Here is a 57,066-nt window from a genome sequence, read left to right as displayed (position 1 = left end):
CACCTCGAACCAGTGTGTTCCCCATGGCTAAAGCAACTTGGGGCTTCACCTTGATTGAAATACTGATTGGTCTGGCCGTGCTGGGTGTGTTGGCTGTCTCAGCGATTCCCAGCATGAGCTCAGTGTTAAACAAACAAACCTTGAAAGCAAAAGTCTCCCGCCTGGATACCTACGTGGAGCAGGCACGCAATTTGGCGGCAATTACCGAGTGCCCGGTTGAAATGAACCTGCGACCTGCAGACGCCGCAGTGAGCATCAGTGTCAGTGTTCAACACGATCCTTTCATGAAGGGTTGCAGTGCATGGTACGCACAGACGGGCAGCCAGAACAACCGCGGATTCTCAGGCACCCTGGGCAACGTCACCCTGGAAGATGCAGTACGCCTGAATTTCAATGCTGTGTCCGGTGTATTGGATACACAAAGCCAAACGCGCTTGACCCTGAACTACCGCGACAGACGCGCAGAGATCATCTACTTGGGGATAGGCAATGGAGTAGTGCGCTATGACTGACAAAAAACGTCACTCTCATGGGGCATCTTCGGTCAGTCTGTTGATCGGCATGGCCTTGCTGACCATCAGTATTACGGGCGCACTCAAGTTAATGGGGGTCAGCATGCGCGCGCAAAACGATCTGAATACCGAAAACCTGGTAGATCAAGTCAACCGGATTGGTGAAATTGTCACGGTCCACCTGAACCGGGGCGGCAGTTACCAAAACCCGGATGTGGAGGCCAAAGGCATTCAACTGTGTAGCCTGCAAAATCAGGCACCTCAGTGCAACGGATACCAGGCAAGCAACCGAAACTTCTGTTTGAGTATTCCCACCCGGGTCAGCCGCGGTGGAAACGACATCATTAATTTAACCGGCTTTCGTTTAATGAACGGGGTACTTGCCCAGCGGCAGCTGAACGGCGTCAACATGGCGCAGTTCGATCACGGTGCATTCTGCAACGACAGCCCAGACTGGCTTGATTTGAACAACACCCGCGACTTTGAATTCACCAACATCCGTTTTTGCAGGTTTCAGGCTGACACACCCAATCAAGTCACTGCGCATTATGAGCAGAACTGCAATTCGGTGATTGAAAACAACCCGGAATCCAATATGTTCTGGATCGCCATGTTCAAGGCCAGAATTGGCAACAACCTGACCGAAGGGCTTTATGAAGAGGCCCGAATCATTCACCTGCTGAACACCACGCGAGTAAGGGTTGGATCATGAAGTACCGGTACGGCCTGCGAAACAAATTACAAACCGGTGCGCTCGGGGTATTTGTGTGTGTGGTATTGGTGATTGTGTTTGGGCTGATCAGCCTGCAAAACATCACCTCCACAAGCCTGGATCTTTATTTGTCCAACTCCAAGCAACACATTGAGGAGGCGCGCCATCTGGCCTATGCAGGCCTTCGTCACTACACCCACAATTTTGGCAATGACGCGGCCATTCAGCAATTAATCGACACTCACCGGGGTGACACCCGAGTTATCCGTGAATGCTCCTACACAGTTGACTTACCTGAAACGCTTGATCCTGAAGTACAGCTGGCAAGCCCAGACACACCAGATGGCTCGCGACAAGACATCGTAATTCGGGGCATTGTGGCTCCCTACAACTGCCGGGATGACATTTCAGATGAAAACTACCGAGCCACCTTTGAAATTGTGGCCAGCGTCAATTGTTCTGGAAGTGAAGGGGTGGAATCCGGTTGCGTCAAACGTTCATTTGTATTCAATCGTGAAGACAGCAATGGGAAAGAGTACTTGCCCCGTATTCCACCCCCTCCCCCTCCTCCACCGCCAAGGCCACCCGACCCCAATCCACCACCACCGCCGCCTGTTCAACACCGGCCTCCGTCGGAGCCACCTCCAAGGGAGGAACCCAGGCCGCCACCCCCGAAATCAAAGGGCAAACATGAAGTTGGATTCTAGGAAAAACGGATTCTCGATGGTCGACGCACTGATCGCCATTCTGGTGCTGTCCATTGGTTTGGTCTTGTATGCCAAAAACTGGACGGCCAATTTTGGTGCTAAAAACTCGACCCATGTGCGTTCGATCGCTGCGACTCAAGTCGCAGAAATTGGCAATGTGTTGCTGGCCAATATTTCAGACCTGGACAGGGACACGCCGCGTGGGCAAATCATTTCTCGAATGCAGCAGTTCTCAGGACGATTGGAAGACCACTTGAACAGCTTTGCGGGTGCGAGGGGCTATGAATGCACGAGCAATGGGCCAAGAGCCCTGGGAGCACCCAACAGTGCAATTGATTTGAGCCAAGCCACGCTGCCCCGTGCTTGGGCGCAGGGCGCAGCTTCATGTATCAGTATTCGCCCCTTACCCAATTTAAGCACGCAAACCAACGGCGTTTGGATTCATATTGAGGCCAGATGGATTGATTCCCACACACTGGACAACCAGACGGAAAACGTCAGTGTGTACACCTTGGTCAGCCCGCTGTGATCCTACTTTGAATAAAGTTGCGGACCAAGGCGGTGATTCAGACGATCACTGACAAACGCATGGATGACAGCAAATTGCTCATCGTTGAGCGACTTTAACGCAAAGCCATAACTTGATGAAGCAGGTCCGGAATCACGGGGCTTTGACGCCACCTCAGCATCGCATTCGATCAAATACTTGCGATCATCCAGAATAATTTGAAACGCAATCGAGATGGATTGCCCCATTTTGAAATTCACAGCCTTGGCAAACAACAGTTCAAGCCCACCAGTTGAGATGTTATCGATCACTGCGGTGATCGATTCAACCAAACCACTTTGACTGCCGTTCAGACGGACAGTGGCGGGCAAATCACAATTCACACGACGGGCGCGTCGAATGGCCTGCGACTCAAGATGCGTTTCATGGGGCCATGACATCACAATCAGAGGGTGCGGCGACAGCAGCACCTTTTCAATCATTGAACTGAAGCGATAAATGGACAAGCCGTAAGTGGCCTGGAACTCCCAAACCTGCCCTTCTTTGGCAAATACACATTTGCCATCCCGCATGGGGTGCGTGATCAAAATGGCGGCTTGAGGGATGCTACCGATTAAACGAACATGGAAAGGGTCTTTGGATTGCCCAGGCGCAGACATTTTCAGTTGGCTGCCCGTCTCAAAGGGATCTTCAAATGCCTGTTTCGCGGGAAGCATTCTGGGCAAGGCGTTTGGATCCATTTGAGGCTTGCCCGGTTGAATCACAAACTTGTTGGCCCACCGGGGGTTATGGTACAAGCCCTTGGCGGCCAGTTCATCAAGCTGTTTCTGGCTACTAACCGCCTGGCCTTCAGCCAACAGCAGTACACCGCTTCTGTCAAAGATTGCGAATGGCAGCGCCTTGCCAATTTCAATGTCGCCTTTGGCCAAAGGCGAAAGGTCTTTGGGATTGTCCACGCTGCCTCGCTTACTAACCCCGTTTTACGGGGTTTCAAATTCTTTGTCTTTTTTCACAGGCTTTACCAAGTCTTCCCTGGTGAGGCCCAGCCACATCAACAGGGGGCTGGCCACCAACACTGAGGAATATATGCCAAAGCAAATACCAATGGTCAGCGCCAAGGCGAAACCGTGCAAGGTAGGACCACCAAAAAACAACATCGAGCACACCATGATCTGGGTAGAACCGTGGGTAATGATGGTGCGTGAAATTGTTCGGGTAATTGCGTTGTCGATGGTTTCTTCAACGGTCATTTTTCGGACTTTCTTGAATGTTTCGCGAATGCGGTCAAACACCACCACAGATTCGTTCACCGAATAACCCAAAACCGCCAACACTGCTGCAAGTACCGAGAGTGAAAACTCCCAACCGAAAAATGCGAAAAAGCCAAGAATAATGACCACGTCGTGCAAGTTGGCCACGATGGCTGACACCGCAAACTTCCATTCAAAACGCATGGCCAGATAGATCATGATCCCGATGATCACGACCATCAATGCGATTACACCATTCTCAGCCAACTCACGACCTACCTGTGGCCCTACAAACTCCACACGCATCAATTGAACATCCGGGCCGCCCAAGCTCAACACCTGCTCGGTCATCGCTTGCTGGTTGAGTTTGCCCTCAGTGCCCAAAACGCCCGATTGCAAATCCTTCACCGCCAGTCGAACCAACACATCGCGTGCAGTACCGAAGTTTTGAACCTGTGGCTCGTCGATCCCGGTGGCGCGCAAACCTTCGCGAATTTTCTCGAGTTCAGCCGGTTGGGAATAGCGGGCTTCGACGAGTACACCGCCTGTGAACTCCACACTCAGGTTCAAACCTTTGGTCGACAGAAAAAATACGGCTGCCGCAAAAGTCAGGAACGAGATGATGTTGAAAATCTTCGCATGCCGCATGAACGGAATGTCGTTTTTAATTCTGAATAGTTCCATTTGCTTTTATTTCACTTGGTTCGGTTGGTGTAGGTCACGCTTTTTTAGCGACAGCTGTGCCGTCAGTGGGGCGCCAAATTTGCCCAATGCTGACGGAGTCCAATTTCTTCTTGCGGCCATACCAAAGGTTGACCACACCGCGCGACACCACAACAGCACTGAAAATCGAGGTCAAAATACCCAGACAATGCACCACTGCAAAACCACGCACAGGGCCTGAGCCAAAAATCAGCAAGGCCAAACCGGCAATCAAGGTGGTAATGTTCGAATCCAGAATGGTGGCCCATGCTCGCTCGTAACCTGCAGCAATGGCTTGCTGCGGCTGCGCGCCGTCACGAAGTTCTTCGCGGATACGCTCGTTGATCAGCACGTTGGCGTCAATCGCCATGCCCAGGGTAAGCGCAATCGCTGCAATACCTGGCAATGTCAGGGTGGCTTGCAATACGGACAACAAGGCAAACAACAACATCACGTTAACCGCCAGTGCAAACACTGAAAACACACCAAACAACAAGTAATACACGATCATGAATGCGCCCAGCACAACAAAGCCATACAGGGTTGAGTTAATACCCTTGTCGATGTTGTCAGCACCCAGGCTAGGGCCAATGGTGCGCTCTTCAATGATGTCCATGGGTGCAGCAAGTGAGCCTGCACGCAATAACAAGGCCAGATCGGCTGCCTCCACCGTGTTCATGCTGCCCGAAATTTGAACTCGGCCACCACCGATTTCACCGCGGATGACCGGTGCGGTCACTACCTCGCCCTTGCCTTTTTCAATCAGCACAATGGCCATTCGCTTGCCAATGTTTTCAGCAGTAATGTTTCTGAAAATACGCGAACCTTGACTGTCCAGCGTCAAATGCACCGCCGGTTCCTGGGTTTGGTTGTCAAAGCCGGCTTGCGCATCGGTCAGGTTGTCGCCGGTCAAAATTACTTCCGATTTCAACAACAAGTCGCGGCCACCACGCTCGGTGTAGCGCTCGAGGCCAAAGGGCACAATACCGCTGGCCAGGGCAGACTGAGCCTCCGGGCTGTCATCCACCATGCGAACTTCCAGTGTCGCAGTACGGCCCAGAATGTCTTTGGCCTTCGCCGTGTCTTGCACGCCTGGGAGCTGAACCACAATACGGTCCGCACCCTGGCGTTGAATCACGGGTTCGGCTACGCCCAATTCGTTAATCCGGTTGTGCAATGTAGTGATGTTTTGGCGCAAGGCGTACTCACGCGCCTGCTGTTCAATTTCTGGCGCCAGTGTCGCTATCAGCGCAAATTCCGTGCTGTTTTCAGGCGCAGCCAACTGCAAATCCGGGTATTCCTTGGCCAGGGCAGCCTGTGCTTTGTTGCGGGCGTCTGCATCGCGGAAGGTCAGGTTAAAACCGGCTGGAGTGCGAGGCGCACTGGCGTACCTCAAGTCTTTTTCGCGCAAGGTTTGCTTGGCGCTGGCCAGCAAGGCATCCTTGCGCTTTTCCAGTGCAGCATCCATGTCCACTTGCAACAGAAAATGCACACCACCCCGCAAATCGAGACCGAGATACATGGGCAGCGCATTGATGCTAGTCAACCAGTCTGGGGACCGGGACAACAAATTCAGGGCAACAATGTAATCGGGGTCTGCCGGGTCTGGATTAAGCTGGCTTTGGAGAAAATCTCTCGCCTTTAATTGCTCTTCAGACGAGTTGAACCTTAATTTCAGAGTTCCGCCACCCAGTGTTTCTTCGAAAAACACCCCGTCGGGCTTGATACCTTGCGCCTCGAGCTGACTCGATAAACGTTCAGCCAGGTCAGGTGACAATTTCAAGGTGGACTTGCCACTTGAAACCTGCACAGCAGGCGCTTCGCCGTAAAAATTGGGCAAGGTGTACAACACACCCAGCACCAACACAATGGCGATCATCAGGTACTTCCAGACAGGGTATCGATTCATGACAGCAAATTAACGTGTTTCTTTCAGGGTGCCGCGAGGCAGCAGGCTTTGTACAGCAGCGCGTTGCAGCACAACTTCAACGGGCTTGTCACCCATTTCGGCCACTTCCAGCGTGATGTACGATTCGTTGATTTTGCTGATCTTGCCCAGCAAACCACCCGAGGCAATTACTTCATCGCCTTTTTGCAGGGCTTCAACCATGGCTTTGTGTTCTTTCTGACGCTTCATTTGGGGACGAATTGCCAGGAAATAAAGCACGCCAAACATCAAAATGAGGGGCAGGAAGCTTAAAAGGCCACTTTCCGGGCCAGCGGCTGCGGATTGCGCAAACGCGGATGAAATCACAGTCATCTCCTTAAAGTTGTGATGGGTTCGCGCCGAGTATACAACGCTTGACACCTAAAATTCAGACCAAAAGGCTTGACTTGGGTTCCACTTAAAGATTCACTTAGTGATTGTGGGAACAATAAAAACAGGCTTTGATCTATGTCGAGCAAGATAGAACAGGCAACCTTGGGCGGGGGTTGTTTCTGGTGCACTGAAGCTGTTTTCCGGCAACTCAAAGGAATCGAGTTGTGCGAATCGGGCTACAGCGGGGGAAGCGACCCCAATCCGAACTATGACAAGGTCTGTGGCGGTAGAACCGGCCACGCCGAAGTCATTCGGCTGCACTACGATCCGGAAGTCATTTCATTTCGGAAAATACTGGCAGTGTTTTTCGCCATTCACGACCCAACCACCTTGAACCGACAGGGCAACGATGTGGGTACCCAGTACCGCTCGGTCATTTTTTTTCACACGCCCGAGCAACGCGACATAGCCGTGGCTTTTGTTGAAGACCTGGAAAAACGGAAAATTTTCCGCGACAAGGTAGTGACCGAGATTTCGCCTTTGCTGAATTACTTTCCCGCCGAGAAATACCACCAGGAATATTTCGAGAACAACCCCATGCAGCCCTACTGTGCCTATGTGGTAGCGCCCAAGGTTGAAAAAGCCGAAGACCTTTTTGGTGACTTGTTTAAACGTTAAGTTTTGTGGTGGTTCACGCAATGTGCAATGGCCCAGGCGGCCATTTGCATGCCCATGGTGGCGGTGACCGTGACCACAGAGCCATAACCCGCACAATTCAACCCAGCCGCAGGTTCGCACGCGTCGCTGCGCTTGATTTGCTCGGCTGAATAGAACACCGCCACGCCCAGCTTCTTCTTCGGGTCTTTCGCGTATCCATGTGCGCGGCGAAGTGTGTACCGCACCTTGGCCAGCAGGGGGTCATTGGTGGTGTCGCGCAGGTCGGCAGGCTGAACGAGCCAGGGTTTGGTTTTCCCACCCGCACTGCCCGACAGCGCCACGGCAAGGTTCAAACGCCTGGCCCAAGTGACCAAGGCCACCTTCGCCCGAACATTGTCGCAACAGTCCAGCACAACTTTGCATTCGCCAGCCGCCGCAGCAAATTGAGTGAGCAGGCTCTGCGCATTGTCAGGTTCCAGAAACGCATCCACGAAGGTCACCTGGCACTGCGGAAAATAGCCATGAATGTGATCGGCCAAAGCCTTGATCTTTTCCCGTCCCAAGGTGGCATCACAGGCCTGGATTTGTCGGTTGATGTTGCTTTCAGCCACGTGGTCCATGTCAACCAGCGTAATTCGACCCACGCCACTGCGAGCCAAGGCCTCGGCAGCCCAAGAACCCACCCCGCCGACACCTACCACCATGGCATGAACCCGCTGGTTGAGAAACACATGGGTACCATCACCGTACAGGCGACTGATTCCACCAAACCGTCGATCCAAATCGGGATGGCTATCCATCGAGTCAACCATTAACGCGCTTCCAGATCCACGACGCTCACCGACACTTCGCGCGTATCGTCACCGCGCATCACCAGCAAATTGGCCGTACCACCGACGCCAACTGCCTCCAGGGCCTTTGACAACTGCAAGACATTGGCAACTGGTTTGCGGTCAACGGCGATGATGATGTCACCCACCACCCCCCCCTGCAAATCAAACGGCTTCAGACCTGCCCGCGCTGCAGGTGAACCCGGCTCTACGCCCATGACTGCGATGCCACGAATACCCAAGCGGCGAGCCAGCGACTCATCCGCCACTGCAATGCCGATACCCGGACGGGGTAAAGTGCCACGTTCAATCAACTGCGGCACAATTTCGTTCACCAAATCAACAGGAATTGCAAAGCCCACACCCGCGGAGGATCCGCTTTGAGAGAGTATGGCGGTGTTCACACCGATCAAACGGCCCGCGGAATCCAGCAAGGGGCCACCGGAGTTACCAGGGTTGATGGCTGCGTCCGTTTGGATCACATCCGGTATTTCACGGCCGTTGCTCACAGGCAAGGTACGCCCCAAAGCGCTGACGATACCCGCAGTGAGCGTTTTCGACAGACCGAAGGGGTTGCCGATGGCAAACACCGATTGCCCCACCAGCAAGTCGCCAGACGTGCCCACTGGGATGGGCCGCAGGTTGGCTGGCTTGTTCACCAGGCGGATCACCGCAAGATCGTACGAGGGTGCAATACCCACGAGGCGAGCCGGCAGCGGTTCTGAGTCATCAAGCTGCACTCGAATTCGACTGGCTCCCTCTACCACGTGCGCATTGGTCACAATGTGGCCAGCCTCATCCCAAATAAAGCCTGAACCGGTGCCCTCCGCCACGCGCCTGAAAAACAACTGCCCTTGTACGCTCTCCGTGAAAATATAGGCCACAGATGCTTTGGACACCTCAAACAGCTCAACCACGCTTTTTTCGCCTGCGGCAAGATCGCCCCGGGCCTCTACCACCCGTGGTGCGACGTTTTCTGGTCGACTGGTAAACAGGTTCTCAATGCTGGACTGGTTGTACAACACATACAACAACGCCACAAACAACACAAAGGCAAGCAATGCAGTGGCTGAGGCACCGCTTTGATTCTGTCTCGGTTTCACGAATTTGGATCCTGCTGGTTAACTTCTGGATTCGGGTTGAACTGAAAGCGCTGTGGCACAGTGCCTGATTCAATAGGCACCAACTTCAACGTGCAATCGCGCAGTCCCGTGGACGTGTTTTTATCCCGGCGCAACTTGGTGCGCGCAGCAATCAGGGTGTCGGGATCCTCATCGGGCACAGCCCAACTGGCTTGATGAACCAGTTCGCCCTGGCATTCCTTCAGGCCCTTCGCAAGAAGGTCCATGTCATTGCTGTGCAAAAGGCCAATGCCAGGCTCACCTTCAATCAAGACCCTGCCCTGTTCATCTTGGTACATACCCAAGGGCCAGCAGACGAGACCAGTGTGGGTGGTCAGCATCAAGGCACCGTGCTCCAGAGGGTGAATGCGATACACCCACGGTGTGTAAGCCAAGTGGACATACGCTTTTTGAGGGCCATTCTGAAAATAGTAACGCCCGTCTGATTCGCAACCATAGTTGCGCGCCATGAAATTCAAAATCCTCGGATGGCTGATTGTTAACCCCTCGGGCACAGGTCCTGTCAGCAACCAGTCGCCTTGCGTGCTTAACTTCACCCATCCGGCAATGGCCGGCACGTTGGGCCAACGCGCCAGTGCTTTTTCTACAAGGTCATCCACCGCTTGCTCCTGTTTGCTTTGCAGAGTGCTGCGCAAAGAAAGCATCGCATTGCTTGGGCAACCAGTCCAGCCCCAATCGCAAACTGCGTCCGTTCGCAAAACCAACATGACCACCGTGCTCTGTAAACAGACAATTCACTTGCGGGGACACTTCATGGGTTGTCGGCAAATGTTGACCACTCATGAAAGGATCGTTTTTCGCGTGAATCATCAGGGTGGGCACCGCAATATGTTTCAACAGTGGCTTGGCCGATGACACGGCATAATAATGCTCGGCATCCCGGAACCCATGCCAAGGGGCTGTAACCCGGTTGTCGAAATCGAAGAAATCTTTGCAGTTGGCAATGTCCTCCACGTTTCCCAACTCGGGAAAGCGCTTGACCTTCTCAATTGATTTCGGAATCAAAGTGCTTAAAAACATGCGGGTATAAACCAGATTGAACCCTTTGGCCAGCGATACCGCACCCGCGAGCAAATCAACTGGTGCACTCACTGACACGGCTGAGCTGACCACCTCCCGAGCCAGCTTTTCCCGCTCTCCCAGCCACTTCAACAACACATTGCCACCCAGTGAAACACCCGTGACATGCATGAATTCCACTGAAGAAAACTGGCTGCGCAGGCGACGAAGTATCCAGTCCATTTCCTCGGAATCGCCCGAATGATAGGCGCGCGGCATCCGGTTGTTTTCGCCGGAACACCCCCGAAAGTGGACAACCACACCCAAGGCACCCGCCATGCGGGCCTGGTTCATTACCGCCAGGCTGTAGTGACTGCGCGAGCAACCCTCCAGGCCGTGAAACAGCACCCAAAGCGTGTCGTGCTTTGCCGCTTGTTCCAGGGACTCAGTAAAATCAAGGTCGATAAAATCACCATCCGGCGTGTTCCAGCGCACACGGTGGTAGTGCACGCTTGGCTTTTCAGCCCAGCGTGCGGCCATAATGGTTTGGGAATGGCCCTCGGGAAGCCACCAAGGCGGGCGGTACACCATACTGCCTCGGCCTGATCAGTGCAGCGTGGGCTGCGGATCGAAGTCGGACAGGTCGTCCTCGACCATTTCTTCTGCATCCATGGCGGGGCTTGCGTGATGCATCACAATTTTCCAGCCATTGGGCCCCTTGTGATACACATTGGTCGCATTCACTTGCACGACATGAGGCTCACCCCGAGAGCTGCTCATCATGACTTGCTCAACAATGTTGTGCACCGACACCATCACGCCTTCAACGCGGTGCACAGGCACCACGCGAATTTGCAAGGCACCTGCTGAAAGAATTTCTTTCCAAGAGTCGCGTACATCGTGATAGCCCTCTACGCGAGGACCTCCGGGGTGAATACACACCACATGCTCATCGTCGGCCCAAAGATCCATCAGGGCTTCCAGATCGGCTGCTTCAAGTGCCTCATAAAAGGCTTGCTCAATGTCTTGCGGTGAAGAATGAATGACTTTGGCTCTGGACATTCAACGCACTCCAATGGGTATTTATGTGTTTTGAATGAGGTTGTTGAGGTGACTCACTGAAACACCACTGTTTTTGATCCGTTCAAAACCACACGGTGCTCGCAGTGCCATTTCACCGCACGGGCCAACACCATACACTCGGTGTCGCGTCCTCGAGCGGTCAACTCTTCCGGGGTTAAAGAATGGTCAACGCGAGCCACATCTTGTTCAATGATAGGGCCCTCGTCCAGATCCGAGGTCACGTAGTGTGCTGTAGCACCAATCAACTTGACTCCCCTGTCAAAAGCTTGCTGGTAAGGTTTGGCCCCCTTGAAGCTGGGCAAGAAACTGTGATGAATGTTGATCACCCGACCCAGCATGTCGCGGCACAATTCCGGCGACAAAATTTGCATGTAGCGGGCCAGCACAACGAGATCGATCTTCTCACGCTCAATGATCTGACGTATTTGCGTTTCCTGAAGCTCTTTGGCTTCGGGTTTCACCGGCAAGTGATAAAACGGGACACCATATGAGGCCGCAAGCAAAGCAAAATCCTGATGATTAGACACAATGGCCGGTATCTCGCAAGGCAGTTGACCGCTTTTCCAGCGAAACAGAAGATCGTTCAAACAGTGCCCGAACTTGGACACCATCAGCAACACGCGAGGCTTTACACGGGCATCAAAAAACTGGTATTTCATGGCGAACGGCTCTGCCACCTTCGCGAAATTGGACTGCAGTTCGACCTCGGTCAGCTTGCTTTCGGGCGGCAATGAAAAGTGCACCCGCAAGAAGAAAAGATTGGTGGACTCATCGCCAAATTGAGCAGAGTCAAGAATGTTGCACTGTTGGTCAAACAAAAATTTGCTGACGTTGTACACAATGCCCGTGGTGTCGGGGCAAGAAATTGTCAGGATGTAGTCACGCATGGTAAGGCCAGAGTGCGTTGAAAATGGGCTTGTAAGATCATACTCCCTGAGAAGCAGGCACCAGCTGTTCCAACACCATTTTCGGGTCGAGCTTTTTCAGGCAATGGGTGTGGCCCAGTGGGCACTCCCGCTGAAAACAGGGGCTGCATTCCAGATTGAGGTAATACACCTTGGCCTTGCTGCTTAAGGGCGGCGTGTGGTGTGGGCTGCTGGAACCAAACACCGCGTGCACTTGTACATTCAAGGCAGCAGCCACGTGCATCAAGCCCGAATCATTGGTCAGCAACTGGCTTGCCGCAGACATCAGGGCCACAGCCTGGGCCAAGCTTGTCTTGCCCGCCAGGCTACAGGCACGTGCTTGTAAATCCAAAGGCAGCAGGCTGACAATTTCCCCACAAAAAACAGAGTCTTTGGGCCCACCGAACAGCACAGCCTTCTGCAGGGGGTTTCCCAATAAAAACTTGGCGATCACTTCAGCAAAGTGCTCCGCTGGCCAGCGTTTGGCGGGACCAAACTCAGCGCCCGGCGCAACGGCCAAGAAACCCGGGCGAAGTTCAAACTCGGCACATGCGGCATGGCGCATACCTGGCTCTACGTGTAAAACCGGGAACTCCAGCACATCGGCGGAGTAATGACCAAGCTGCCCATACCACTCGATCATGGGTGGTTTGGCTTTCTTGGAAGGCTTGGGCAACGGGTGGGTAAGCACCGCTGTGCGCAGCTCTCCGCTGTAGCCTACCCGTTTCGGTATTCGTGCAAACCAGGGTACCAAAGCTGATTTCAAGGAATTGGGTAAAATCACCGCCATGTCGAAACCGCGCCCGGCCAGTGAGCCCCCCACCTGCTTGCGCAAGCGCCATTGCAATTTGCCGTGGGAGAAGGGCTCTACCTGCACAGCACGGACAGCTTCACTGAACTGATATACCGGTGCAGTCACCGGTGGAGCGAGAACATGAATTTCACAGGGTTTGCCGTCAGCCGACCGCAAAGTATTGTCTTGATGCAAGGCTTGAATCAGCGACAGGCTCATGACCGCATCGCCGATCCAATTGGGGGCAACAATTAAAACCTTCAATGTGAGTGTACTTTTGCACCAGGCTTCAAGGTGTACACCGTGCCACAATAAGGGCAGGTGGCCTTGCCTGTTTTGGTCACGTCCAGATACACCTTGGGATGCGTATTCCACACCGGCATGGCCGGGTTGGGGCAAAAGGCGGGCAGTTGATCGCCATCCAGCTGCACAGTTTCATGTTTTGCTTTTTTGTCACTGATCATGATGCTTCACACCCGGGTCAGCCAATGTTCATATTTTTCATTTCGACCGTACACCACGTCGAAATAACGCTTTTGCAGCTCTTCAGTAATTGGCCCGCGTGTGCCGGCACCGATGGTTCGGTTGTCCAGCTCGCGCACTGGCGTTACTTCAGCCGCAGTGCCAGTGAAGAAACACTCATCAGCGATGTAAATGTCATCGCGAGTCAGGCGCTTGCTCTTGACTTCCATGCCCATTTCACGGGCGAGGGAAATAATCGTTGAGCGGGTAATCCCAACCAATGCCGAGGCGATTTCAGGCTCGTAAATACAACCATCTTTGATTACAAATACGTTTTCACCCGCACCTTCAGCCACAAATCCATCCACATCCAGCAACAGTGCTTCGTCGTAACCATCCTGGACAGCCTCGGTATTTGCAAGGATCGAGTTGGCATAGGTGGCCGCAAACTTGGCACGCGCCATGGTCACATTCACATGGTGGCGGGCATAAGACGAGGTTTTAACCCGAATGCCTTTCTGCAGACCTTCTTCGCCCAAATAAGCGCCCCAAGGCCAGGCCGCAATGGCCACGTGGGTTGCAGCGCCTTTGGGCGACACCCCCATTTTCTCGGAGCCATAAAAAGCAATGGGGCGGATGTAGCAGGAGTCAAGATTGTTGGCGCGCACCACTTCACAGCAGGCATCCATGATCTGCTCACGGGTGTATGGCATGTTCATGCGGTAAATATGGGCTGAATTGAAAAGGCGATCGGTGTGCTCTTTCAACCTGAAAATGGCAGGGCCTTTGTCGGTTTTGTAGGCTCGCTCGCCTTCAAAGACTGACAAACCATAATGCAAACTGTGAGTGAGCACGTGAATTTGAGCTTCACGCCACGGCACAAGTTTGCCGTCAAACCAGATAAAGCCTTCGCGATCGGCCATTGACATGCTGAATTCTCCGAAATTCCAAGATTTACCAAACCGACATATTCTACAACCCAACAAGCACCGATTTGGGCTTACCACGTTGACTCGGTGAAGAATGAACCACTATAGTGCAATCAACCACTCTAAAAAAAGATGTACACCTATGAAGCAATGTCTGGCGAATGCTCAACCCCGTTGGACGCGTAGAAAACAAGAGCGCCCACAAGAACTACTCGATGCTGCACTCACCATTTTCAGCGAAAAGGGTTTCTCAGGAGCCCGCCTCGAAGACGTGGCCAAAAGCGCTGGCGTCAGTAAAGGCACGGTTTACCTGTATTACTCCAACAAAGAGGAATTGCTGAAAGCCGTGGTGAAAGAACATGTTTCACCCATCGTGGAGGAGGCAAAAAGCCTTCTGGAGCCCGAGAAAAGCTCTGCCACGCTGATCAGGGAGGCCATCCACCTGTGGTGGTTGAAATACGGGTCTACCAAACTCAGCAGCATTACAAAAATCGTACTTTCCGAAGCCAATGCTTTTCCTGAGCTGGCTCGATTTTTCTACGACGAGGTGGTGCGGCCTTGGTGGGACTACCTCGAATCAGTGCTCAAACGTGGTATCTCCCGCGGAGAGTTTACCGACATCGACACCGAATACGCCGCCCAAGTGCTCTGTGCACCCTTGGTCACCCTTGGATTGTGGAAGCGAACCATGGATGGTTGCTGCGGCGTAGAAACCAACCCCATGCGCTACATTGAAGCGCATATTCAAATGGTGCTGAACGGTTTGACCTGCCCGCACACAGCGCGTGTTGCATAAAATTTGCTAAAATAGCGAGTTACCCAATTTACCCACGCGAGAACCCGCCATGGACTTCGAGAAAGCCCGCTTCAATATGATTGAACAACAAATCCGCCCCTGGAACGTGTTGAACCAGAAGGTGCTAGATTTGCTTGAAATGATCAAACGCGAGAATTTTGTGTGTGCCGGGCTTGAAAAACTGGCGTTCACTGATTGTGATCTGCCGATTCGCGTCAATGGCACCGACACGGGCGAGGCCATGTTCAGCCCAAAAATGGAAGCTCGCATTCTTCAGGATCTAGAGCTCGGTGTGCATGAAAAGGTTCTGGAAATCGGTACAGGTACGGGTTACATGGCTGCTCTCATGGCGCAACAATGTGCCCACGTCACGACCATAGAGCTGAATCCGGCCATCGCGGAAATGGCCCGCAACAATTTGAAGAAAAACGGCATTACCCGAGTGAAGGTGATTGAAGGCTGTGGATTTCAGTTGGCCCCGACACTCGGTCAATTCGACGCGATCGTGCTGTCCGGTGGCTCGCCCATCATGCCCACTGGCTTGCTGGAAGCGGTCAACCCGCTTGGACGCCTGATGGCCGTGATTGGCCAGGCACCTGCCATGCAACTGGTGCTGGCCCGCAAGTCCCGTGACGGTCAACTGATCACCACACCTTTGTTTGAAACCATGACCAAGGTGTTGATCAACGCACCCAAAGCCAACGAATTCGTATTCTAAGGACACGGGACTCATGACCCAGCCCGATCAACCCGTAATCAAACGACGTACATCGGGCTTCAAACATTGGCTGCTGGGATTGGTGGGCATGCTGGGTTTGGCGATCGCGGGCAACCTGGCTGGGGCCCAAGAAGGCCTGACCACCGATCACTCAAGCCCTCAAAATCTGCTTGCGCTCTTCAACCTGGCCAAACAGAATGACCCGGCCTTTCGGGCAGCAGCTTCTCAATTGCAGGCTGACCTTGAGACTGAAAACCAGGCATTTTCAGCCCTGCTGCCCAACGTCAACTTCGGGGCACGTATTGAGAAACAAGACAACACCTACGATGCGTTTGGCATGTCGATTGACGCCAGCCGCAATCCCGGCACCTACAGCCTGGTACTCAACCAGGCACTGTTTCGCCCTCAAGCCTGGGAAACCTACAAGCAAAGCCAATTAAGCGGAGAAGTTGCCAAGCTCAGCTTTCAGCAAGCCGAACAAGACCTGGTTTTGCGACTCACTCGCGCTTATTTCGATTTATTGGCCGCGCAAGACGACTTGGCCAGCATTGATGATCAAAAAGCCGCTATTACCGAGCAGCTGGCCTTGGCGAAAGCCAATTTTGAGGTGGGCAATGCCACTGTGACAGACCAACAAGAGGCTCAGGCACGATTTGACCTGACCGTGGCCCAGGAACTGGCCGCGCGCAACCAGCTGGCTCAGCGCAGACTCCAAATCGAAACCATTGTGGGCATGCCTGTCAATGAACTGGCTGCTCTCGCACCCTCGACGCAACTCAGCGCCCCTGCGCCAAATACCGCCGAAGCGTGGGCCGAGCAAGCCCGAAACAACAATCTGAGAACCCAGCAAGCGAGGCTCGCCAGACTCATCGCCCAAGGCGAAAGTAACAAGGCCAAGTATGGCCATTTGCCAACCCTGGACTTGACTGCCCAAATGGTTGAAACCGAGCAGCAGATTTTTGATGGCAACAGTGGACGCCCTTTTGACTTGGGTGTGGACAGCACCACCATCGGTCTGGTGATGAATATTCCTATTTTCAGCGGTGGCGCTACCCAAAGTCAGGTCCGCCAGCAAGCGGCATTGTTGGAAAAAGCGATGAATAATGTAGAACTCGCAAGCAGAAATGCCACACAGGCTGCAAAGTCGGCATTCCTGGGGGTTCAAACCAGCCTGGCACAGGTGAATGCCCTCGAAACCGCACTGGCCTCAAGTGAACTGGCACTCCGATCCAACAAAACCGCCTATGAAATAGGCATTCGAATCAATGTTGATGTCTTGAACGCTCAGCAACAATTCAATGCCACACAGCGTGACCTCTCAAAGGCCAAGTACAGCAGCCTGATCAATATGCTCGAACTGCAGGCTGTGGCTGGGCAGTTAAACGCGGAATCGCTGAAACAGATCAATCAACTTCTGCTGCAATAAGCGCGCTATCCCTAAACGTCATTCAATTGATTGAGCACATCGAAGCTGCGCTGAGTTGCCCCACGGTGACTGCGCGCATAGGCAAAGGCCGCTTTCTTCGCCTCGTGATTGCCCTGAAAATCACTCAGATAAAATTCGCAAGCCGCCAGTAAATTATCAAACCGACGGGCTGCTTTTGCTGACAGTGCATCCTCTGCTGCTTTGGCAAAATTAAAGGTATTCGGCCCCATCCACACGGGGCAACCATAAGCGCAAGCCTCAATCAGGTTTTGCCCGCCAAAAGGCAACCACGAGCCCCCCAACAAAGCCAGATCGGCCACGCTGTAATACGCGGGCATTTCACCCATGGAGTCGCCCAGCACCAAACGGGCCTGCCCAAAACCTGCCAAGGCAATATTGCTGCCTGCATTGAACGAGGCACTTCGACGTACGGGACGGGCCACACCCATCCGCGTGGCTGCCTCTGCCATCAATTCAAACACCTCATCAAACCGCTGAGGGTGGCGCGGTACAATCCACACACTGGCTTTGGGCATGCGCTTGAAAAACTGACTTCGGTTCAGGGCATCAAGCAACAAGACCTCTTCACCCTCCCGACTGCTGGCGAACAACACCACCTGCTCTGCCTGCGCAGCCTCCCGCCAGGTGCGCCCCATGGTGGCCAACTCCGGCTTGAGCGCCACATCAAATTTCAGGTTGCCGCACACGGCATCCGCTGGTCGCCCAATTTTCTCAAATACAGCTGCATCGGCCTGTGTTTGGACAATCAAGGTGCCAACACTGCGCAAGACAGGTTTGCTCACGAGCCCCAACTGGACCAAGCGCTTTCCAGTGGTGGGTGATACCCGCGCGTTCAGCACTGCCGTATGAACATTGCTCCTGGCTGCTCTCAACAGCAGATTGGGCCACAACTCGGTTTCAACAACCCACAATGAATTCGCGCGCACTTGCTTGAATGTTCGCGCAACCAGATGGGGCAAATCGTATGGCAGATAAAAGAACTGAACGCTGTTCAATGCCGAATAAAGCTGTTGGCAAGTGGCCAAACCCGTGGGTGTGGTGCAGGAAACGGCCCATTCATGCTGAGGATAAACCTTGGCCCAGTGCTGTACCAAAGGGGAAATGGCATGGGCTTCGCCCACCGAAACAGCATGTACCCAGATTCGCTTTTGACCCGATGGAACCGCCTTGAACTCAGGCAGACTCGCCAGGAACCGCTGCCCCCACCCTCGGCGATACTCAGGCTGCCTCACACTGCGTTTGAGCAGATACAAAGCCAGCACTGGCAGCAGCAGAAAAAGACTCAGGCTGTAAAGCCACAAAAAGACGCGAGCTCGCACACTCAAAGTTTATTTCCCCGTAGCAAACGCGTTGCCGCCTCGAACACCTCCCCCACGGCAGGCTCTCGACCTACATCACCCAAACTAATGGCATGAGGATTAAAGCGCGGCGCAAATCGCCATGCAGGTGTAGCAAAGAACAAAGCAACCATGGGTAAATAATGCGCAGCTGCCAGATGCGTTATACCAGTATCCACACCAATGACCAGGCCAGCTCGTTCAAGGCGAAGGCGCAATTCGCCCAAAGCCATGCGAGGCAGTACTTCAACCCGTGTAATGCCGGCCGCAATTTTTTCCGCCTGCTGGTGTTCCGCTTCACTACCCCAAGGCAGTTTGACTGAATAACCCAGGTCTGAAAATCGATGAGCCAACTCACGCCATTTCACCAGCGGCCATTTTTTTTCGTCTCGGGCAGTGGCGTGCAAAAACCAGATCTCGGCTCCGCGGGGAATGGTCGGAAGTACCTTTGGGGGAGTGATGTCGTAGAACACAGGCTTGCCAAACAAACGGTAGCCAAACAACCCGGCGGCCAACTCCCGAAGACGCTCGACTGCATGGGCCTGCGGATCCCACCCAGCTCGCTTTGAATAAAAAAGGCAGGCCAGACTTTCCTTCGCATAAGAGAAACCTGGCCCCATTAGCGTGCCCTTTGCAGCGCGGGCCAACAGTGCGCTTTTGAGCAAACCCTGCAAATCAACAATGGCATCGTACTGCCTGTCAGCCAATTTGTTTTTCAGCAACTTCCATTGCTGCCACGTGTGGCGAATCCCCAGCTTGCGCCACTTGCGTAAATTCACCGGGACTATTTCGTGAACATGGCGACTGCCCCGCACCAGATCCGCAAATGGCTCCTCCACCATCCAGTCGATCTGAATGGTGGGATCGTGGGTATGAACATCATTCAAAACCGGCAAGGCATGAATGACATCTCCCATGGAAGTGGTCTTAACAATTAAGATACGCTTCATCTAGCGCTTAGGTTGATCGCAACCGCATCATTGTAAGCGGCAAGCGAGTAGCCAATCCGAATCCGCTCAGCCAAGGAACGATAAATTTGAACACTGCAGCCAACAACCGCATCGCCCTCTCCGCGGTGCTGATCACCTTGAATGCCGACAAACAAATAGCTAAAGCCTTGGAAAGCCTGCAATTTTGTGCCGATTTGGTGGTGGTGGACTCCAATAGCACGGATGACACAATTGAAATTGCGCAAAAATTCGGTGCACGGGTTGTGCAGCAAGACTGGCTGGGATTTGGTCCACAAAAACAGTTTGCAGTGACACAGGCTACCTATGATTGGGTACTGTGCCTGGACGCAGACGAACGAGCAACGCCTGAGCTGGAGCGCAGTATTCGAGCGGTCATGCAACAAGCCGAACAGGGGCTTTTACCAGTGGATGTTGCCGGATTTGACATGCCCCGCTGTAACTTCTTTTTAGGCCGTTACCTTCGCCATGGCGAGGGTTATCCCGATTATTCACGCCGATTGTTTAACCGAAAGATGGCCAACTGGAGCAATGACGCAGTCCATGAAAAAGTGGAATGCACAATTCCAGATACACGTTTTGAAAAGCTTGAAGGCGACTTGCTGCACGAATCGGCTGAAAGCCTGGAAAGTTACCTGACCAAACAGAACAGATACACCAGTATCCAGGCACAACACCTGGCAGCACACGGAAGATGGCCAGGGCTGGGAAAACTAATGCTGTCGCCGGTGGTGCGATTCATCAAGTTTTACCTGGTGCGAAAGGGCTTTCTGGATGGCTGGCCCGGGCTGGTTCACATTGCAATTGGGTGCTTTAACAGTTTTATGAAGTATGCCAAGACGCGGGAGTTGATGCAGCAAAAACGTGAGTGCTGATTGGCGTGCGGCGTGCGTGATACTAGTCAAGCACCTGACCCTGCGTAAGCCCCGTTTGCGTGAAGGCCCAAAGGAACGACGCGGGATTATCGCTGATACATCGCCGATGCAGCACAAGCTTGCATGTCGCTTGCGGCATCCATTGCAGATGGGAGAAGAAACGGCCACAGCCGCGCACATCACCTTGGGCGAGGCGGTTGGGCAAGCTTAGCTAGGTGGGAATTCTTCAGCACGCGCCCGCATCCAGGCGCAGCGTTGAATCAAGGTGCTGCCGCCAGAGCCCAAGCCCCGGCAGCACAGAACTCAGGATCAATGACCCAGAATTTTCGAGAGAAACAACTGCGCACGCTCCGAGCGTGGTGTACCAAAAAAGTCTTCTTTGGTGCAGTCTTCAACAATATTGCCTTGATCCATGAAAATAACCCGGTCTGCAACTTTGCGAGCAAAACCCATTTCGTGGGTTACGCACATCATGGTCATGCCTTCCTGAGCCAATTCCACCATCACATCAAGAACCTCGTTCACCATTTCAGGGTCAAGCGCCGAGGTGGGTTCATCAAACAACATGCAAATCGGGTCCATCGACAATGCGCGTGCAATCGCCACCCGCTGTTGCTGACCACCTGACAACTGCCCGGGAAACTTCTCGGCTTGGGCCTTCAAACCCACCCGATCCAACAAGCCCAAACCTTTTGCAACAGCCTCTTCTTTGGATCGACCCAGTACCTTGATTTGTGCCAAGGTCAGGTTCTCGGTGATGGTCAAGTGCGGGAACAATTCAAAGTTTTGAAACACCATGCCCACACGTGAACGCAACTTGGGCAGATCTGTACCTTTGGCACCCACCGAAACACCATCTACGGTGATAGTGCCTTCCTGAAAAGGCTCAAGCATGTTCACAGTTTTAATCAGGGTAGATTTACCTGAACCGGAAGGACCACACACCACCACTACTTCCCCTTTCTTGACAGAGGTTGTGCAATTGGTGAGCACCCTGAAACTGCCATACCACTTACTTACTTTATTGATTTCAATCACAGTGCTCTCCTGTTATCGAATGATTTGAGTTTTTCTCTGGAGCGCTTTGACCAGCATGGACAAGCTGAAACAGATCGCCAGATAAACCAAGGCTACGAAGGTGTACATCTCAACCAAGGCGCTGTCGCGCTGCGCAATTTTTGATGCAGCACCCAGGAAATCGGTTACAGACAACACATACACCAGCGATGTGTCTTGGAACAAAATAATGGTTTGAGTCAACAACACCGGAAGCATGTTGCGGAAGGCCTGTGGCAATACAATTTTCGCCATGGTCAAACGGTAGTTCAAACCCAGTGCCTGCGCGGCTGCCACCTGTCCTTTCGGAATACTTTGAATACCCGCCCGCATGATTTCGCAGAAAAATGCGGCTTCAAACATGATGAAGGTGATGTAAGCAGACCTGTCAGGACCAATTTGTGGCGGGCGTTCATAACCCATGACTGACTGCAAGACCACCGGCACCAGAAAATAGAACCAGAAGATCACCAGAATCAGGGGAATGGAACGCATGAGGTTGACGTAACCCGCTGCGATCATGGCCAGTGGCTTGATGCCAGACAAACGGGCCAAAGCCAACAATGTGCCAAAGAAAATACCGCCCAAACAGGCCACCACGGTGAGCTGCACCGTATAACCCAGACCCTGCATGAGGTACGGCAATGAAGTAGTGATTGCACTGAAGTCAAAATTGTTCATTATTTACCTCCAGTGATGTAGCCGGGCACAGCGGTTCGGCGTTCGACCAAAGCCATGACACGGTTCACCGTCATTGCCACAATCACGTACAACACAGTGGCGGCAATGTAAGCTTCAAAAAACGCAAAGGTGACTTCGCCCATTTCACGGGTTCTGAAGGTGAGTTCAGTCAGGCCAATCGTTAATGCCACCGAGGAGTTTTTAATCAGGTTCATTGCCTCGGAGGTCATGGGAGGAACAATGATTCGGTAGGCCATGGGCAACAACACGAAGCGATAGGTCTGACTTTCGGTCAAGCCCAAAGCGTAGCCCGCAGAACGCTGCCCGCGTGACAGAGACAAAATACCCGACTTGACCTGCTCGGCCACCCTGGACGCTGTAAACAAGCCCAAACAGACTACTGAGGCCAGAAACTGCACGAAGGTGGGGTCTTGTTCAATCGACCAATCTTTCAAGGCCGGGATGAACTCTGGCACCACAAAATACCAGAGAAAAAATTGGACAATCAGAGGGATGTTGCGGAAAATTTCCACGTACGCATTGCCCAGAAAAGCCAAGGGCTTGTTGGAGGTGGTGCGCAAAACACCCATCAAGGAACCCACAGTGAAGGCAATGACGCCCGCAACTGCGGATGTGGCAAGGGTCCACAGCAGGCCGGAAAACAACATTTCCCACCACACCAGGGTTTCGCCTTCCACAATCGGCTGAAAAAACAACAGCCAATTCAGGTCGCTATTCATTTTGGATACTCCCGAGTCAATATTCTCGGCCAATACAAGTAAAAGGCCGGCTCACGTTTGAAACGCACAGCCGGCCCGTGACTGACTAGGGCAGTTTATTTAACGCCTTTGTCGTTTGGATTCGCGAATGCTTCCTTCAACAGCGGAGACATCGGGAAATTCAGGTTGACGTTCTTCGGTGGAATCGGGCTCATGAACCACTTCGCGTAAAGCTTTTCAGCTTCGCCAGACTTGATCATGCTATTTACAGTCTCGTCGACCAATGCCTTGAACTGAGGATCATCCTTGCGCAACATGATGCCATAGGGTTCTGTGCGCAGAATTTCTGGCAAGAACATGAACTCATCCGGATTTTTGCTTTGAGCAACCAAACCGGCAATCAGGATGTCGTCCATTACGAAAGCCTTGGCACGGTCATTGGCCACCAACAGGAAGCTTTCAGCATGGTCTTTGCCGTAAATTTCCTTGAAGTTGATGTTTGCACCCTTCTCGTTTTGCTTGATCAACTGAACTGAGGTGGTACCTGAAGTTGTCGCGATGGGTTGACCATCCAGATCGGCCAGTGACTTAATGCCACTGCTTTTCTTCACGACCACTTTCACGCTGGTGATGAAGGTGCTGTTTGCGAAAGAAACCTGTTCCTGACGAGCCACGGAGTTGGTGGTAGAACCACATTCCATGTCGATGGTGCCGTTTTGCAGCAACGGGATGCGGTTTGCAGAAGTAACTGGTTGCAATTGCACATTCAGGTTTGGCATTTTCAACTTGGCTTTGACCGCATCAACAACCTTGTTGCACATGTCCATGTGGTAGCCGATCGGCTTTTGGTTGTTGTCCAGGTATGAAAACGGAACAGAGGACTCACGGTAACCCACCACGATGGTTTTGGTCTCGGAAATCTTTTTCAAAGTACCCGTGAGATCTTGGGCAACTGCGGGCTGAACAGCGGCTACACTGGCCACGGCCAACGCTGCTGCGAGGAGATTCCTTTTCATTTTTGCTCCTTGAATGAAAAAATTAAGCACAAACTGTGCACACACCCTGCGCCATACGAACCAGGTTCGAGACGGTATTAAAGTTTTATTCTCCGAGGACGGGTGAGAACCTCGGGCCTGAGTATTTCATTCAACTGCTGCTCTGAAAGTAAGCCTTTTTCGAGAACAAGCTCGGAAACCTTCCGGCCAGTTTTCAATGCAGTTTTTGCAATCTCAGATGCTTGATCATAGCCTATGTAAGGGTTCAGTGAGGTGGCCAAACTGGCTGATTCCTCGACCCTTTGACGCAAAAGTGACTCATTTGCGGTAATCCCTAATACGCAATTTTTCGTCAACGTTTTGCAAGCGGCTGTCAGGTGGTAAATACTCTTGAACAGGCTCCATGCAATGATGGGCTCGAACGCATTCAGCTGCAGTTGGCCAGCCTCGGCCGCCATGGTGACGGTGACATCGTTACCAATCACCTCAAATGCCACTTGGTTCACCACTTCCGGGATCACCGGATTCACCTTGCCGGGCATGATGGAAGAGCCTGCAGCCCGCGGCGGCAGATTAATCTCGTTCAGACCAGCCTGGGGCCCTGAGGACAGCAAGCGCAGATCGTTGCACATCTTGGACAACTTCACGGCCACGCGCTTGAGCACGCCAGAGAGCTGGACAAAAGAGCCGGTATCCTGAGTGGCCTCGACGAGATCGGCTGCAGTCACAAGGCCCAGCTGGGTGATTTCTTCGAGATAATGACGGGCACGAGCTGCATATTCCGGGTCGGTATTAATGCCGGTACCGATGGCAGTAGCCCCCAGATTGATTTCAGAGATCAAGCTGGTCGCCTCGCGCAGGCGTGCCATGTCTTCACCCAACATGACGGAGAAAGTTGCGAACTCTTGCCCCAAAGTCATGGGCACGGCGTCCTGCAGCTGGGTGCGGCCGATTTTCAGGATTTTCCGGAATTCAAAGGCTTTTTCGCCGAAGGCCTCTTTCAGTTCTTCCATCGCGACCAACAGACCGGAGATGGCGTTGATCAGGCCGATTTTGACAGCAGTGGGGTACACATCGTTGGTGCTTTGAGAAGCGTTCACATGCTCAATCGGGTGCACCATTTTGTAATCACCCTTTTTACCGCCCAGTATTTCAATGGCGCGGTTGGCAATCACTTCGTTGGCATTCATATTGGTCGAGGTGCCCGCACCACCCTGAATTACATCAACCACAAATTGATCGTGAAGTTTGCCGGTCCGAATCTCCTTGCACGCCTGAGTAATGGCTTTGGCCAGATCGTGAGAAATAGTGTCGAGATCGGCATTGGCTTTGGTCGCGGCCCATTTGACTGCGGCCAGTGCGTTGATGAGTTCGGGAGCGTTGTACAGCGGAAAGCCGGTAATTTGATAATTGTCGAGGGCTCGACTGGTATGGACTCCCCAGTAGGCGTCCGCGGGGATCTTCTTTTCACCAAGAAGGTCTTTTTCCACGCGATGCTCTGAGTGCTGCTTGACCATGTCATCCCCTGATGAATTTTGAATGTGGGCCATGCTAAATCTTTAGTGGCCAGCACTCCAATACTTAATCAGCATTAAACCATGCATTTCGCGCATATCCAAAGAAACCCTAATAAGGGTTATCCACAGAGGGGGATTAGTCAGGCCAGTAATGCCAGATTAAATCCGCCTGCTCATGCGCGGCAGAATTCTCGGTATGACGCTGTATGCGCCGATACAAGCGAACCTCCATGTCAGTGAAATAGGGCCCTCGAATTTTGCAAAGGCCGGACCCGGGCAGCACCGCGCTTTCGGGTAACCAGGCCACACCCAAGCCCGCTTCACACATCGATTTCAAACTTTCAGACATGTCCGTTTCGAACAGTGATTTTTTCAAAAAGAGTGGGCCTGCTTCCATCGCGATGTCGGTCATCTTCGACAGATAAGCATGTTTGGAATACGACAGATAGGGCACGGGCAAAGGCGCCAATGGGTCCAGCGAATAGACCGGGTTGCCCTCAACGGTCATGGCGCTGTATGGCTCAAACCGTTCCGTGCCCAACACTCGAACTTCAAACTTGCTGGGGTCGAGTTCAATGGGCTCTCGGCTGTGGTGGTAGCAAATCAGAAAATCACTTGCACCGTCAGTGAAGTACAACACGGCATCGTGCACGTTGCTGGCCGTTAGCTGAAAACTCAGATCGGGCAAACGGTCAGCAAGCTTGGCTTTCAAACTGCTGACCCAATGCGGCGCCTTGCTGCAGGCCAAGGTGTGCGGCACCACCAATCGGATGGGTTGGCGGCTTTGCAGGCTGCCGCCCCGAACAATCGTTCGGGCCTGCCGGATTTGCTCCAGCATGGTGAGCGCCTGTTCGTAAAACACCTCACCTTGCGGGCTCAGTCGCGTGGGGTAAGATCCCCGGTCGATCAACTCGCAGCCCAGCCAACCCTCAAGCGCCTGAATACGGCGTGAGAAAGCGGGCTGCGTGACGCACCTCAGGTTGGCCGCTTTCGAAAAATTCTTGGTTTGGGCCAGCGTGATGAAATCTTCAAGCCATTTGGTTTCCATGGGCAGACGCGTTGGGTTGACTGTGCTGTTGAATCAGCCACATTCGGGCGTATTCACCATTCTTGTCAAGTAGTGATTCATGGCTGCCACTTTCGATCACCTCACCCTGACTAATCACCAGAATTTGGTGAGCATGCACCACCGTGCTTAAACGGTGGGCAATGATCAAGGTAGTGCGGTTGCGGGACAGCATTTGCAGCTCTTGCTGAATGGCGCGTTCTGATTTGGAATCCAGCGCTGAAGTGGCCTCGTCGAAAATAAGAATCGCCGGATTTTTCAAGATGGTGCGGGCAATGGCCACGCGTTGCTTCTCTCCACCTGAAAGCTTGAGCCCACGCTCACCCACCTGTGTTTTGTAACCATCGGGCTGATTCACGATAAATTCGTGAATGTGGGCAGCCTTGGCGGCAGCTTCAATTTCAGCCTGTGTGGCATCGGGCCGACCGTAGGCAATGTTGTAAGCAATGGTGTCGTTAAATAGCACAGTGTCTTGAGGAACAATGCCAATGCTTCTCCTCAATGAAATCTGTGTGACGTCCCGAATGTCTTGCCCATCAATGAGAATGGCGCCATCCGTGACCTCATAGAAGCGGTACAGCAAGCGCGACAACGTAGATTTACCCGCACCGCTGTGGCCTACCACCGCCACGGTATGGCCTGCGGGCACCGAGAACGACATGTTCTTCAGCACCATGCGGCGTTCGTCATACGCAAAGTTCACGTTGCGAAATTCTATGGCACCTCCTTTTACCTGCAGATCAGGAGCATGTGGCCTGTCTTTGACTTCCAGGTTTTCATCCATCAGGCCAAACATTCGTTCGATATCAGCCAAAGCCTGCTTGATTTCCCGGTAAATGACACCCAAAAAATTCAGAGGAATATACAGCTGAATCATGAAGGCGTTCACCAGCACCAAATCACCCAAAGTCATTGACCCGTCCAGCACACCAGCGGTTGCACGCCACAACACCAAAGTCACCGCCACGGCGATGATCGCACTTTGCCCGGTATTCAAAAGAGTGAGGGATTTTTGCGAGCGAATGGCAGCCTCTTGCCAGGCGGCCATGCTTTTGTTGTACCGATCGGACTCAAAACGCTCGTTGCCGAAATACTTCACGGTTTCATAGTTGATCAGCGAGTCGACTGCACGCACATTGGCTTTGGAATCCAGGTCGTTCATGGTGCGGCGAAAATGCAGTCGCCATTCCGTGATTTTTACGGTGAAGAAAATGTACAAGGTCAGTGCCACCGCCGTGATGACCGAGAACCAGATGTCGTAGTTGAGGAACAAATAGCCCACTACCAGTACGATCTCGATCAGTGTTGGCAGGATGCTGTACAGCGTGTAGCTCACCAGGCTTGAAATGGCTCGGGATCCACGCTCGATGTCGCGGGTCACCCCTCCGGTTTGACGATTCAAATGAAACCGCAGCGACAGCGCATGCAGGTAATCAAACACCTGAATGGCAATGGCCCGCACTGCATTCTGGGTGACCCGGGCAAACAGGAATTCTCGCAGCTCGGTGAAGACCGTGGTAGACAGGCGCAACAAACCGTAAGCCACCAACAACACTGCCGGCATGGAGGCTGCGGCCAGCAAGGCATTGCTCTGCAAAAGCGGCGTCAGCTCATCGATGATTTCCTTGAGCACCAGAGGCACGCCCATGTTGGCGACTTTGGCGAGCACCAAACAGGCAATGGCGAAAATAACCCGCCACTTGTATTCCCACAGATAAGGCAAAAGCTGGGCGATGGTGCCCCAGTCGCTTCGTTTTCGGGGTCTTGGTGGGGCGGACTCCACCGGTGCGGTTCTGCGCATGCGATACTTCTCGGTACAAAAAAGAGGTGATTGGCAATGCTACCACTCGCCTCGGCACACGAGCCACACACTCAGCAGGAGACAAAAGCAAATGGCAAGTATTCAAAACAAAGTGATTGTAATCACCGGGGCTTCAGAAGGTATTGGTGCGGCATTGGCCATCAAACTGGCCCAAGGCAACAAACTGGTGCTGGCGGCACGCCGACTCGAAAAACTTCAAGAGGTCGGCAAACAGGTGGTGGCGGCTGGTGGGCAGGTCCACTGTGTGGCCTGTGACGTGATGGAACAGGCCCAATGCGAGAACCTGGTGGAAGAATCAGTGAAAGCCTTTGGCGGTATTGACATGATTGTGAATAATGCGGGCGTCTCGATGCATGCGTGGTTTGAAGACATCACCGACTTGGGTACCTTTGAGAGACTGTTCCGCGTCAATGTGATGAGCATGGTTTGGATTACCCACAAGGCACTGCCCCACATCAAGAAATCCAAAGGCTTGATCGTGGGCGTTTCCAGCCTGGCTGGCAAAACGGGTGTGCCCGCCCGCACCACCTATTGCACCAGCAAATTTGCAATGAGTGGTTTTATGGAAGCACTGCGCATTGAATTGATGGGCACAGGTGTGGACGTGTGCGCAATTTTCCCGGGTGTGGTGGATACGGAAATTCGCCGCAACGGTTTGAACCCGAATGGCGAGCGCGCTGGTGTTTCAGGCCTTCGCGAGAAAGGTGCCATGACGGTTGAGCAGTGTGTGAACGAAATCGTGGATGCCATGGCCGAACGCAAGCGAGAATGGGTAATGACAGCCAAAGGGCGCTTGGGCCTGAAGCTGAAACCGTTTGTGCCAGCCGTGATCGACAAAATGGCCAAAGATGCCTTGGACGATGAACACGGCGGCAGAAAGTCAGCCTGAACGCAACCTATACCTCGGTTCAGGCGCCAAACAACATGACCGCTTGAACCACCACCGCCAATACGCTCAAGGCCAAAACAACGCCCAACACAGTAACGGCTTTGCGATTGGATTCGATTTGTGCAACCAGTTGCGTGTTTTGACTGGCCAACTCTTTGATGACCTCCGCAGATTGAACCACTTGAGCCTGCAAATCGGTGATCGTTTGCTCAGCCGCATGCAGGCGATGTTCCAGCTTTTCGACGGCGGCCATGTCCGTGGCCAACATCACATCGGTCACGTCGCTCTCGGTTTCACCATCCACCCGCTTTTTGGACACGCTGTTCCACAGCTTGACCGCACCATCGGCCACTTTGGGCGCATTTTTAATCACCTCGCCCCATGGCACCATTTGCAACACCGTTACCCAACCTGCAGCCATTGCTTCCTCAACTTATGGACCCGACAAAACGCCATTATCGTCGGTTTCGTGAGATCGGGTTGGTAGTGTGCACCTAGAATGAAATGCAGACTCTAGGCGCCCGGGTTTACAATCGAAAGCCAAACCAACAACAAAGCACCTGCACATGAGCACACCCAAACCAATTTTATTGCCAGTCGACCGTGAACCTGTGATTCGGGTGATTCCCATGCCCAAAGACTCCAATGCTTCAGGCGACGTTTTTGGCGGCTGGATTATGGCGCAGGTGGACCTGGCTGGTTCGGTACCAGCGACAGCCCACGCCAAAGGCAGAATTGTGACCGTGGCAGTGAACGAGTTTATTTTCAAGGAACCCGTGTTTGTAGGTGATTTGTGCAGCTTTTATGCTGAAGTGGTGAAGGTAGGCCGAACCTCGATGCAAATTTATGTGGAGGTATTCGCGCAACGTCGCTTGAAACCCGACGATGTGGCCAAAGTAACCGAGGCCTATGTGACCTATGTGGCTGTGGACGAGAACAGGAATTCCCGCCCGGTGGACCCACTCAAATAGGGCACTCGGTTCAGAAGTGCGTGAGGTCTTGTTGATGCATTTCGAATGCAAACTCGACCTCGTTCACATGCTGCCAGGAACTTTGACCCTTGGCCTGTTTTCTCGACAGTTCGATCCGATAGTCGTATCGATCAGGTCGGTAAAGACCTTTCAGTACCTGCACAGGCCTGCCATTTTCGTCGTAAGCCACCCGTGAAATGGCCAGTAACGGTGCACCCACCGGCACGCCCAAGGCATACGCTACCGAGGCGTCAGCCAACCGTGCAGAAATGGTTTGGCGGGCTTTGGCCACCTTCACCCCTGCTTCCTCGAGCAGCACCAGAATTGGAAACTCGCGAAGACGCCGGCGACAAATGCGCCCGGACAAATCCTGAGGAATAAAACTGGTTAGGTGCGCCACAGGCTGACCATCTAGTTGACGGATTCGGATCAGTTTCTCAACGATGGCATCGCTGGGCAAATGCAACAGTGTCGCGATGTCGGGGGGCGGTAAAATACGCTTGGAAGTGATCAATTGGAGATCTGAAGAATCGCCACTGGCCTGTAAGCGCATGGCTGAGGCACTTAGCAACTGACTTTGACCCACCGAAGAATTTCGAGACTCCGTGCGTGGCTTTACAAATGTGCCTTTGCCTCGGCCCCGGGCAACCAACCCTTCTTTGACCAGGTCTTGCAGCGCACGACGCATGGTGACGCGTGACACATTGAACTGCTCAGCCAAGACCAACTCACCGGGCAAAGGCTTGGTGTCGTAGTGCCCTTCGATAATACGCTCGCGCAATATCAGATAGATTTGGTGGTAAAGGGGAACGACTTGATTCGGATCTAATTTGCTGTCACCGAAGTTCGACTCTTCTGGAGATGCGGCGGGAAACTGGCTGTCCATTCGTACTGTCCAAATGCTACTGGGCTACGACAGGGATAATACAACACAATGCAACACAATTCATACTCGATGCGTGTTTGAAAGTAACAAGGGCCAGTGAAACAACGCTTCACTGGCCCTTGACACCGAGTACCTATCTCAAGCTCATTCCTCGTGGAATGCCTCTTCCCGCTTCTTGCGAATGGAGGGCATAAACACCACGATCAGAGCGATGGCGGCGATGGCCAGCATGGTAGCACTGATCGGGCGGGTGACCAACACGGAGAAGTCGCCACGCGAGAGCAACAAAGCCCTGCGCAGGTACTCTTCCATCATCGGCCCCAAAATAAAGCCCAATAGCAAAGGCGCCGGCTCACACTTCAGTTTAGAGAAGATGTAGCCCAGTACACCGAAACCGGCCAACAAGTACACATCGAACAGCTTGTTGCCCAAACTGAACACCCCGATACAGCAGAACACAAGAATCATGGGGTACAGGAAGTGATAAGGAACCGAGATCATTTTGACCCAGATACCAATCAAGGGCAGGTTTAGAATCACGAGGAACAGATTGCCGATCCACATGGACACGATAATGCCCCAGAACAGCGCGGGCTGCTCGGTCATGACGGCTGGGCCAGGGGTAATACCCTGAATGATCATGGCACCAATCATCAAAGCCATGACTGGATTGGAGGGTATACCCAAGGTTAGCAAAGGAATAAATGACGTTTGCGCCCCGGCGTTGTTGGCTGACTCCGGACCCGCAACACCTTCGATTGCCCCCTTGCCAAACTGCTCGGGTGTTTTCGAGATTTTTTTCTCGATGGAATAAGAAGCAAACGAAGCCAGCATGGCACCGCCGCCTGGCAAAATACCCAGCAGAGAACCCAAACCAGTACCACGAACAATTGGCCAAGCCATGCGCTTGAGATCGTCCTTGTTCGGCAACAAACCCTGAACTTTAGACACCATGGTAGAGCGCAGGTGTTCTTCTTCGAGGTTCTTGATGATTTCACCCAAACCAAACATGCCCATGGCCAGAATCACAAAGTTAACGCCCTCGGCCATGTAGGGTGTGTCGAAGGTGTAGCGCTCCATGCCCGAATTGACATCAGTGCCTGCCATGCCCATGAGCAAACCCAGCACAATCATGCCGAATGCCTGCAACAGAGAACCACTGGCCAAGACCACGGAGGCAACCAAACCAACCACCATCAACGAGAAATATTCGGCTGCACCAAACTGCAATGCGATATCTGCCAAGGGGGGTGCGAACAAGGCCAGCAACACGGTTGCGAAAGTGCCCGCCACGAAAGACCCAATTGCTGCAGTGGCCAGAGCCTTGCCCGCTTTGCCTTGACGAGCCATTTGATAGCCATCGAGCGCAGTCACCACCGAGGAAGATTCACCTGGCAAGTTGACGAGAATGGCTGTGGTCGAACCGCCATATTGCGCACCGTAATAAATACCGGACAACATGATCAGCGAGGACACGGGTGGCAAGCCAAAAGTGATTGGCAGCAGCATGGCTATGGTTGCTGTTGGACCGAGGCCCGGTAGCACACCAATTGCAGTGCCTAGAAAAACACCAATCAGACAGAACAAAAGGTTATTGATCGTGAAGGCGGTTTCAAGACCAATTGAAAGATTAGCTAGAAGTTCCATGTTTACATTCCAAACCAAGACCCAAAAATGGGCAGCGGAATACCCAAGCCCTTGACGAATACCAAGCTACAAAAAATAGCGGCGCCTAGAGCAATACCCAGGGTGAACTTCCAATTGAAAAATTTACTGGCCATTGCAGAAACACCGAACACTGCCATGACTGCAATTGCAAGACCAGCACCTTCCACCAACAGCGCAAAAACGATGATGGAAATGGTGACGTACAGGATTTTCGAGAAGGCAAAGCCTTTCAACGGTTCGCCTTCAACAATGAAGGAGCGAATCAGTGAGGCAGCACCGATCAAGATAAGCAAACCACTCAATACTTTGGGGAAATAGCCGGGGCCCATGCTGATGGCTGTGCCCATTTCATAGTCGGCAGCCATATACAAAGCTGCCGTACCGATAATCAGGTACAGCAGCCCAGCCCAAAAGTCTCTTAAATCTTTTGGCATTTTAAGTTCTCAGATAGATCAGTCAGCGTACTGACCGGCTTTGTCGATGATCGGCTTCCAGCGTGCAATTTCAGCATCCAGATGCTTGCGCAAGGCAGCGGGTGTGGCTTGGTCTTGAGGCACTGGCTCGGTGCCCAATTCAGCAAAACGAGAAATCACTGCGGGATCTTTCAAAGCGGTTTGCAAAGACTTGCTCAGGCGATCAATGATGGGTTTGGGTGTGCCTTTGGGGGCATACAAACCGTGCCACACGCCCACTTCAAAACCAGGCAAGCCAGCCTTGTCCAGGGTTGGCAGATCAGGCAAAGAAGCCACTGGTTTCTTGGTGGTCACGGCATAGGCCTTGATTTTTCCGCCTTTGATCTGGCTGGTGGTGTTGGTGGTTTGGTCACACATGAAGTCGACCTGCCCGCCCAACAAATCATTCATGGCTGGGCCGGTGCCTTTGTAAGGAACCGTCGTAAGGTCTACACCCACAGCGGTTTGGAACAACATGCCGCACAGGTGTGAAGCAGAACCAATGCCCGCGTTTGCGTAAGTCACTTTGTCTTTGTTGGCTTTGATGTAGGCCAGCAATTCCTGCATGTTTTTCGCAGGCATGTTGGCACGGGCCACAATCGTCATGGGCACGTCTGTGACCAAGCCGATGGTTTCGAAGTCAGTGGAAGCGTTGTAAGACAGTTTGCGGTAGAGCGAAGGTGCAGTGGACTGGCCAATGTGGTGCAGGAAAATATTGTAGCCATCGGGCGCGGAACGGGCGGCCTTGCCAGCCGCCAAGGTGCCACCTGCCCCCCCCAGGTTTTCAACAATCACCTGTTGACCCAGGTCTTTGGACATGGACTGCGCAATCAAACGACCCACCGTGTCAGTTGGGCCACCGGCTGCAAATGGAATCAGCATGGTGATGACTTTGGATGGGTAAGCATCCTGGGCTTGCACGGTACCCATCAAGCCCAACAGGGCAACTGCCAATACGGATTTAATCGATTTCTTCACGGAACTCTCCTTGTGATTGGTATCAGAATGTCAACTGCGAAAGCTGTTTTTCTTATTGAATTTCCACACATATCTGCGCAGGTGGATGGAGTATCAGCATGCCCGTGACGCGCAGCAATTGTGGTTTTCCATATACGCAGAAACCACAGCATGAGCCATTCAGGGAGAAGTTCAAATCAAAAAATGCAGCGCCACAAGCACCGAAAAACAATAAAGTTCCAAAAGGGAATTAAAAACCCCCGTTCTGGGCAAATAAACAATCAATCTACAAAAAAACTACTTAATAGATCGATATTAATTGACAAGGAGAATGCGCCAACTTCCCCGTCAAGAAAAACAGGGAACGGACCGACTTTCGCAGCAAGCGGTCTTTATTTTTTTGTTTGAGCGTTCAGCCAGTCGTTCAGGGCGGTTGCAACTACCTGATTAATGCCTTCATCAGTAGTCAACGCGTGATCACGCAGGCGACTGACCAAATCAGCAGGCAGACGGTAGTTCACCGGAACCAGTTTGCTGGCGGGAATATCAGCGGCACGCTCGCGTTTGTTGTTTTGTGCTTTGGAGGCTTGGCCGAAACGGTCGGGAAGACTTTCAGATTTCAGCGAACCATCAAGTTTCTTGGCCATGTTTTTAGCCATATCGGTGGATTTGAGCGCCATGAGGTTCCAGGGGAAAAGAGAAAGATCGGGAACGAAGTATAGCGCCAAACCATAGCACTCAAACACTTACTTCTGGAACGAATGGACAAACCCTGGAGACCTCAGCGAATCGGCGGAGGGTACGTCACTTTTTTCATAATCGGCAACCAATTGGGCAGCTTGATCAAAGTGCTCAGGCGCTACTAAAACATTGGCAAAACCGGTGGGGGAAAGGTCCCCGACTGCACCCTGAAGAAAATGACCACCCACGTAAGCGGGTATTTCGCAGGCGTTCAGCATGCCGGCAACAATATGCGCCTCGATGAGATTGCCCGCTTTGTACACAATTTCCATGTCGCCCCCTTGTTTCTCAAGACTAGCCCAATCAAGGGGGCAGGTAAACAGACCGTGGCAGGAGATTATCTTGCACTTACCCGAAGCACCTTGCCATCCGAGCTGTCGGTCAACAGGTAAATTGCGCCATCGGGACCGGTGCGAATGTCACGAAAACGCGCACCGACTTCTTTGAACAACACTTCCTCCTCGGTCGCCTTGTTGCCTTTTAACACAACCCTGCTGACCTGCTGAGCCTTGAGTGCCCCCACCAGCAAATTGCCTTTCCACTGGGGAAACATGTCACCGTTGTACACGGTGATTCCGGAGGGCGCGATGGAAGGCACCCAGTAAATCGCAGGTTGCTGGGTACCTTCATATTCTTTGTAGGGAGAAATTTGGGCACCCGTGTAGTCGATACCGTAGGTGGCTTTTGGCCAACCGTAATTGGTGCCTGGGGTGATGACATTCACTTCGTCGCCACCACGCGGGCCATGTTCATGAGCGATCAAGCGCTTGTTGACTGCGTCATAAGCCAGCCCCTGAACGTTGCGATGACCATAGCTGTAAATTTCAGGTTTGGCGCCCTGTTTGCCCACAAAGGGATTGTCCTTGGGCACCGAACCATCGACATTGAGCCGAACAATTTTCCCGAGATGATTCGACAGGTTCTGCGCCTCTTCGCGGTAGCTGTAACCGTCGCCAAGCGTCACGATCAAAGTGTTATCGGGCATCCATGCCATTCGCCCGCCGTAGTGCGCACTGCCTGACTTGGCCATTTGCGAACGGAAGATTTCTTTGACATTCGCAAGGCTGTTTTCGCCAAGCTTGGCGCTGGCGACACACAGATGGTTTGCACTGCGCGTGCCGCAGGCATAGCTGATGAAGATTTGCTGACTCTGCGCGAAATCGTACGAGGGCAGGACGTCAAACAAACCTGCCTGACCGCCATAAAATACTTTCGGGACACCGGCGATTGGGGCGTTCATCAATTTGCCATCGGCAGCCACCAGCCGAAGCTGGCCGGGTTTCTCGGTGATCAAAGCGCGGCCATCTGGCAGAAAAGCCATGGACCAGGGACTGTCCAAACCATCGGCAAAAGTTTCAATGGTGTACGGTTTGGCAGATTGGGCCCGGGCTTGGTCGGGCGACAGCGCAATACCCGCAATCAACAAGGCAACAAGTGCTGGACTGGCCGACAGTTTGCGGGTCGACAGTTTGGCGAACAAGGCGCCCGAAACTGCAGCAGCCGCGAGCATGGAAAACATGCCGCCAGCGGTGCGGGTGGATGAAATCAGTATTGGCATTGGTGCAATCATATCAACCACTTTGAAAGTTACCCACAGGCCCAAAACAGCACCGAAAACACACCAAAAAGGTGCGCAACGCAGTGCCGGTGAAACGCGTAAACAGCAATGCGACGGCCTGGGATACCGCAAAACTGCACCCGAAAATGACCGCATAGACTGGCGAGAAGTTCCCGAGATCGTGAAGGGTGGTGTGAAATCGAGTGTCCAGCGGTATCAATACACCCAGACTTTGCAGGGCCTGCAAATTCACCTGTGACTGCACCAGGGTGCCCAGTAAGGAGCCCACCAACCAGACCAAAAGCCAAACCAGAACAATCGAAAACCTTTTGTTTGTATGATTCATGAAATGTGTCCAAGATGGCTGGCGGCTGCCAGGCCTGATTGGTTTAAAACAATGACTCAGTGGATTTAATCGGGTTGCCGTCCATATGAAATGGATTGGACCACACCCCCGCGAAAGCGCACGGTAGCGATCAAATTACCTTGCCCTCTGTCATACACCCACACCTCCACCGGCAGACACGGCGCCACCGATTGGGCAAAAGGAGAGGGAACCGGGTGCAGAGTACCCGGAAAATACACTGGATCACAAAAAGTATCTTTGAGAGCCGGCTGTCCACATTTGTACAATACCGATACCCTGCTGTCGCCCTCATAAGCACTGCCCTGGGAACACCGCAAGGATTCTGCTTTTGCCGGCGAAATCAGCCATAACAGGGCAAAAAATCCAAATGTGAGCAATGCATGTTTCATGATTCAACCGTCTCCTTCGAGATTTCGACAGCCTCGAAAAAACGAAAGTTCAGTCAATAGCGGGATCAGCCACAAAGACTTAACCGTACACTGCCACCACTTGATAACCCAAAGAGGCCAACTCGCCTTTCGGAGTCCACAACTTGGCACTCTGATTGACGTAACCGTCAGAACCGGCCTTGGTTTCCATGTCGATTTGGAACCAGCCTTCACTGTCGATGTCTGCAGGAATGGGTGGCAATTCAAGCGACCAACTGACAGAACTGGCCATGACCGGGCCTTTGAAGTGGCTAAGACACGGCGTGGGCGGGCCATCACTGAGCATCACAATCAACACCTCGGGGCTCAGGTTTTTGTCTGTGGCACGAATGTAAATACCGCTTTCCCAAAACGGGTTGCCCATGTAGGGAATGCTGCCTAGTGCCCAACGCATTTCAACATGCTGCAAAAAGTTGGGTGTAATTTTCGGAATAAAAGGCAACGGCGCGATCTCGTCCACTGGCTTGGGCAGCGGTTTGTGCTGCGGACTAAGCACTGGCAAGGCAGTTTCGCGCGGTGCCCCGAATACGCCAACCACCAAACCTGCCAGCGTTTCGTCACTGTAAATTTCGCATTGCACCTGACTGACACTTTTGCCCTGCCGGAGCAAACGCGTGCGGTACACCACATCGCCGGCGGGCACTGGGCCCACAAAATTAGTTTGTAGTGCACGCAACGGCATGTCAATACCTAAGGTGTCGCGCATGGCGACCACAGCAAGCGCAGATAGAAAACCACCGAACATGGTGCGGCCCTGCATCCAGTCCTCTGTGGCGGTGAATGTGACGGTGTCACCACTCAATCGGCGGCTGGATAAAATTTCTGAAAGTGCAACGGTCATGCTGAGCCTTTGGTTCTTGTTGGATTAGTTCTCGAACTGCTTGAAATTGGGAGCGCGTTTTTCGCCAAATGCCTTAAATGCCTCTTGCGCCGGGGCTTGCGGAATCATACTCATGAACAGGTGGCCTTCTTCGGCCATTTTTTCGGCCACTGCATTTTTGTTGACTGACTTCATCAAGCGCTTGGTGGTCAACAGGCTTGTGAGCGGCAAGTCGAGCAGTTTTTTAACCTGCGCCTGCACATGGGCATCCAGCGCTTCAGGTTCAAGCACATCGGAAACAATGCCGGTGTCGTAGGCTTTTAGGGCGGTGAAAATATCGCCCAGCAATAACAGTTCAGCCGCCTTCTGGTAACCCGCAGAGATGGGCAGCAACAGGCTGGACGCCGCTTCCGGGCAAAGACCCAGTTTTACGAAAGGCATGGAAAATTTTGCGGTGCTTGCGGCGTACACCAAATCACAGTGCAATAAAACAGTGGTTCCGATGCCAATGGCCAGACCTTGGACTTGCGCAACCACTGGCTTGGGGAACACGGAGATCATCCGAAGAAATCGAAACACAGGCGCATCGAGATCGGTGGGCGGATTGTTCAGAAAATCGCCAAGGTCGTTACCGGCAGAAAAACAGCCTTCATGGCCTTTGAGCAACACCACTTTCACGCCACTGCTGTGCGTTGCATCGCGAAAAGCGTCCGCCAGCGCAGTGTACATGGCGTTGGTGAATGAGTTTTTGCGTTCTGGCCGGTTGATGGTGATAGTCATCAAGCCGTTGTTGATTTCTGTTTGAATGTCCATTGCGCGCGTGCTACCCCAAGTTAGGTACAAAGGATCATTCTAATACGCCCCGGCAACGATTTCCGGACAACCATGCCGGGTCAAGCAAGTGCGCAGCCTGTTTCAAGGCTGCGGAAACATCATGAATTTAAAAGTTGACGAAGGTATGATTCTGGCCGTTGCTCGGAATTAACCTGACCAGTGACAAGCCCATCTGCTTTTTCAATAATTCCAAAGGAACGCGCCATACTGGACTGATTGATTTGCGAGAACTTTGCCACCTTCGAAATGCAGGTGTTTGCGACCTGGTCGCTGACTACGGCGATCTCTTTACCTGAGGGCGGTACATTCTGAGGTCCAAAACGCAAGGTTCTTTGCCCACGTGGCTGATGGTATTGGCTCAATAAATTCTCGACTATCTCCGTACCCTCTGTAATTTCAGAATTAAGTTCGCTGATTGCTGCACGGAAACGCTGACCATCCTGAATTGCAAAACGCAATTCGGTGGCCAATTCGCCTGCAGTGCTTGAAACATTGTTACGAGTGTAAAGTTGCGTCGACTGTTGGCTACCCACCACCCCGGCCAATGCATTGGCACGACCCAATTGATAGTCAGTGGCGGCAAGCATCTGCCCGGTCGTGTTCTTCAAAAATCTGGTGTTGTTTAAATCAATCGTCATGCTTTCCAAGTTGTTGCTGCGATTGGCTGAATTGCTAACGCCGAACCATCCCATGTGTATCTCCCTGTTTGAAGTGAAAGAAGTGGGTAGCATTCAGTGGCGCTTGGTTCCTTGTTCATTTCCTTATACACAAAAAAAGCCCCGACAAATCGGGGCTTTCTGATGCTGCTTGAACGCTGGATTTATACGCGCTCGAAAATACCTGCTGCACCCATACCAGTGCCGATACACATGGTGACCATGCCGTATTTCAGGTTGTGCCTGCGCAGTGCATGAACCACCGTGGCAGCACGAATTGCACCGGTTGCACCCAGGGGGTGGCCCAAGGCGATCGCACCGCCCATGGGGTTCACCTTGGCTGGGTCCAGTTCCAGGTCTTTCATCACGGCCAGAGACTGTGCCGCAAACGCCTCGTTCAATTCAAACCAGTCGATGTCGCTGGCTTTCAGGCCAGCTGTTTTCAACACGGCAGGAATTGCTTCCTTGGGGCCAATACCCATGATTTCGGGAGGCACGCCACGCACGGCAAAACCGCGCCACTTGGCCAGGGGGGTGAGGTTATAGCGCTTCACGGCTTCTTCAGAGGCCAGAATAAGCGCACCTGCACCGTCACTCATTTGCGAGCTGTTACCAGCGGTCACTGATCCCTTCGCAGCGAATACGGGCTTGAGTTTGGTCAGGCCCTCAATCGAAGAGTCGGCACGGGGGCCTTCATCCAGCTTTACTTCCTTGGTGCTGGTTTTGATTTCGCCAGTGGACAAATCGGGCGTGGCTTTGACCACTGTGAACGGCGTGATTTCATCGTTAAACTCGCCAGCCTGTTGGGCAGCGATTGCCTTTTTATGGCTGTTCAAAGCGAACTCGTCCTGTGCATCGCGGCTAATACCCCATTGTTGGGCAACCTTCTCTGCGGTCATGCCCATACCGTAGGCAATGCCCAGGTTCTCGTCTTTCTGGAAAATTGCGTTGTTAAAGCTGGGCTTGTTGCCACTCATCGGTACCATGCTCATGCTTTCGGCACCGGCTGCGATCATGACCTCGGCTTCGCCCATGGCAATGGCGTTGGCTGCCATTGAAACTGCCGTAATGCCTGATGCACAAAAGCGGTTGATGGTGACGCCGCCGACGGTGTTGGGCAGGCCTGCCAGCAACACAGCGATACGGGCCATGTTCATGCCCTGCTCGCCTTCGGGGAATGCACAACCCACGATCGCATCGTTGATTGAAGCTGGGTCGAGCGTTGGCACTTGGGCCATTGCGCTGGCAATGGCATGCACCAGCAGGTCGTCGGGGCGGGTGTCTTTAAACACGCCACGGGGCGCCTTGCCGATTGGGGTGCGCGTTGCTGCGACGATGTAAACATCTTTACAAGTTTGAGCCATGTTTGCTCTCCTTAATTAGTTACGCACTGGCTTGCCGGTTTGCAGCATGCCCATGATTCGTTCTTGTGTCTTGGGGTTGTCGAGCAACTTCACGAAGTGCTTGCGTTCCAGGTTCAGGAACCATTCTTCATCCACCAAGGAGCCAGTTTCAATTTCGCCACCACACACCACTTCGGCAATCACACAGCCCAAGTGGAAGTCGTAAGCGGAGATGAAACCGCCGTCGCGCATGTTGACCAGTTGCGCCTTGATGGTGGCGTAGCCTGATTTACCGGCGGCGGGTACGCCCTTGATTTTGTGGGGTGGACGATAGCCGCTGTCGAACATGGCGCGAGCACGTGAAATGGCGACATACAGCAGTTCATGGCTGTTAAATACGATGGTGTCGGATTCCTTGATGAAACCAAGGTCGCGACATTCCATGGCCGATGTGCCCACCTTGGCGGTTGCTGCGGTCATGAAGCCGTCTTTCAGGAAAGCCAATACATCGGATGAACCTGCTTTTTGAGCAGCCAGGCCAGCGTTGATCGCGATTTCCTTCAAGCCACCACCGCCGGGAATCAGGCCAACGCCCACTTCCACCAGACCCATGTAGCTTTCCAGGTTTGCAACGCGTGCAGCACAGTGAATTGCGAATTCGCAACCACCACCCAAGGCCAGGCCAGTTACAGCAGCCACGGTGGGTACTTGTGCATACTTCAGCGCAGCAGTGCCTTTCTGGAATTCTGCCACCATGGGTTCGATGGCCTTGCCGCCACCCTGCATGAATGCAGGCAACATAGCTTGCAAATCGGCACCTGCGGAGAAGGGCTCATCCGGGCTCCACAACACCAAACCTTTGTAGCTCTTCTCGGCCAAGGCAATGGCCTCGTGCGTGCCGGTGATCACATCGGGGCCAATCGCGTGCATTTTGGTTTTGATCGACAAGATCAACACATCATCATGACCTGGAGCTGTCCAAATGCGAACTGCATCGTTTTCTTTGATGGTGGTGCCACCGTTGTGGCCAGTCACGGTTGTTTCGCCCAATACTTTGGCGCGGAAAATTTGGCGCTTGTAGACAGGCAGATCCTTGCGAGCAACAAAAGAATTGCTGGCAGGGCTGAATGCGCCAGCTGTGCTGTACACACCGCCGTTGTCGGCCACTGGGCCTTCGAACACCCATGCGGGCAACGGTGCATTGCACAGGGCTTCGCCCGCATCAATGTCAGCCTTCACCCATTCGGCAACCTGCTTCCAGCCAGCCGCTTGCCAGGTTTCGAATGGACCCTCTGTCCAGCCGTAACCCCAGCGCAACGAGAAATCGATGTCGCGGGCGGTGTCTGCAATTTCGTTCAGGTGGAATGCGATGTAGTGGAATGCATCACGGAAAATCGCCCACAGGAATTTGGCTTGTGGGTGCTCGGAAGCACGCAGAGCAGCCATGCGTTCTGCCACATTGCGGTTCTTCAGAATTTTCAATACGGCTTCATCGGCTTTGCCTTCAGAGGGCACGTAGCTGCTGGAGTTCGCATCGAACACCATGATCTGCTTGCCTTCCTTCTTGAAAAAACCACCCTTGGTTTTTTGACCCAAGGCGCCTTTTTCTACCAGCGTTTTCAACACGGCGGGTGTGGCATAGCTGGGTGCAAACGGATCGTTGGGCAAAGTGTTTTGCATGGTTGCAATCACATGGCCCATGGTGTCCAGGCCCACCACATCCGCAGTGCGGAAGGTGGCTGATTTTGCTCGACCCAGCTTGGATCCTGTCAGTTGGTCCACGATGTCGAATGGAATACCGTACTTCTGCGCTTCAGCCATGGTGGCCAGCATTCCAGCCACGCCCACGCGGTTGGCCACGAAGTTGGGTGTGTCTTTGGCAGTAATGATGCCCTTGCCCAAGGTGGTGGTCAGGAAGGTTTCCAGATTGTCCAGAATGTCCTGACGTGTGGTGCTCAATGGAATCAGTTCACACAGGTGCATGTAGCGGGGTGGGTTGAAGAAGTGAACGCCACAGAAACGGGCTTTCAAATCTGCATCAAAACCTTCGCTGAGCTTGGAAATGCTCAAGCCCGATGTGTTGGTTGCAAAAATGGCAGTGGCATTGATGTGCGGTGCCACTTTTTTGTACAGGTCGTGTTTCCAGTCCATGCGCTCGGCAATCGCCTCAATCACCAGGTCGCAGCCTTGCAGCAATTCCAGGTGCTCTTCGTAGTTGGCGGCTTGCACATATTGCGCAACGTCTTTCGCGCCAAACGGAGCTGGTTTCAGTTTGGTCAGGTTCAAGATGGCTTTGTCTACGATGCCGTTCTTGGGGCCTTCCTTGGCGGGCAGGTCAAACAGCACCACAGGCACTTTGGCATTGGCACAGTGGGCAGCAATTTGTGCACCCATCACGCCAGCGCCGAGCACGGCGACTTTGCGAACGATGAAATTGGACACGCGTGTCTCCTTCGAGTTAATTGGATTCAACGCCCGCAACCACGTGTGGCTGCGGGGTACTACGGGACAGGATTTCTTAGAACAGATCTGCTTCCATTTCCATCAGGCTGCTGGAACCGGCACGCGCCTTGCGAATCAGCATGGCGGTTTCAGGCAGCATTTTCTGGAAGTAGAAACGGGCTGTGTGCAGTTTCGCGGTGTAGAACTTGTCGCCACTGGACTGTTTTTCCAGCGCGATTTTTGCAGCTTTGGCGAAGAAGTAAGCGTAGAACAAGTGGCCTACAACGCGCAGGTAATCCACAGCTGCAGCACCCACTTCATCGGGGTTTTGCATGGCCTTGCCACCGATTTCCATGGTCAGTTTGCTGACCTTGTCGCCCAAATCAGCCAAAGGTTCAATGAACTCTTTCATGGCTGGGTTGTTGGCTTCAGATTCGCACAGGGCGCGCACCATTTTGCCGAACTTCATCAGCTTGGCGCCACCGTCGCCCAGCACTTTACGACCTAGCAGGTCCAGTGACTGAATGGTGTTGGTGCCTTCGTAAATCATGTTGATGCGGCTGTCACGAACATACTGTTCCATGCCCCACTCAGCGATGTAACCGTGGCCGCCATACACTTGCATACAGTGTGAGGTGGCTTCCCAGGCGTTGTCGGTGATAAAGGCTTTTACGATTGGCGTGGCCAAGGCAACCATATCGGATGCTTCCTTGCGAACCGCTTCATCGGGGTGGCTCAGTTCCTTGTCCAGTTCCAGCGCGGTCCACATGCACAAGGCACGACCACCCTCGGCATAGGCTCGGGTGGTGAGCAACATTTTGCGCACGTCAGGGTGTACGATGATCGGGTCAGCCGGTTTATCAGTGGCCTTAGGGCCGGTGAGTGAACGGCTTTGAATGCGATCTTTCGCATAAACAACAGCGTTTTGATAAGCAACCTCAGTCAGGCCCAAGGACTGCATGCCCACGCCCAGACGGGCTGCGTTCATCATCACGAACATGGCCGCCAAACCGCGGTGTGGCTGACCAATCAACCAACCTGTTGCACCGTCCAGGTTCATCTGGCAGGTGGCGTTGCCGTGAATACCCATTTTGTGTTCAATGGCGCCGCAGAAAATCGGGTTGCGTGCACCCAGTGATCCATCCGCATTGGGAATGAATTTCGGAACCAGGAACAGAGAAATACCCTTGGTGCCCACAGGCGCATCGGGCAAACGGGCCAACACCAGGTGAATGATGTTCTCGGCCATGTCATGTTCGCCAGAACTGATGAAGATTTTAGCGCCGGTGATTTTGTAGCTGCCATCGGCCTGTGGCTCGGCCTTGCTGCGCAACATGCCCAGATCGGTACCGCAGTGTGGTTCAGTCAGGCACATGGTGCCAGTCCATTCACCACTGGTCAGCTTGGGCAGGTACAGGTCTTTCTGTTCCTGGCTGCCATGTGCGTGCAAACAGTCGTAGGCGCCGTGGGTCAGACCGGGGTACATGGTCCAGGCCTGGTTGGCGCTGTTCATCATTTCATAGAAAGCCTGGTTCACAGTCACTGGCAAACCTTGACCACCATAGTTGGGGTCGCAACTCAGCGAGGCCCAGCCAGCTTCCACGAACTGCTGGTACGCTTCTTTGAAGCCGGTCGGGGTTTTCAGGGAATGGTCGGCCTTGTTCAAGGTACAACCCTCTGAATCGCCCACGGCATTCAAGGGCTGCAAGACTTCCGCGCAGAATTTGCCGCCTTCTTCGATGATCTGGTTCACCGTGTCTGCGTCAATTTCCTCAAAGGCGGGAATGCTTTTAAACGTGGCTTCTGCGTTCAACATTTCGTGCAGTACGAATTGCATGTCGCGAATTGGGGGCGTGTATTGGCTCATTGAAGTGTCTCCTGGTACTACTGGCTCAGAATTTCTGACGGGGTTTGCTGGTAATGCTGAATCATGCGTTCAAAGCCTTGGCTGGCCCGCTTCACAGATGAAGAATCGCCCATAAGGCGACCTTGCTGGTGGGCTGCCAGAATCAGGCCAACCATCTCGAAAACGAGTTGGTCCGCATGCGCCTGATTGGCCGGTAAATGATTTTCTTCGATGGCCTGTGCCGTGGCACGGTGCATTTCTTTTTGCCAGTCGCGATGCATTTTCACCAGAACATCGCGAACCGCCCCTGGCCTGTCATCGTATTCTGTCGCGCCTGAAATATAGATGCAACCGCTGTCAATTTCCTTGCCGATCCGGTCAAGCCAGCGCATGAAAATTGCACGCAAACGGGGCAATCCTCGGGGCTCTTTCAGGCAGGGAAACAGCACTGCATTAATGAATTGGGTTTCGTACTCTTGCAGTACGGCAATTTGAAGTTCTTCGCGCGAGCCAAAGTGGGCAAACACACCGCTTTTACTCATGGCCATTTTTTCAGCAATGGAGCCAATGGTTAAACCCTCGAGCCCTTGCGTGGACGCGATTTCTAGCGCCGCCTCAACGATGGCGGCTCGGGTTTGTTCACCTTTGCGCATATAAAAAATAGACCGAACGTTCGTTTTTTTATGAGTGTACGCTATTTCTTCTAGAAAAAGGGAATGGGCCAGGTTAGAGAAATACCTCTAGGGTTCAGGCGTCACCATCCATTTATTCAAATTATTTGAATAAACAATGCGAAAACCACTGCTCGATTTCCCTAGAGTGAGCGCGCATGATTCATCCATCGATTCAGTGAATCGCAAACCCAATACGGAGAATTGAAATGACTACAGCAAACACTACACACACTGGTTCCAATGCGCTGGACAGCGCCTTGAACAGCTCAGCATCTACAGTTGCCCTGATTGGCCGGGTTCTGCTGGCTGCCATGTTTGTTCTCGCCGGGTTCGACAAAATCGGCGGATTTGAGGGTACAGCCGGCTACATTGGCTCGGTGGGCCTGCCTTTTCCTGAAGTACTCACCGTGCTGACCATTGCGGTTGAAATCGGCGCGGGCCTCGCCTTGATTGTCGGCTTTCAGGTACGAATTGCAGCATTGCTGCTGGCCGGCTTCACCCTGGCTGCCTCGGTTTTGTTTCACAACTATTGGGCCATGCCTGCAGACCAAGCCTATGTTCAGCAATTGATGTTCATGAAAAACGTGAGCGTGGCTGGTGGTTTGCTGATGGTTGTGGCCTTGGGTGGTGGAAAGCTTGGCCTGAGCAAAGGCAAGTAAAGAGCCACCAAGTGGCAAATCAGTGGGCTGAAGGGCCCACTTTTCACACCACTGGAAATACTGCTTCGCCGGCCTGGGGATTGACCGCATAACCGCCGGTGAAAGCACCAAATGAAGGCAGTATGAGCTGATCGGTTTTCAGGTAGAAGCATGGCAATCGGGCTCGGCTTCTACCTTTTCCATTCAGTACCACGACTGGGTGCTCATGCCCGGCAAGCACCAAAGCATTTTGCACGGTCTGTGGGTGATGGCACAAGGCAAACCCACCCAGCATGAAAGGCTCCTGAACCACAGAGATGTTCAAACTTGCAGGCGGATCACCCGCCCTGCTGTCGTGATTGCCGCGAATCAACGTCATGGCCAGGTTTGTGTGCTGGACACGCCAAGCCATCAGTTTGCCGAGCAAGTCGGGGTTGTGCGCCATTTTTGCGTGCAACAAATCGCCCAGAAAATACACCGAAAGTGGATTGAATTCTGCGATACATTCTGAGAGCTTATCCAGATTCTCTTGAGTGGTCCCCGCAGGCACAGGCACACCCAGGCTGCGAAAAGTAGCGGCTTTTCCCAAATGAACGTCGGCGACAAAAAGCGCCTTGTGTGCGGGTGAAAACATCACTTTGTGGCGCGACAGTTGAAGTGCACCAAATGGCGTTTCAATTGAATGTACCGAAGAATTTGCTGACAACAAATGCACGTTGAAAATAACCTGGGTTGTAATTTTGAAATCTGTTAAACCTGAGCTGCTTTCTCCAGCTCTGCCACCATTCTTGCCACACGATCGCTGAGCTTTTCCGTGCTCACAGTTTCACGCAAACGCTCAATCAGCAAGGGAAACGCAAAAGGTGTTGGGCGGTCAATCAACTTGAACTCCAAAGTTTTGCTGTGAATTGCACGAAGCGCTGACTCCATTCGTTTCAAATCAAGTTCTTGCTCAAGCGCTTCCCGCTGGGCCTGGTCCAACAATAAATTGTGTTGATCGTGTTTTTTGAACACCTCAAAAAACAGACCACTGGAGGCTTGCAACTGCTTCGCACTTTTTCCCGCCCCGGGAAAGCCTTGAAAAACCAACCCCGCGATTCTGGCAATTTCCCGGAAACGTCGCTGGGCCAGTTCAGAAGCGTTGAGACAAGCCAGCACATCCTCGAAAAGATTCTCCGTTGAAAACAACGGGGCTTGCGCAAGGCTGCCAGCAATCCATTCATGCCAGTTCACGGGTTCCGCACTCAACAGTTCAAACCCGTAATCGTTCATGGCAATTGAGAACGTACCCGGTTTGTGTCGCGAGGCACGCCAAGCCAGAAGACTGGCCAAGCCAATGTGAACAGTTCGTCCTTCAAATGGATATACAAACAGGTGGTGACCTTCTTTGCTGTGCAGCTCCTCGATCAGCAAATTACCCGTATTGGGCAAAGCACTCCAGCGCATTTGCAAGGCCAACAAACTCTCAAGTGCGCGCAGCTCGGGCAAAGTGGTCTTTTTCCCGGAAGAAATAGCCTGGTGCGCCAGCTCCAGCATTTGCAGGGAGGCGTGCGCAAGTTCACTACTCAAGGGCATTTTACCGCCCTGCCACTGCGGCACCGTGGCTTTTTTGCGGTCGGCTTTGCGCACATAGGCAGTCATGTCACGCACCTTCACCAGTTCGAGCACGCGACCTGCAAAACTGAAACAATCGCCGGTCTTCAAGCGTGCGATGAATCCTTCTTCAATGGTGCCAAGGCGCCCGCCAGTCATCCACGCCACATGCATCGCTGAGTCGGAGACAATGGTACCCACCGACATGGCATGCCTGCGCGCAATGTCACGCCGGGGCACGCGGTAAATACCTTCCTCATCGGCGGCCACCCTTTGATAGTCCGGATACGCAGCCAGGCTTTCGCCTCCCTTCTCTACAAAAGCCAAGGCCCAATCAAACTGGGAGCGGCTCAAATTTTCATATGCACTTGTGGTGCACACTTCGGCAAACAATTCATCAGGTTTAAATCCAGTGCCCATGGCTACCGTCACCAGGTGCTGCACCAACACGTCCAGTGGGGCCTGCGGGCTAAAACGCGATTCAATCTGTTTTTGCTGGGCAGCATGTCGGGCAGCAGCGGCCTCGACCAATTCAAGCGCATGGGTAGGTACCACAGTAATTCGGGAAGGCCTGCCAGGTGCATGCCCGGACCTGCCTGCACGTTGAAGCAGTCGGGCAACGCCTTTGGGCGAACCAATTTGAATCACGCGTTCTACGGGTAAAAAATCAACGCCCAGATCAAGCGATGAGGTACATACCACCGCCTTCAGGCTGCCGTTCTTTAATCCTTGCTCGACCCAATCTCGTACAGTTTTATCGAGTGAGCCGTGGTGCAAGGCCAGTAAACCGGCGTAGTCGGGCCGGGCTTCGAGCAAAGCCTGATACCAAATTTCCGCTTGAGAACGTGTATTGGTGAATACGAGGGTGGATGCAGACTGGTCGATTTCTCGCGCCACAAACTCGAGCTGATTCAAGCCCAGATGCCCACCCCATGGAAAACGCTCAAAGGTGTCAGGAATCAAGCTGTCGATCATCAATTGTTTGGGTAACTTGCCCTGGACCAAAGTGCACTTGGCATCGTTTTTAACAGGGTGTAGCAGCACATCCATGGCCACCGGCAAGTTACCCAAAGTAGCGCTTAAACCCCACACTTGCAGGCCCGGGTTAATGCGGGCCAGGCGTGCGATGGCCAACTGCAGTTGCACGCCACGTTTGTTGCCGATCAGTTCATGCCATTCATCGACCACCAACACTTGCAGTTTGCTCAAGTTGGGCTGGCTGCTGGCGCGCGTGAACATCAGGGTCAGGCTTTCAGGCGTGGTGACCAAAGCGAAAGGGGGCTTGCGCAAAATGGCTGCTCGCGCAGCTGAATCGGTGTCGCCGGTTTGCAAGGCCACATCACAATCACCCACCAGGGCAGACAGCGATTGTTGCAAAGCCTTGGTGCTGTCAGCAGCCAAAGCGCGCATGGGTGTTATCCACATGACACGAGTTGCCGCACCCCTTGGCTTGGGAAGTTGTGCCAGCCGAAGCAAGGCACCCAGCCACACCGCCAGGGTTTTACCAGCACCGGTGGTCGCGTGCAGTAAGCCGCTGTGGCCCTTCTGAAATGCCTTCCACACCTGCAATTGATACTCGAAAGGCTGCCAGCCTTGTGCGTCGAACCACTCCTGAAGATTGGCCAAGGTGAGTTCTGACAACGGCGGCCTATTCGCCTGAGGAGCGACTTCGGCGGCTTGACCGACCATGGCTTGCGCCGAATGGGCTGCCCTGTCGGCCGCTTTCTTTTTTCGACGCAGGGCTTTGAGCTGGGTACCCACATTGGGGCCTGGCGGAATACCTCGAAATTCAGACATGTTTTACTGCATTGATGATCCGGTTCCCGATTGTGCCATGGTTAATGCGACCCCTGATGATCATCTGCAAGCAGCGTCAAGTTACCACCGATGGCTGCGGTGTTGATTGACAGCACCTGCTCACAAACCAGCCTGTAATCTGGATAAACACCATGCTCATCGCCCAACACCAGAGGAATGATTGATCCGGGGTGCTTGGCCAGGCGATTGCACACCCTTTTCACGATTTCTGTGTTTTCCGGGTGACAAATTACCAGGTTGATATTGCCAAGATCGATTTCAGACAACACCTCGGCATTCACGATCAAGTGCAGGTTTCGGTCATCGTCTGCGAGTTCACAAACCGGCACATTCCCGGTGGCCAGCACTGCGTCAATTTGTTGTTCAAGCAAAGCAAGGTCCTTTGCCGTACACCAAACCCGGCCACGGGGTCGACATCGGTAAAGGTTTTGTTCACCTGTGGGGCCGGGCAATTCGTGGTCCTGCATATTCTTAAGCTGAGGCAGGCGCATCAAGCTAGGCAAATAATGTGGGCCACCGGCTTTGGGGCCGGTTCCCGACTTGCCATGCCCACCAAATGGCTGGCTACCCACCACAGCACCTACCATGTTTCGGTTCACATACACGTTGCCGGCTTGCGTGGTGTTGCAAACCAGATCGATGGTGGATTGAATGCGGCTGTGAATGCCAAAAGTAAGGGCATATCCGGTGGCATTCAATTCGTGAAGCAAGGCAGGCAATTGGTTGGCCTTGAAACGCAAGACATGCAATACCGGGCCAAACACCTCTTGCTGCAGTTCATTCAAGTGCTGTAGTTCGATCAAGGTCGGCACCACAAAGTGACCCGCGAGTGGAAGATTCACACGCTCCGCCCGGAACACGGGACATCCATTTGCGTTCATGTTCTCAATATGGGCATTCACTGCTTGCCATGCTTCTCGATCAATCAGGGGTCCAAAATCAGTGGAAAACAATGCAGGATCGCCCACCTGAAGTTCCTGCATTGCGGCTTTTAGCAGCGCGATGAGGCTGTCGGCGATGTCCTCTTGCACACACAGCACCCGCAGTGCCGAACAACGCTGCCCCGCACTTCCAAAAGCCGATTCAAGCGCATCCCCAACCACTTGTTCAAGCAATGCCGATGAGTCAACCACCATGGCATTTTGTCCGCCTGTTTCAGCAATCAGCAAGGCGGGGCTTTGCAAGCAGTCACGATTCAACAAACTGGCTTGAATATGCTTGGCCGCAGCATTTGAACCCGTGAACAAGACGGTATCCACTGCTGGATAACTGCATAGCCATGCACCCACTTCCCAGTCGCCATAGACCAGCTGCAACACCTCAACAGGCACGCCTGCCTTATGCAACAGCGTTGCTGCATAACATGCAATGTGCGGCGTTTGCTCGGCGGGCTTGGCAACCACCACGTGCCCACTGGCCAGTGCACCCACCACCTGCCCCACAAAAATGGCCAAAGGAAAATTCCAGGGGCTGATGCACACCGCAAGGCGCGATGTTGATTTGGATTGCGATGCAAGCAAGTTGGAAGCCTGGGCTGCATAGTAGCGGCAAAAATCAACGGCCTCGCGCACTTCCATGTGGGCATTTGGGATGGTTTTTCTGGCTTCGTGAACCAGCAGGTTAATCAATTGAAGGTGATGACTCTCAAGCAGCTCCGCTGCTTGCAACAAGACAGCCGCCCAGTGTGCTGGCCCTTTCTCAAACCAGTCGCTACCCGTGCTGCGCGATCGAAAAGCAACACCCAATGCGGATTGCACCTGCCCATGTGTGCTGTAAGCCAAGGGTTTCAAATCCTTAAAGGTTCCGCTACCCACGGCTAGATGCAGTTGCTGCACAGTGCGTTTGCAATACAAATCAAGCCCGCTTGAGTTCAGGCGATTGGCACCAAACAAATTCGGTGCAGGTACGCAGGCTGGGTTGCTTTGAACGCCATGCCTACGCAAGGTGAGAACCGGGTGTTCCAGCAGTTCATTCACGTCCACATTCGGATCCACCATCTGGTTGACGAAGGAGGTGTTGGCACCATTTTCCAGCAAACGGCGCACCAGGTAGGGAAGCAATGTTTGGTGAGTGCCCACAGGCGCATAAATCCTGGCACGGCTGTAAAGCCCCTCACCCATGCCATGCAAACACTGCATCTCGAACTGCCGAACATTCAGTTGCTCGGCCATGTGCTGAACAGCGGCGTAGGTGTGGGCGTTGTGGGTGGCAAATTGTGGGTAAATGAAATTGGCATTGCGCAACATCAGCTGCGCGCAACACAGGTATGAAAGATCGGTGTGAACCTTCTGGGTAAACACCGGGAAATGTGCCAAACCCTGTATTTGGCAACGCTTGATTTCACTGTCCCAATATGCACCTTTGACCAATCGAACCTGGATAACCCGTTCACTGGCGCGTGCCAGTGCAGCAATAAACCGAACCACCGCGGTCGCTCGGGTTTGATAGGCCTGAACCGCCAACCCAAGACCATTCCAGCACCTTAATTCAGGCTCGAAGGCCAAGCGTGTGAACAGGTCGAGTGATAGTTCCAGACGCTCGCTTTCCTCTGCATCCACATTGAAGGCAATGTTGTGCTGCCTGGCTGAAAGTGCCAGTGTGTACAGCCGCGGGTAGAGTTCGGCTTGCACCCGTTGTTCTTGCCACACGGTATATCGCGGATGCAATGCCGACAACTTCACAGAAATACCGTGACCATCGATTACGCCTTTGGAGTTACTTTGCCCAATCACATGGATTGCATGCAAGTAGCTGCTGAAGTAAGCCTGCGCGTCCGCTTCACACAAAGCGGCTTCACCCAGCATGTCGAAGGAATGGGTAAAGCCCTGCGAGGATTTCTCACGGCTGTTGCGCAAGGCCTCCTCAATGGTTTGGGCGGCAACAAACTGCTGCCCCATGAGTTTCACTGCCTGTTCCACCGCAGCACGCACCAGGCCCTCGCTGCTGCGTGCGATCAAGCGCCGCAGGGTGGAGTACAGGGTATCGCCATCGGGAATTTGAATCCAATGACCAGCCATGAACAAACCCCAGGTGCCTGCATTCACAAACAGGGAGGTGCTGTTCCCCAAGTGAGCCGCCCAATTCGCATGGCTTAATTTGTCGCGAATCAAATCATCGCGTGTTTGGGTATCCGGAATTCGCAACAGAGCCTCGGCAAGACACATCAGCGCAACGCCCTCCTGGGTGGACAAGCGATACTCCGCCATCCACTGGTGGACGCCTGCACGGTGCTTTTGCACCTCGTGTAATCGCTTTACATGCCCGAGTGCGGCCTGTTTGATGACATCAAACCCGGTGTCAGGCCAATCGCATTGTTCAAGCAGGTTGCGCACTCGCTGTGTTTCATCCACCCGAGTCAGTGCATCTATTTCAGTGCGCAAACGGTCCAGCTCAGCCTGCATGTTCAGCCCAATCAAACGAACGCTGCACATGCCGCTCCCAATGCGGATTCAGAAGAACTGTCAGCAACTCCACTGCACGCTGCGCACTGCTGCCAGTGGGGTCTGCGGCAGGGTTTAACTCAACCAGATCGACCGACCCGACACAACCGGTTTGAGCAATGCGCGCCATGCAATATCGAAGCGAATCGAGCTGCAAACCACCGTCTTCCGGGGTACTCACGCCGGGTAACACCAAGGGGTCAAGGCAATCCACATCGAAACTCACGTGCAAATGTGTACCCGGCTCAATGTCGCTCAGTGCAATATTCATGGCCTGAATAATTCCACGCCCTTGTATGTGCCGCATGGTAAGCATGGGCAAAGCCGCACGGCGAACCGCGCGGCGCTCCTCGGGATCAACAGAACGCACACCCAACAATCGAATTTGAGAAGCGCGCAAGGCTGGGGCAAACCCGGCAAGCTCGGTCAACTCAGAAGGTCCCTGACCGCACAGCGCGGTCAATGGCATGCCATGCATATTGCCGGTGATGGAAGTATTGGCCGTATTGAAGTCTGCATGCGCATCCAGCCACAACACGCGCAGTTCTTTGTTCTGACGTTGGCAATTCGATGCCACCGCACTGATTGACCCCATGGCCAGCGAATGATCGCCACCCAGCAATACGGGAATATCGCCAACATTCAATGCGTCGGCCACTGCGGCAAACACTGCCCGATTCCATGCCAGTACCTCATGGAAATTCCGATACCCCTGCAACTCGACATGCGGTTCAGATGTCAGTATTTTCAGATCACCGCGGTCAATCACTTTGCAACCGATTTTTTGCAAACCTTGCTGAACACCTGCATGCCTCAGTGCACAAGGCCCCAGCGCAGCACCGGCTATATTTGCGCCGGCGTCGCACGGGGCACCGATCAGTGAAATCATACGACCTCCCCGTGTTTCAACCAACTGTACAAGTTCTTGGGATCCGGCAGTTCAGGGATCAACGACAGTAATTCAAGCTCACCCTGTGCAAGCGCCAACCGGTGCATGTAGCGCATCGCGGAAAAATCCTCGAGTGCAAAACCCACCGAGTCAAACACAGTGATTTGATCGGGCGCTGTGCGCCCAAGCGCAAAACCGGTCAGCACTTCCCACAACTCCGTCACTGGAAAATCCTTGGGCATTTGCTGGATCTCACCCTCAATCCGTGTTTGCGGTTCATATTCAACAAATACGCGGGCATCGCGAAGAATATCGGGGGCAAGCTCGGTTTTGCCGGGGCAGTCGCCGCCGATGGCATTGATGTGAACGCCTGGCCTGAGCATGTTTTTGGTCAACACGCTGGCATGGGTTTTTGCGGCTGTGGCAGTGGTGATCACGTCAACCTCACGTACAGCTTCCGGGACACTTTTGCACAATATAGTCTTCAAGCCGAGTTCATACAAATGATTGGCCAGTTTTTCAGTGGCCGAAAAATCGGTGTCGTACAAATAAAACGTGTCAATCCCGAGCAGCTCGTGAAACGCAACGGCCTGAAACTCGCTTTGGGCACCATTGCCAATCAGCGCCATGCTGCGCACCGCCGGGTTGGTCATGTGCTGTGCTGCCAGTGCAGAAGTCGCCGCAGTACGCAACGCGGTCACCAACGTCAATTCACTGACAAACTCCGGCAGGCCGGTTTCTACACGAGCGAGAACACCAAAGGCCATGACCGTGGGCAATTCATGCCGGTGATTGTTGGGATGCCCGTTGACGTACTTAAAACCATAGGTTTGTCCATCACTGATTGGCATGATTTCAATCACGCCCTGTGCAGAATGACTCGCCAGACGCGCAGACTTGTCAAAACTGTTCCCAGCGCTTGAAATCGTGATCAATCTCGTTAACCATTCCCCGAATACAGTGGGCCAGACCAGTCCGTGAAATCAGTGTTGCCGCGCCTTGCGCGCTCAGGAATAAGGTGCGCATCGCATACCCCCTCACCTGCTGAATTGCGAGTAGAAATACCATTGTGCTGCCCAGTGAAGGCAATCAAAAGCACACAATTTGCTTACAAAATGGCAATTTTCTTGCACAATGACAGCATCAACCTACACTTCGATAGCATGGATGCTTTAGATCACCAACTTTTGGGGCTGCTTCGCACCAATGCCAGGTTAAGCATCGCGGCATTGGCACATCATCTGAAAGTGTCCCGCGGCACAGTGACCAATCGAATCAACAAGCTGGAGAGCTCCGGCGTGATCGTGGGCTACAGTGTCAAATTGCGGCCCGATACAACACCCAATCTGATTGTCGCCTGGATGAGTATCTTGATTGAAGGCAATGACAGCCGCACCGTACTGGCGAAGCTGCTCGGGGAACCTGGGGTAACCGCCATTCACAGCACCAATGGACGTTGGGACTTGCTGGTTGAGTTGCAGGCAGAAAACCTCACGGGGCTCTCAGGAATCTTGGAACGAATTCGACTCATCAAAGGGATTAGCAACACCGAGACGAGTATCCATCTGTCAAGTTACAAAAGCTGAGCAGACACAGGCTCGTATTCAAACAAACGTTTGATTTGGAACAAGCGGCTTTGTTATGATGTTTCTTTGAAAATCATCGACAGGCCAACTAGACATGCCAATTCCACAATCGATTAAAATCGGCGGCGCCTGCGGCTTTTGGGGCGACAGCAGTTTGGGTACGGAACAACTGCTCAAGGTGCCGGGAATTCAGTACATCACCTACGATTACCTTGCGGAACTGACCCTGGCCATCATGGCGGGCATGCGGATGAAAAACCCGGAACATGGTTACGCACTCGACTTCATTGACCTGATGAAGAGAGCCCTGCCCGCGGCCAAATCCAAAGGCATCAAGATTATTGCCAATGCAGGTGGTCTGAACCCTGCGGGTTGTGCGGCCGCCTTGCAACAGGCAATGACTGAAGCAGGCCACACCATTCGAATTGGTGTAGTCAGCGGCGATGACGCGACAATTACACTTGGCCAACTGCGCAAGGATGGCGTTGAATTGCGAGACCAGCATTCAGGCCAGGCTGCGCCGCCATTTTTCCTGACGGCCAATGCCTACCTGGGCGCTTTTCCCATAGCTGCTGCACTGGATGCAGGCGCTGACATTGTGATTACCGGTCGCGTGGTTGACAGTGCCATGGTGTTGGGTGCTTTGGTGCATGAATACAGGTGGCAAACCACAGACCTGGACCAACTGGCGCAGGGCAGCCTGGCAGGTCACATTGTGGAGTGTGGCGCGCAAGCCACCGGCGGGCTGTTCACAGACTGGCAACGAGTGCCCGACTGGGCCAACATTGGTTACCCGATTGTTGAAGTGGCTGCAGATGGCAGCTTTGAATTAAGCAAACCGGAAGGTACAGGCGGATTGGTGAACAAAGCAGTGGCCACCGAGCAGTTGCTTTATGAAATTCATGACCCGGCCAACTATGCCCTGCCCGATGTGGTGTGCGATTTCACCACGGTGAATATTGAAGAAACAGGCCCGAGCCGGGTACGGATTGATGGGGCGACTGGCAAAGCTCCCAGTGACCAATACAAGGTGTGTGCCACTTACCCGGAAGGTTTTCGGTGTATCGGCATGCTGTCGATTGTGGGGTTTGATGCGCAGGCCAAGGCAAGGCACACAGGGGA

58 protein-coding genes and 1 pseudogene (1 of these 59 only partly in view) are annotated in these 57,066 nt (G+C 53.2%); 15 read left to right on the top strand and 44 right to left on the bottom strand.

The window, feature by feature from the left end; genetic code table 11:
• The 5 genes in view from A0129_RS03520 to A0129_RS03500 are tightly spaced (at most 16 nt apart) and all read left to right on the top strand, a layout consistent with a single transcriptional unit that may run on beyond the window.
• Positions 1–31 carry the final stretch of a type IV pilin protein gene (locus A0129_RS03520; RefSeq protein ID WP_291712457.1) on the top strand. Its footprint begins 416 nt before the window's first position, so 31 of the gene's 447 nt are visible here — the last part of the coding sequence; the start codon falls outside the window, past its left edge; it ends in the stop codon at positions 29–31.
• Complete coding sequence (locus A0129_RS03515) at positions 24–512, top strand: Tfp pilus assembly protein FimT/FimU (protein WP_291712455.1); 489 nt, start codon at positions 24–26, stop codon at positions 510–512. The genes A0129_RS03520 and A0129_RS03515 overlap by 8 nt, the downstream gene beginning before the upstream one ends.
• The gene (locus tag A0129_RS03510; RefSeq protein WP_291712453.1) at positions 505–1,224 is read left to right on the top strand and encodes a hypothetical protein; all 720 of its coding nucleotides are present in this window, start codon (positions 505–507) and stop codon (positions 1,222–1,224) included. Before A0129_RS03515 ends, A0129_RS03510 begins: the two co-directional genes overlap by 8 nt.
• Positions 1,221–1,931 (top strand): hypothetical protein, encoded by a 711-nt coding sequence (locus A0129_RS03505; protein WP_291712451.1) that lies wholly within the window; start codon positions 1,221–1,223, stop codon positions 1,929–1,931. The genes A0129_RS03510 and A0129_RS03505 overlap by 4 nt, the downstream gene beginning before the upstream one ends.
• A gap of 16 nt (positions 1,932–1,947) precedes the next feature.
• Positions 1,948–2,460, top strand: coding sequence for a hypothetical protein (locus tag A0129_RS03500; protein ID WP_291712449.1), 513 nt, complete (start codon positions 1,948–1,950; stop codon positions 2,458–2,460).
• Positions 2,461–2,462: 2 nt separating this feature from the next.
• Here A0129_RS03500 and A0129_RS03495 read toward each other — a convergent pair whose 3' ends face one another.
• Genes A0129_RS03495 through yajC form a run of 4 tightly spaced genes read right to left on the bottom strand, consistent with a single transcriptional unit; the run spans position 2,463 to position 6,651 of the window.
• The gene (locus A0129_RS03495) at positions 2,463–3,395 is read right to left on the bottom strand and encodes a flagellar brake protein (RefSeq protein WP_291712447.1); all 933 of its coding nucleotides are present in this window, start codon (positions 3,393–3,395) and stop codon (positions 2,463–2,465) included.
• A 24-nt stretch (positions 3,396–3,419) separates the two neighbouring features.
• Positions 3,420–4,373, bottom strand: a complete 954-nt coding sequence (secF, locus tag A0129_RS03490; protein ID WP_291712446.1) for a protein translocase subunit SecF — start codon at positions 4,371–4,373, stop codon at positions 3,420–3,422.
• 34 nt (positions 4,374–4,407) lie between these two features.
• Positions 4,408–6,300 (bottom strand): protein translocase subunit SecD, encoded by a 1,893-nt coding sequence (gene secD, locus A0129_RS03485; RefSeq protein WP_291712444.1) that lies wholly within the window; start codon positions 6,298–6,300, stop codon positions 4,408–4,410.
• A 9-nt stretch (positions 6,301–6,309) separates the two neighbouring features.
• Positions 6,310–6,651, bottom strand: coding sequence for a preprotein translocase subunit YajC (gene yajC / locus A0129_RS03480; protein WP_008249612.1), 342 nt, complete (start codon positions 6,649–6,651; stop codon positions 6,310–6,312).
• 135 nt (positions 6,652–6,786) lie between these two features.
• On the opposite strand from yajC, the gene msrA reads away from it, so the two are divergent.
• Entirely contained in the window at positions 6,787–7,329 is a 543-nt protein-coding gene (gene msrA / locus A0129_RS03475; protein WP_291712441.1) for a peptide-methionine (S)-S-oxide reductase MsrA, read from the top strand.
• Here the strand turns inward: msrA and A0129_RS03470 are convergent.
• The 9 genes from A0129_RS03470 to A0129_RS03430 are packed head-to-tail and all read right to left on the bottom strand — an operon-like array spanning position 7,326 to position 14,451.
• Positions 7,326–8,120 (bottom strand): tRNA threonylcarbamoyladenosine dehydratase, encoded by a 795-nt coding sequence (locus tag A0129_RS03470; protein WP_291712439.1) that lies wholly within the window; start codon positions 8,118–8,120, stop codon positions 7,326–7,328. The two genes, msrA and A0129_RS03470, sit on opposite strands and share 4 nt — an antisense overlap.
• Entirely contained in the window at positions 8,120–9,241 is a 1,122-nt protein-coding gene (locus A0129_RS03465) for a trypsin-like peptidase domain-containing protein (protein WP_291712437.1), read from the bottom strand. The genes A0129_RS03470 and A0129_RS03465 overlap by 1 nt, the downstream gene beginning before the upstream one ends.
• A complete protein-coding gene (locus A0129_RS03460; RefSeq protein ID WP_291712435.1) occupies positions 9,238–9,879 on the bottom strand; it encodes a DUF2946 family protein in 642 nt (213 codons plus the stop codon). The genes A0129_RS03465 and A0129_RS03460 overlap by 4 nt, the downstream gene beginning before the upstream one ends.
• Entirely contained in the window at positions 9,872–10,870 is a 999-nt protein-coding gene (locus A0129_RS03455; protein ID WP_291712433.1) for a hydrolase, read from the bottom strand. Before A0129_RS03455 ends, A0129_RS03460 begins: the two co-directional genes overlap by 8 nt.
• 15 nt (positions 10,871–10,885) lie before the next feature.
• Positions 10,886–11,341 (bottom strand): nuclear transport factor 2 family protein, encoded by a 456-nt coding sequence (locus A0129_RS03450; RefSeq protein WP_105028166.1) that lies wholly within the window; start codon positions 11,339–11,341, stop codon positions 10,886–10,888.
• Positions 11,342–11,394: 53 nt separating this feature from the next.
• Positions 11,395–12,249, bottom strand: a complete 855-nt coding sequence (purU, locus tag A0129_RS03445) for a formyltetrahydrofolate deformylase (RefSeq protein WP_105028165.1) — start codon at positions 12,247–12,249, stop codon at positions 11,395–11,397.
• Positions 12,250–12,286: 37 nt separating this feature from the next.
• Positions 12,287–13,324 (bottom strand): lipopolysaccharide heptosyltransferase II, encoded by a 1,038-nt coding sequence (gene waaF / locus A0129_RS03440; protein ID WP_291712432.1) that lies wholly within the window; start codon positions 13,322–13,324, stop codon positions 12,287–12,289.
• A complete protein-coding gene (locus tag A0129_RS03435; protein ID WP_105028164.1) occupies positions 13,321–13,524 on the bottom strand; it encodes a zinc-finger domain-containing protein in 204 nt (67 codons plus the stop codon). Before A0129_RS03435 ends, waaF begins: the two co-directional genes overlap by 4 nt.
• Before the next feature lie 6 nt (positions 13,525–13,530).
• Positions 13,531–14,451, bottom strand: coding sequence for a branched-chain amino acid transaminase (locus A0129_RS03430; RefSeq protein WP_105028163.1), 921 nt, complete (start codon positions 14,449–14,451; stop codon positions 13,531–13,533).
• A 142-nt stretch (positions 14,452–14,593) separates the two neighbouring features.
• On the opposite strand from A0129_RS03430, the gene A0129_RS03425 reads away from it, so the two are divergent.
• From A0129_RS03425 to A0129_RS03415, 3 genes are read left to right on the top strand one after another with little or no spacing between them, the layout of a single operon-like run.
• Positions 14,594–15,247, top strand: a complete 654-nt coding sequence (locus A0129_RS03425) for a TetR/AcrR family transcriptional regulator (protein ID WP_291712430.1) — start codon at positions 14,594–14,596, stop codon at positions 15,245–15,247.
• A gap of 49 nt (positions 15,248–15,296) precedes the next feature.
• Complete coding sequence (locus tag A0129_RS03420; RefSeq protein WP_291712428.1) at positions 15,297–15,965, top strand: protein-L-isoaspartate O-methyltransferase; 669 nt, start codon at positions 15,297–15,299, stop codon at positions 15,963–15,965.
• A gap of 13 nt (positions 15,966–15,978) precedes the next feature.
• Positions 15,979–17,391: a TolC family outer membrane protein gene (locus tag A0129_RS03415; RefSeq protein WP_291712426.1), complete on the top strand. Its 1,413-nt coding sequence runs from the start codon at positions 15,979–15,981 to the stop codon at positions 17,389–17,391.
• An 11-nt stretch (positions 17,392–17,402) separates the two neighbouring features.
• On the opposite strand, the gene A0129_RS03410 is transcribed toward A0129_RS03415, so the two are convergent.
• Both A0129_RS03410 and waaC read right to left on the bottom strand, forming a co-directional pair.
• Positions 17,403–18,731, bottom strand: coding sequence for a 3-deoxy-D-manno-octulosonic acid transferase (locus tag A0129_RS03410; RefSeq protein WP_291712548.1), 1,329 nt, complete (start codon positions 18,729–18,731; stop codon positions 17,403–17,405).
• Between the two features lie 2 nt (positions 18,732–18,733).
• Positions 18,734–19,699, bottom strand: coding sequence for a lipopolysaccharide heptosyltransferase I (gene waaC / locus A0129_RS03405; RefSeq protein ID WP_291712424.1), 966 nt, complete (start codon positions 19,697–19,699; stop codon positions 18,734–18,736).
• Positions 19,700–19,785: 86 nt separating this feature from the next.
• On the opposite strand from waaC, the gene A0129_RS03400 reads away from it, so the two are divergent.
• Positions 19,786–20,592, top strand: a complete 807-nt coding sequence (locus A0129_RS03400) for a glycosyltransferase family 2 protein (RefSeq protein ID WP_291712422.1) — start codon at positions 19,786–19,788, stop codon at positions 20,590–20,592.
• Positions 20,593–20,901: 309 nt separating this feature from the next.
• On the opposite strand, the gene A0129_RS03395 is transcribed toward A0129_RS03400, so the two are convergent.
• The 7 genes from A0129_RS03395 to A0129_RS03365 form a co-directional block, all read right to left on the bottom strand.
• Entirely contained in the window at positions 20,902–21,630 is a 729-nt protein-coding gene (locus A0129_RS03395; protein WP_105028156.1) for an amino acid ABC transporter ATP-binding protein, read from the bottom strand.
• A 12-nt stretch (positions 21,631–21,642) separates the two neighbouring features.
• A complete protein-coding gene (locus A0129_RS03390; protein ID WP_105028155.1) occupies positions 21,643–22,329 on the bottom strand; it encodes an ABC transporter permease subunit in 687 nt (228 codons plus the stop codon).
• Positions 22,329–23,069: an amino acid ABC transporter permease gene (locus A0129_RS03385; protein ID WP_291712421.1), complete on the bottom strand. Its 741-nt coding sequence runs from the start codon at positions 23,067–23,069 to the stop codon at positions 22,329–22,331. Before A0129_RS03385 ends, A0129_RS03390 begins: the two co-directional genes overlap by 1 nt.
• 95 nt (positions 23,070–23,164) lie before the next feature.
• A complete protein-coding gene (locus A0129_RS03380; RefSeq protein ID WP_105029790.1) occupies positions 23,165–24,064 on the bottom strand; it encodes a transporter substrate-binding domain-containing protein in 900 nt (299 codons plus the stop codon).
• A 77-nt stretch (positions 24,065–24,141) separates the two neighbouring features.
• Complete coding sequence (gene aspA, locus A0129_RS03375; RefSeq protein WP_291712418.1) at positions 24,142–25,560, bottom strand: aspartate ammonia-lyase; 1,419 nt, start codon at positions 25,558–25,560, stop codon at positions 24,142–24,144.
• 136 nt (positions 25,561–25,696) lie between these two features.
• Positions 25,697–26,608, bottom strand: a complete 912-nt coding sequence (locus A0129_RS03370) for a LysR family transcriptional regulator (RefSeq protein WP_291712417.1) — start codon at positions 26,606–26,608, stop codon at positions 25,697–25,699.
• A complete protein-coding gene (locus A0129_RS03365) occupies positions 26,589–28,427 on the bottom strand; it encodes an ABC transporter ATP-binding protein/permease (protein ID WP_105028152.1) in 1,839 nt (612 codons plus the stop codon). The genes A0129_RS03370 and A0129_RS03365 overlap by 20 nt, the downstream gene beginning before the upstream one ends.
• Positions 28,428–28,518: 91 nt before the next feature.
• On the opposite strand from A0129_RS03365, the gene A0129_RS03360 reads away from it, so the two are divergent.
• Positions 28,519–29,337, top strand: a complete 819-nt coding sequence (locus A0129_RS03360; RefSeq protein WP_291712415.1) for an SDR family oxidoreductase — start codon at positions 28,519–28,521, stop codon at positions 29,335–29,337.
• A gap of 19 nt (positions 29,338–29,356) precedes the next feature.
• Here A0129_RS03360 and A0129_RS03355 read toward each other — a convergent pair whose 3' ends face one another.
• Complete coding sequence (locus tag A0129_RS03355) at positions 29,357–29,758, bottom strand: hypothetical protein (protein ID WP_105028150.1); 402 nt, start codon at positions 29,756–29,758, stop codon at positions 29,357–29,359.
• A gap of 145 nt (positions 29,759–29,903) precedes the next feature.
• Between A0129_RS03355 and A0129_RS03350 the strand changes: the two genes are divergently transcribed.
• The gene (locus tag A0129_RS03350) at positions 29,904–30,308 is read left to right on the top strand and encodes an acyl-CoA thioesterase (protein WP_291712413.1); all 405 of its coding nucleotides are present in this window, start codon (positions 29,904–29,906) and stop codon (positions 30,306–30,308) included.
• Between the two features lie 10 nt (positions 30,309–30,318).
• Here A0129_RS03350 and A0129_RS03345 read toward each other — a convergent pair whose 3' ends face one another.
• The 16 genes from A0129_RS03345 to A0129_RS03270 all read right to left on the bottom strand — a co-directional run bounded on the left by A0129_RS03345 (position 30,319) and on the right by A0129_RS03270 (position 45,959).
• Positions 30,319–31,194: a GntR family transcriptional regulator gene (locus tag A0129_RS03345; protein ID WP_008249562.1), complete on the bottom strand. Its 876-nt coding sequence runs from the start codon at positions 31,192–31,194 to the stop codon at positions 30,319–30,321.
• Positions 31,195–31,338: 144 nt separating this feature from the next.
• Positions 31,339–32,841 (bottom strand): tripartite tricarboxylate transporter permease, encoded by a 1,503-nt coding sequence (locus A0129_RS03340; protein WP_291712411.1) that lies wholly within the window; start codon positions 32,839–32,841, stop codon positions 31,339–31,341.
• Between the two features lie 2 nt (positions 32,842–32,843).
• Entirely contained in the window at positions 32,844–33,296 is a 453-nt protein-coding gene (locus A0129_RS03335; protein WP_291712410.1) for a tripartite tricarboxylate transporter TctB family protein, read from the bottom strand.
• A gap of 18 nt (positions 33,297–33,314) precedes the next feature.
• Complete coding sequence (locus tag A0129_RS03330; RefSeq protein WP_291712407.1) at positions 33,315–34,292, bottom strand: tripartite tricarboxylate transporter substrate binding protein BugD; 978 nt, start codon at positions 34,290–34,292, stop codon at positions 33,315–33,317.
• 371 nt (positions 34,293–34,663) lie between these two features.
• Entirely contained in the window at positions 34,664–34,918 is a 255-nt protein-coding gene (locus A0129_RS03325; RefSeq protein WP_291712406.1) for a hypothetical protein, read from the bottom strand.
• 99 nt (positions 34,919–35,017) lie between these two features.
• A complete protein-coding gene (locus tag A0129_RS03320; protein ID WP_291712404.1) occupies positions 35,018–35,284 on the bottom strand; it encodes a DUF2007 domain-containing protein in 267 nt (88 codons plus the stop codon).
• 65 nt (positions 35,285–35,349) lie between these two features.
• Positions 35,350–36,570 (bottom strand): PQQ-dependent sugar dehydrogenase, encoded by a 1,221-nt coding sequence (locus A0129_RS03315; RefSeq protein ID WP_291712402.1) that lies wholly within the window; start codon positions 36,568–36,570, stop codon positions 35,350–35,352.
• Positions 36,571–36,583: 13 nt separating this feature from the next.
• Positions 36,584–36,916: a hypothetical protein gene (locus tag A0129_RS03310; protein ID WP_291712400.1), complete on the bottom strand. Its 333-nt coding sequence runs from the start codon at positions 36,914–36,916 to the stop codon at positions 36,584–36,586.
• A 65-nt stretch (positions 36,917–36,981) separates the two neighbouring features.
• A complete protein-coding gene (locus tag A0129_RS03305; protein ID WP_291712398.1) occupies positions 36,982–37,326 on the bottom strand; it encodes a DUF2845 domain-containing protein in 345 nt (114 codons plus the stop codon).
• A gap of 79 nt (positions 37,327–37,405) precedes the next feature.
• The gene (locus tag A0129_RS03300; protein ID WP_291712396.1) at positions 37,406–38,206 is read right to left on the bottom strand and encodes a thioesterase family protein; all 801 of its coding nucleotides are present in this window, start codon (positions 38,204–38,206) and stop codon (positions 37,406–37,408) included.
• 24 nt (positions 38,207–38,230) lie between these two features.
• Positions 38,231–38,998: an enoyl-CoA hydratase gene (locus tag A0129_RS03295; RefSeq protein ID WP_291712394.1), complete on the bottom strand. Its 768-nt coding sequence runs from the start codon at positions 38,996–38,998 to the stop codon at positions 38,231–38,233.
• A 119-nt stretch (positions 38,999–39,117) separates the two neighbouring features.
• Positions 39,118–39,666, bottom strand: a complete 549-nt coding sequence (locus tag A0129_RS03290; RefSeq protein ID WP_291712392.1) for a hypothetical protein — start codon at positions 39,664–39,666, stop codon at positions 39,118–39,120.
• Between the two features lie 173 nt (positions 39,667–39,839).
• Positions 39,840–41,039: an acetyl-CoA C-acyltransferase gene (locus A0129_RS03285; protein WP_291712390.1), complete on the bottom strand. Its 1,200-nt coding sequence runs from the start codon at positions 41,037–41,039 to the stop codon at positions 39,840–39,842.
• Between the two features lie 15 nt (positions 41,040–41,054).
• A complete protein-coding gene (locus tag A0129_RS03280) occupies positions 41,055–43,460 on the bottom strand; it encodes a 3-hydroxyacyl-CoA dehydrogenase/enoyl-CoA hydratase family protein (protein ID WP_291712386.1) in 2,406 nt (801 codons plus the stop codon).
• A gap of 76 nt (positions 43,461–43,536) precedes the next feature.
• Complete coding sequence (locus A0129_RS03275; protein WP_291712384.1) at positions 43,537–45,327, bottom strand: acyl-CoA dehydrogenase C-terminal domain-containing protein; 1,791 nt, start codon at positions 45,325–45,327, stop codon at positions 43,537–43,539.
• Positions 45,328–45,344: 17 nt separating this feature from the next.
• Positions 45,345–45,959, bottom strand: a complete 615-nt coding sequence (locus A0129_RS03270; RefSeq protein ID WP_291712382.1) for a TetR/AcrR family transcriptional regulator — start codon at positions 45,957–45,959, stop codon at positions 45,345–45,347.
• 227 nt (positions 45,960–46,186) lie between these two features.
• Between A0129_RS03270 and A0129_RS03265 the strand changes: the two genes are divergently transcribed.
• The gene (locus A0129_RS03265; protein ID WP_291712380.1) at positions 46,187–46,639 is read left to right on the top strand and encodes a DoxX family protein; all 453 of its coding nucleotides are present in this window, start codon (positions 46,187–46,189) and stop codon (positions 46,637–46,639) included.
• Positions 46,640–46,682: 43 nt separating this feature from the next.
• Here A0129_RS03265 and pdeM read toward each other — a convergent pair whose 3' ends face one another.
• The 5 genes and pseudogenes from pdeM to A0129_RS03240 form a co-directional block, all read right to left on the bottom strand.
• Complete coding sequence (pdeM, locus tag A0129_RS03260) at positions 46,683–47,333, bottom strand: ligase-associated DNA damage response endonuclease PdeM (RefSeq protein ID WP_291712378.1); 651 nt, start codon at positions 47,331–47,333, stop codon at positions 46,683–46,685.
• Between the two features lie 35 nt (positions 47,334–47,368).
• The gene (locus A0129_RS03255; RefSeq protein WP_291712376.1) at positions 47,369–50,008 is read right to left on the bottom strand and encodes a ligase-associated DNA damage response DEXH box helicase; all 2,640 of its coding nucleotides are present in this window, start codon (positions 50,006–50,008) and stop codon (positions 47,369–47,371) included.
• A 41-nt stretch (positions 50,009–50,049) separates the two neighbouring features.
• A complete protein-coding gene (putA, locus tag A0129_RS03250; RefSeq protein WP_291712373.1) occupies positions 50,050–53,460 on the bottom strand; it encodes a bifunctional proline dehydrogenase/L-glutamate gamma-semialdehyde dehydrogenase PutA in 3,411 nt (1,136 codons plus the stop codon).
• On the bottom strand, positions 53,420–54,358 hold the full coding sequence (rocF, locus tag A0129_RS03245) for an arginase (protein WP_291712371.1): 939 nt from the start codon (positions 54,356–54,358) through the stop codon (positions 53,420–53,422). Before rocF ends, putA begins: the two co-directional genes overlap by 41 nt.
• Positions 54,355–55,384: pseudogene (locus A0129_RS03240) on the bottom strand (ornithine cyclodeaminase). Before A0129_RS03240 ends, rocF begins: the two are co-directional and overlap by 4 nt.
• Positions 55,385–55,521: 137 nt before the next feature.
• On the opposite strand from A0129_RS03240, the gene A0129_RS03235 reads away from it, so the two are divergent.
• Both A0129_RS03235 and A0129_RS03230 read left to right on the top strand, forming a co-directional pair.
• Positions 55,522–55,944 (top strand): Lrp/AsnC family transcriptional regulator, encoded by a 423-nt coding sequence (locus A0129_RS03235; RefSeq protein WP_105029785.1) that lies wholly within the window; start codon positions 55,522–55,524, stop codon positions 55,942–55,944.
• 94 nt (positions 55,945–56,038) lie between these two features.
• Positions 56,039–57,066, top strand: a 1,028-nt coding sequence (locus A0129_RS03230; protein ID WP_291712369.1) for an acyclic terpene utilization AtuA family protein, incomplete at its 3' end; no start/stop codon positions are given.

Source organism: Limnobacter sp. CACIAM 66H1 (assembly GCF_001601825.1).
In the GTDB taxonomy this organism is placed as follows: domain Bacteria; phylum Pseudomonadota; class Gammaproteobacteria; order Burkholderiales; family Burkholderiaceae_B; genus Limnobacter.
This window is presented reverse-complemented; position numbering and strand designations above follow the sequence as displayed.

Coding starts and splice junctions, on each gene's coding strand:
- A0129_RS03515 (WP_291712455.1), top strand. CDS start 24: ATGGCTAAAGCAACTTGGGGCTTCACCTTGATTGAAATACTGATTGGT.
- A0129_RS03510 (WP_291712453.1), top strand. CDS start 505: ATGACTGACAAAAAACGTCACTCTCATGGGGCATCTTCGGTCAGTCTG.
- A0129_RS03505 (WP_291712451.1), top strand. CDS start 1,221: ATGAAGTACCGGTACGGCCTGCGAAACAAATTACAAACCGGTGCGCTC.
- A0129_RS03500 (WP_291712449.1), top strand. CDS start 1,948: ATGGTCGACGCACTGATCGCCATTCTGGTGCTGTCCATTGGTTTGGTC.
- secF (WP_291712446.1), bottom strand. CDS start 4,373: ATGGAACTATTCAGAATTAAAAACGACATTCCGTTCATGCGGCATGCG.
- secD (WP_291712444.1), bottom strand. CDS start 6,300: ATGAATCGATACCCTGTCTGGAAGTACCTGATGATCGCCATTGTGTTG.
- yajC (WP_008249612.1), bottom strand. CDS start 6,651: ATGACTGTGATTTCATCCGCGTTTGCGCAATCCGCAGCCGCTGGCCCG.
- msrA (WP_291712441.1), top strand. CDS start 6,787: ATGTCGAGCAAGATAGAACAGGCAACCTTGGGCGGGGGTTGTTTCTGG.
- A0129_RS03470 (WP_291712439.1), bottom strand. CDS start 8,120: ATGGTTGACTCGATGGATAGCCATCCCGATTTGGATCGACGGTTTGGT.
- A0129_RS03455 (WP_291712433.1), bottom strand. CDS start 10,870: ATGGTGTACCGCCCGCCTTGGTGGCTTCCCGAGGGCCATTCCCAAACC.
- A0129_RS03450 (WP_105028166.1), bottom strand. CDS start 11,341: ATGTCCAGAGCCAAAGTCATTCATTCTTCACCGCAAGACATTGAGCAA.
- purU (WP_105028165.1), bottom strand. CDS start 12,249: ATGCGTGACTACATCCTGACAATTTCTTGCCCCGACACCACGGGCATT.
- A0129_RS03435 (WP_105028164.1), bottom strand. CDS start 13,524: ATGATCAGTGACAAAAAAGCAAAACATGAAACTGTGCAGCTGGATGGC.
- A0129_RS03430 (WP_105028163.1), bottom strand. CDS start 14,451: ATGTCAATGGCCGATCGCGAAGGCTTTATCTGGTTTGACGGCAAACTT.
- A0129_RS03425 (WP_291712430.1), top strand. CDS start 14,594: ATGAAGCAATGTCTGGCGAATGCTCAACCCCGTTGGACGCGTAGAAAA.
- A0129_RS03420 (WP_291712428.1), top strand. CDS start 15,297: ATGGACTTCGAGAAAGCCCGCTTCAATATGATTGAACAACAAATCCGC.
- A0129_RS03415 (WP_291712426.1), top strand. CDS start 15,979: ATGACCCAGCCCGATCAACCCGTAATCAAACGACGTACATCGGGCTTC.
- waaC (WP_291712424.1), bottom strand. CDS start 19,699: ATGAAGCGTATCTTAATTGTTAAGACCACTTCCATGGGAGATGTCATT.
- A0129_RS03390 (WP_105028155.1), bottom strand. CDS start 22,329: ATGAACAATTTTGACTTCAGTGCAATCACTACTTCATTGCCGTACCTC.
- A0129_RS03385 (WP_291712421.1), bottom strand. CDS start 23,069: ATGAATAGCGACCTGAATTGGCTGTTGTTTTTTCAGCCGATTGTGGAA.
- A0129_RS03380 (WP_105029790.1), bottom strand. CDS start 24,064: ATGAAAAGGAATCTCCTCGCAGCAGCGTTGGCCGTGGCCAGTGTAGCC.
- aspA (WP_291712418.1), bottom strand. CDS start 25,560: ATGGTCAAGCAGCACTCAGAGCATCGCGTGGAAAAAGACCTTCTTGGT.
- A0129_RS03370 (WP_291712417.1), bottom strand. CDS start 26,608: ATGGAAACCAAATGGCTTGAAGATTTCATCACGCTGGCCCAAACCAAG.
- A0129_RS03365 (WP_105028152.1), bottom strand. CDS start 28,427: ATGCGCAGAACCGCACCGGTGGAGTCCGCCCCACCAAGACCCCGAAAA.
- A0129_RS03360 (WP_291712415.1), top strand. CDS start 28,519: ATGGCAAGTATTCAAAACAAAGTGATTGTAATCACCGGGGCTTCAGAA.
- A0129_RS03355 (WP_105028150.1), bottom strand. CDS start 29,758: ATGGCTGCAGGTTGGGTAACGGTGTTGCAAATGGTGCCATGGGGCGAG.
- A0129_RS03350 (WP_291712413.1), top strand. CDS start 29,904: ATGAGCACACCCAAACCAATTTTATTGCCAGTCGACCGTGAACCTGTG.
- A0129_RS03345 (WP_008249562.1), bottom strand. CDS start 31,194: ATGGACAGCCAGTTTCCCGCCGCATCTCCAGAAGAGTCGAACTTCGGT.
- A0129_RS03340 (WP_291712411.1), bottom strand. CDS start 32,841: ATGGAACTTCTAGCTAATCTTTCAATTGGTCTTGAAACCGCCTTCACG.
- A0129_RS03335 (WP_291712410.1), bottom strand. CDS start 33,296: ATGCCAAAAGATTTAAGAGACTTTTGGGCTGGGCTGCTGTACCTGATT.
- A0129_RS03325 (WP_291712406.1), bottom strand. CDS start 34,918: ATGGCCAAGAAACTTGATGGTTCGCTGAAATCTGAAAGTCTTCCCGAC.
- A0129_RS03320 (WP_291712404.1), bottom strand. CDS start 35,284: ATGGAAATTGTGTACAAAGCGGGCAATCTCATCGAGGCGCATATTGTT.
- A0129_RS03315 (WP_291712402.1), bottom strand. CDS start 36,570: ATGCCAATACTGATTTCATCCACCCGCACCGCTGGCGGCATGTTTTCC.
- A0129_RS03310 (WP_291712400.1), bottom strand. CDS start 36,916: ATGAATCATACAAACAAAAGGTTTTCGATTGTTCTGGTTTGGCTTTTG.
- A0129_RS03305 (WP_291712398.1), bottom strand. CDS start 37,326: ATGAAACATGCATTGCTCACATTTGGATTTTTTGCCCTGTTATGGCTG.
- A0129_RS03300 (WP_291712396.1), bottom strand. CDS start 38,206: ATGACCGTTGCACTTTCAGAAATTTTATCCAGCCGCCGATTGAGTGGT.
- A0129_RS03295 (WP_291712394.1), bottom strand. CDS start 38,998: ATGGACATTCAAACAGAAATCAACAACGGCTTGATGACTATCACCATC.
- A0129_RS03285 (WP_291712390.1), bottom strand. CDS start 41,039: ATGGCTCAAACTTGTAAAGATGTTTACATCGTCGCAGCAACGCGCACC.
- A0129_RS03275 (WP_291712384.1), bottom strand. CDS start 45,327: ATGAGCCAATACACGCCCCCAATTCGCGACATGCAATTCGTACTGCAC.
- A0129_RS03270 (WP_291712382.1), bottom strand. CDS start 45,959: ATGCGCAAAGGTGAACAAACCCGAGCCGCCATCGTTGAGGCGGCGCTA.
- A0129_RS03265 (WP_291712380.1), top strand. CDS start 46,187: ATGACTACAGCAAACACTACACACACTGGTTCCAATGCGCTGGACAGC.
- A0129_RS03255 (WP_291712376.1), bottom strand. CDS start 50,008: ATGTCTGAATTTCGAGGTATTCCGCCAGGCCCCAATGTGGGTACCCAG.
- putA (WP_291712373.1), bottom strand. CDS start 53,460: ATGTGCAGCGTTCGTTTGATTGGGCTGAACATGCAGGCTGAGCTGGAC.
- rocF (WP_291712371.1), bottom strand. CDS start 54,358: ATGATTTCACTGATCGGTGCCCCGTGCGACGCCGGCGCAAATATAGCC.
- A0129_RS03235 (WP_105029785.1), top strand. CDS start 55,522: ATGGATGCTTTAGATCACCAACTTTTGGGGCTGCTTCGCACCAATGCC.